The organism is Streptomyces sp. SS8, assembly GCF_054072955.1.
Genome location: NZ_JBSVCZ010000011.1, coordinates 115,344 through 173,014, shown reverse-complemented (window position 1 = coordinate 173,014; position 57,671 = coordinate 115,344). Strand labels below are relative to the sequence as shown.

Genomic DNA, 57,671 nt, shown 5'->3' with positions numbered 1-57,671 from the left:
AATCGACAAAAGACGTATAGCGCACGGATGTGTGCGCGCTCGATACCGGCATGAGTCGCCATGATCCGCATTGCCATAATATTAACGAAATATGGAGGTGAAGGGAAAGGTGTCGCTCCACTCGCCACCTAATGCCGCTGTAAGTGTCACGACTTCCTTCGTTTCGCAAGGGAGGAAATCCTGGGCGTCTGAAAACGGGACGGCATGTGAATATTCTGTGATGACGTTCTTGAAGGCTGGCCGAGGGCTCCCTATAAAGACCGGGTAAGGTGACCCTCTGTCATAAGGGGTTGAACCGGTAGTGATGTACCGGAGAATCAGTTCGCGGTTCGCACGGCTCGTGTCCGTGGCGGTCGCGTCCGTGCTGGGAGTGCTTTTCCTGGGCACTCCGCAGGCCGCTGCCGTGGAGAGGTGTGCGAGCGTTTCCGGCGCCATGGCGTGTGTCGAGACGTACGGCGACCACATCTACCTGTACGACACCGCGGCCGACGGCGCCCACCCCGAGGTCTATTTCGTCCTGGAGAACGCCGGCTACGCGGTCGCATTCGGGTGGTGCCGTCAGTACGGAGGCGCCAACACCGTCGCGGACTGCGATTTCGATTTCCCGGAGGAGTCGTACGTCCACTTCGTGGCCGCCCGGGTCGACGGAAGCACGCTGCAGGACTTCAGCGACGTCGCCTCCGCCGACAGCGGCGCTGCCCGCATCGTCGCTCCCTCCGCCTCCGGCAGCGACCGTGCCGAGGCCCGGACCGAGCTGAAGCATCTGCCGGAACCCCAGAAGATGCCCGAAGGCGGCGACGCCCTCGTCGAGCAGGCGGAGCCGGCACCCGTGGACGGCGTGGAGGGCGGCTCCGAGGGTACGGTCCGGATGGAGGTCCGGGCGCTGTCCCTGGACGAGGTCCGGCAGCGGGGACTGGGTGAGCACGTCGACGCCGCCCACTACGCGCCGGCCGCCCCTCAAGTGAAGGCGGAGAACTCCTTGGGGGTCGTTCCCAGCCCTCAGCAGAGGCAGGAGAAGGCCTCCGCCCAGGCCACCGGCTGCTGGGAAGGTTCCGTCTGGGCCGGCGTCAAGGACAACAGCGATTTCCCGCTGGAGCTCTACGGACAGACGGACATTACGTGGTGCGGAGACGGACAGTGGGTCACCTACTCGGCCAGCGGTTGCTGGGGTGACGAGAACTGGCCCTTCTACAAGTTCATGGGCTGCACCATCATCGACGACTTCGGGTTCATCCCGCCGGACACGTACTACAACGTGTACGACGTGTGGTCCCAGTGGGAGCTCTGCCCTCTCTACGCCACCAAATGGGGCGGCTGCTTCCAGACCGACCGGCCTCAGGCGAAGTACCGCCTGACCGGTGCCGGTGAGGCGTTCCTGCTGTCGAGCAACGTCTAACTGCTCATGGTCGGCGCCGGTGCGGAGGACGAAGAGGATGAGGCAGGCAAGTCACTGTCGATTCCGGAACCGCCCTTGTACTGAAGAACTCCTGCCAGCAGGAGCAGTACATAGCAGATCAGTGCCGCACCGGCGACGGCAGCAATAGTTATCAGCCATTTCCTGGGGCCCATTCCCGCCTCCGAACGCTGCGGCTTTGACGAGGGACAGTACCAAGGGTTCGGCAGAGGTGAAACGGGGGCGGGCAGGGCAGGTGAGCGTCAGCGCTGACGGGTGGGCCGGATAAGAGCTCGTAACACGATCTTGTTGAAGTGGCCTGGTCGGGCGTGACCGGTCTGACGATTCGGCCGTTCGCGATGGTGTGAGTACCCGACCGTGGATCGTGGACGATGACCTGTGGGCGCTGATCGAGCCGTTGCTACCGCCCTGGCCTGAGCGGGCGCCGGGGCCGCGGCCGGTGCCGGACCGGCTGTGCCTGCGGGGCATCCTGTATGTGCTGCACAACGACATCGCCTGGCAGCTCCTGCCGCCTGAGCTGGGGTTCGGCTCCGGACAGACCCGCTGGCGCCGCTTGGTGCGCTGACAGGAGGCCGGCGTCTTCGACCGGCTCCACCAGGTCCTGCTCGCGAAGCTCAACGCCGCCGGCGAACTCGACTGGTCCAGGGCGTGCGTGGACGGTTCCCACATCCGCGCGAAAAGGGGGGTGCCGACACCGGCCCGTCGCCGGTCGACCGGCGCAAGACGGGCAGCAAACACCACCTGATCTGCGACGGACGCGGCACCCCGCTGAAGGTCATCACCACAGCCGCCGACGTCAACGACGTCACCCAGACCCTGGCCCTGGCCGACGGCATCCCGCCCGTCGCCGGGCGGCCCGGCCGCCCACGCCGTCGCCCCTACGCCCTCCTCGGAGACAAGGGCTACGACAGCAACCCCAACCGGCGTGAACTGCGCAAGCGGCGGATCCTGCCCGTCATCTCACGCAAGGGCTGCCCGAACATCAAGGATATGGGCAAGCTCCGCTACGTCGTCGAGCAGACCTTCGCCCTCCTCCACCACTTCAAGCGCCTCGCCGTCCGATGGGAACGCCGCACCGAACTCCACGACGCCTTCGTCTCCCTCGCCTGCAGCCTCATCTGCTACAGACGCCTCAGGAAGAACCGCCCGTGATCGTGTTACGAGCTCTAAGGGAGATCGAGGGGTATGCGCGTCGGAGCCTGATCGACATCGCCGCGGCCGCGAGCCTGCGTGTCTACGTTTCGGAGTGGGAGAACGGGCGCCGTTCGATCAGCGAGCGCTACGCGGCCATCCTGCGTGGTCTGTTCGGTGTCACCGATGACGAACTCTTCGGCCGTACGGCTTCCAACGAGGCGCTGGTCGCACAGACTGTCGGCGGATACGACGAGCTGGTGACCCGTATCGACTCGGCACACAGCGTCGGTCCGGCCATGGTCAGGACGTTCATGGAGCAGACGGAACTCCTCCGCACCATGGACCGTCAGATAGGCGCAGCCAGGCTCGTTGACCAGATGACCGGCCACTTGGCTGCCCTGGAAGACACCCTGACTTTCGCAGTCCTCCCCGAAGTCCGCCGACCCGTCGCCCGTGCTCTCGCCGGAGCAGCGACTCTCGCGGCCTGGCAGGCACTGGACATGGGAGCGGTGGAACGAGCGTGGCGGTACTACGAACTGGGCAAGCAGGCGGCTCAGGAAGCCGAGGCCCCCATGTATCTGGTGCACGCCATGGCAGAGCAGGCTTATGTGCTCACCGACGCCGGACGCCCGAAACTCGCGGTTGACCTGGTACGTGACGCGCAGCGCGTCGGAGGGCAGCGGATCCCCCCGCGACTGCGCGCGTGGTTGTACGCGGCGGAGGCCGAGCTGTGCGCCAGAGCCGGACAGTCGGACGGGTGCTACAGAGCCATCGACAAAGCGGCTGGGTGCATGCCCGGCGGAGAGGAGGAGCGTGATCCGGATATGCCGAGCATCTTCCTCAACGAGGGGCATCTGGTTCGGTGGCGGGGCAACACCCTTGCCCTCATCGGTGACGACGAGGCCGTCGGCAGCCTCTACGCGGCACTCGACAGGATGGATCCGACGTTCGTCCGTGCCGCCGCCGGGCTGCGCTGCGATCTTGCTCAGGCTCATTTGGTCCGACAGGAACACGACCAGGCTCAGGAACATCTCAGGGAGGCACGTCTGCTGGCGAACCGCACGGGGTCCGTCCGGCACCGGCGCCGCATCGAGCGGATCAGGTAGGAGTTGTGGCCGGTCCCCTGCCACGTGAGGCAAGGATGTGCAGCAGCGCGACGAGGGTGCCTGAGCCCATCAACTCGCCCCGGGCCATCAGCTCAGGAATCTCCGCGAGTGGTACCCAGGCGACGCGCCTGGCTTCCTCCGCGTCCGTGGGATCGCCGATGTGTTCCGCCCCTCGTCCGACGAAGATCTCATGCGGTGAGTCCACCATGCCGATCATGGGCTGGTAGGTGACGATGTGTTCCAGCGAATCCGGGCGCCAGCCGGTCTCCTCCTCGACCTCGCGGAGAGCCGTGGCGCAGGCATCCTCACCCTCGTCCACGATGCCGCCGGGCAGTTCCCACCCCCATTGCCCGGGCACGAAGCGGTAGCGCCACAACAACAACACTCGATCCTGCTCGTCCAGGACGGCCGCGATCGAGACGTGCTGCAGTCTGACCACGTGATGTTCGAAGCGATTGACGCCCGGTGGCTCCACGTCCACGAGGTCGAGCCTCACCCAGCGGTCGTCATAGATCGTTCTCTCACCGTGAACCCGCCATGGTTCCAGTGCCCCCGACATGTCGCTGCTCAATTTTCGCCGACCTTTCCCAGCCCACCGCCCACAGAATCGCTCTTGCCATGACGCGGTCCGTCAATCCTTTCTACCCGTTCCGAATCCGTGCGGGGCACCTGGAGCATCGGCCCTCCCGGCGCCCCGCGCGTTCCACCGGCAGCAGGCCCGCGGCTGTCATGGTCACGGCTGCCGGGGCGGTGACAGGGACGGTGGTCGGTAGCGCGGAAGCGGCCCACCAGCAGGCCGCCGAAGCCGGTGCGCAGGCGTCCGGGGCCCGGGGGGCGCTGTGGTCCGCATACGCGCAGCCTGGCGCGCGACGCCGCCGGCCCGGCAGGGCGGAGGTACTCGAAGACCCTGCCGGGAGCGTGCGTCGCGGTACTCAGCCCGCCGGACGGACCACCGTGGCGCCCGGCGCCGGGCTCGTGGCGGTGTGGGCGGTGCGGCAGACGCCCGAGGCGCGCAGGGCGAAGGCGATGTCCGAGGCCGCCGCCGCGTCCTCGGCCAGGAAGGCGCAGGTCGGGCCGGAGCCGGAGACCAGGGCGGCCAGCGCGCCCGCCCGGGTGCCCACCGCCAGGGTGTCGTCCAGGGAGGGCAGCAGGGAGACGGCGGCGGGCTGGAGGTCGTTGGACAGGTGCCCGGCGAGCGCGGCCGCGTCCCCGGCGCGCAGCGCGGCCAGCAGCGAGGGGGACGCCTCGGGCGCGGGTACGGCGTCGATGCCCGCGCCGCCGCCGCGTACCTCGCGCAGCCGGTCGCACTCGCGGTAGACGGCCGGGGTGGACAGCCCGCCGGCGGCGACGGCGAACACCCAGTGGAAGACGCCGCCCACCTCCAGCGGCGTCAGCAGCTCGCCCCGGCCCCGGCCCAGCGCCGCGCCGCCGACCAGGGAGAAGGGCACATCCGATCCCAACTCGGCGCACATCTGAAGCAGTTCCTCGCGCGAGGCGCCCGTGCCCCACAGCGCGTCACAGGCCAGCAGCGCGCCCGCCGCGTCCGCGCTGCCGCCGGCCATGCCGCCGGCCACGGGGATCTCCTTGTTGATGTGCAGATGGACGTCCGGCACGAGGCCGTACCGCGCGGCGAGCGCGTCGGCGGCACGGACGGCCAGGTTGGTGCGGTCCAGCGGCACCTGGTCGGTGTCCGGCCCCGAGCAGGTCACGCGCGGGCCCTCGCCGGGGGCCGTGGCGGTGGCGGTGACCTCGTCGTACAGGCCGACGGCCAGGAAGACGTTGGCCAGGTCGTGGAAGCCGTCCGGCCGCAGCCCGCCCACCGCGAGCTGCACGTTGACCTTGGCGGGTACGCGTACGGTGACCGGCGCGGCGGTGCGGGCGGTGTCCGTGCCGGCCGTCTGTGCGGTGCTCATGAGCTCGTGGTGCCCTTCCGCTCCGCGATGGCCGCGAAGTCCTCGATCGTCAGTGACTCCCCCCGGGCGCGGGGGTCGATCCCCGCGGCCGTCAGCGCCGCCTCGGCCGCCGCGGCCGAGCCCGCCCAGCCCGCCAGCGCCGCGCGCAGCGTCTTGCGGCGCTGGGCGAAGGCGGCGTCCACCACGGCGAAGACCTCCCGCCGGCCGGCACTGGTGCGCGGCGGCTCGCGCCGGGTCAGCGACACCAGCCCGGAGTCCACGTTGGGCGCGGGCCAGAAGACGTTGCGCCCGATGGCCCCGGCCCGCCGCACCTCCGCGTACCAGGCGGCCTTCACCGACGGCACCCCGTAGACCTTGGAGCCCGGTTCGGCCGCGAGCCGGTCGGCGACCTCGGCCTGGACCATCACCAGACCGTGCCGCAGGGAGGGGAACGTCGCCAGCATGTGCAGCAGGACGGGCACGGCGACGTTGTAGGGGAGGTTGGCGACCAGCGCGGTGGGCTCGGGGCCCGGCAGTTCGGTGACGCGCATCGCGTCGTGGTGGACGAGCGCGAAGCGGTCGGCCCGGCCGGGCAGCCGGGCGGAGACGGTCGCGGGCAGCGCCGCCGCCAGCACGTCGTCGATCTCCACCGCCGTCACCCAGGCGGCCTCCTGGAGCAGCGCCAGTGTCAGCGACCCCAGCCCCGGGCCGACCTCGACCACCACGTCCTCGGGCGTCACCCGCGCGGTCCGCACGATCCGGCGGACGGTGTTGGCGTCGATGACGAAGTTCTGGCCGCGCTGCTTGGTGGGGCGCACCCCCAGCGCGGCGGCCAGCTCACGGACGTCGGCGGGGCCGAGGAGGGCGCCGGCGCCGGTGTCGGCGCCGGGAGCGGCGTCGGTGCCGGTGTCGGTGTCGGCGTCGGGGGAGGGGGAGGGGGCTGAGCTCACCGGTGCAGTTTACGGCCGCACACCGGCCAGGGGCTCGCGCCCTTCTGCACGTACAGCTTCTTCGCCCGGTAGGTCTGCTCGGCCGGGGGAGCGTCCTGCGGGCGGCCCCTCCCGCCCAGGGAGCGCCAGGTGCCGCCGTCGAACTGGTAGAGCCCGCCGTGGCCGCCGGGGCCCACCGCGTCCGGGCGGCCGCCGGACTCGCAGCGGGCCAGGGCCTCCCAGTCCAGGCCGTCGGCGCCCCGCACCGAGGAGGGCGGCTCGGCGGTGCCCACGCGCACGATCTGCGGCCTGGGCGCGCGCACCACCACCGCCCCGGTCAGGCGGGGCCGCTGCCGCACCCCGTCGACCGTGCGCACCTCGTAGGTCAGCCGGCGCAGCCCCGGCAGGCCCGTCTGCTCCACCACCTCGGTGCCGCGCAGCAGCGCCGGGTCCCCGCGCCGCTCGGTGGTGTACGGGACGGGCTCGTCGCGCACCCGCTCGGTCTCGGTGATGCGCAGCACCGTGACGGCCTGGCCGTCGCGGGGGAAGGAGTCCAGGGCCGCCGAGGCGCGGTCCGCGCCGCGCAGCTCGACGCCCGCGTCCGCCAGCGCCCCGCGCACGGTCGCGGCGTTGGTGCGGACGGTGCGTTCGCGTCCGTCCGCGAGGACGGTCACGCTCCGCTCGGTCCACACGGTCAGCGCCATACCGTCGCGTCCGATGCGCCGGTCGCGGGGCACCGACACGCGCGCCCCCTCCGGGCGCACCCCGATCCCGCGCAGCGCCGCGTCCACGGTGGCGGCGGTGGTCCACACCCGCCGGGGGCGGCCGTCGAGGGTGAGGGCCAGCGGGCGGCCGTAGCGGACGGTGACGCTGTCGCCGTGCGAGAGGGGGTCGCCGGGGGCGGGGGAGACGGCGTCGTGCGCGCCGACGGACACCCCCTCGTCGGCCAGGAGCTCGGAGACGTCGTCGGCGAAGGTGTGGAGGGTGCGCGGCCCGTCCTCGCCCTCAACCGACAGGCTGACGGCCTTGTCGTCCACCACGAAGGCGCAGGTGCCGCCCGCCAGGAAGGCGACGACGAGGGCCTGCGGCAGCAGGCGGCGCAGGGCCTCGGGGCGCTGGGCGGCCTTCCGCTCCCGCGCGGCCCGGCGGGCGGCGGCCCGGCCGCCGGTCGTGCCGCGCGCGGGGCCGTACGCGTCCGGGGGGGTGTCCGCCGGGCCGCGCGCGGGGACGTCCCCCCGGACGTCCCGGGTGCCGCCGGCGGGCTGCCGGGGCAGCCACGGGGCGGGGCCGAAGGCCCCGGAGTGCCCGGTGGGCTCCGGGTGGTACGCCGGGGGTTCCGGAAGCGGGGGCGGCCCGTAGGCGCCGGGGTCTGCGTACGCGCCGTACGGCTCGCCGTGGAACTCGTAGGAGGGCCGGTAGGTGTCGTACGGGTCCCGCTCGTACTCCGGCCCGCCGTACCCCTGGCCGCCGTACTCCCACGAGTCCCACGGCCGGTGCGGCTCCCACGGCTCCCACGGCTGCTGATGCGGCTGCGGCGCGGAGGGGTACGCGTACTCGTACTGCTGGATCCCCTGCGGATGGCTCACGACGTACTCCCAAGCGGTCCTGGTGGCGGGCCGGGACCCTAGCGGAGCATCGGTCACTCTCCCAAGTCGTACGACTACCCGAAGTTGCGAAAAGCGGGCCGCCGCACCGCGCGCACCCGCCGTCGCGCGCCCGTCAGTAGCCGAACACGCGGGCCGTGTTGGCCGCGACGTGCTCCGCGAGAGCGTCCTCGTCCAGCCCCTTGACCTCGGCCATCGCGCGCAGCGTGTACGGGATCATGTACGGCGCGTTGGGGCGCCCGCGGTACGGGGCCGGGGTGAGGAACGGCGCGTCGGTCTCCACCAGCAGCAGCTCCGGCGGGGCGGCGGCCAGCGCCTCGCGCAGCGGCCGCGCGTTCTTGAAGGTGACGTTGCCGGCGAAGGACATGAACCAGCCGTTCGCGGCGCACACCTCGGCCATCGCGGCATCACCGGAGAAGCAGTGGAAGACCGTCCGCTCGGGGGCGCCCTCCTCCCGGAGGACGCGCAGCACGTCCTCGTGGGCGTCCCGGTCGTGGATCACCAGGGCCTTGTCCAGCCGCTTGGCCATCTCGATGTGGCGGCGGAAGGAGTACCGCTGGGCCGCCCGCCCCTCCTCGCCCGTCCGGAAGTGGTCCAGGCCGCTCTCGCCGACGGCCAGCACCTCCGGCCGCGCGGCCAGCCCGGCGATCTCCTCCAGGGCGGCGTCCAGCGCCTCGCGGCCCCCTTCCCGCTCCAGCCGCGGAGCCTCGTTGGGGTGCAGCGCGACGGCGGCCCACACCGATTCGTGCTCGGCCGCCACCTGCGCCGACCAGCGGGAACGCTCCAGGTCGCAGCCGACCTGCACCAGGGTCGTCACGCCGACCTCGGCGGCCGCGGCGACGGTTCGGCCGACCGTGGCGTCCTGCATGTCGATATGGGTGTGCGAGTCGGCGACCGGCACGTTCAGCGGTACGGGCGGCGGCGCGGGGTGCGCGGACTTCTCCATGGGCGCGATCCTAGGACGCCCTGGGACACCCGGCCGGACCGCCCGCCGCCCGCCGTCGGCCGCCCGCCCCGCGTCACCTCCGCGGCAGGGCCCGCTCCGCCTCGTACACCCGCCCCGCCCGCATGATCCGCACCACGTGCGATTCGCAGTTCGGGCAGACCGGGCGCGTCAGCGGCGACGGTACCCGCCCGCCGTCCGCCGGGTCGTGGTACGTGACGAAGGGCCGCCCGTCGCCGTCGACGTGGTGCCGTATCCCGTACCCCCGCTCCCAGCCGTGGCCGCAGCGCAGGCAGGCGAAGGAGTACTCCTCGCGGGTGGTCGTCTCCCTGGGGTCCATGGGAACCTCCTTCCGGTTCTCCTTCCTACCAGTGGACTCCTTCCCGGCCGGAAATGCGCGATTCCGCCCGTCCGTCCCCGTCTCGCCCCTTTCCGGGCCGGGCTCCCGCCCGCCGCCCGGACCGCTCAGGCCGTCCCCGCGTTCTTCGCCGCGACCACCGCGTCGAACACCTCCCGCTTGGGCAGCCCCGCCTCGCGCGCCACCTCCGCGATGGCCTCCTTGCGGCGCTCCCCGGCGGCCTCGCGCACCGCCACCCGGCGCACCAGCTCGGCGGCGTCCACCGCGCCGGGCGCCTCGGCGGGCGCGCCCTCGACCACGACGGTGATCTCGCCCCGCACACCCTCCTCCGCCCAGGCGGCCAGCTCGCCCAGCGTGCCGCGCCGCACCTCCTCGTAGGTCTTGGTCAGCTCCCGGCACACCGCGGCCCGGCGGTCGGCGCCGAAGGCCTCGGCCATGGCGGCCAGCGCGGCGGCCAGCCGGTGCGGGGCCTCGAAGTAGACCAGCGTGCGGCGCTCCCCGGCGGCCTCGCGCAGCCGCGCCAGCCGCTCGCCCGTCTTGCGCGGCAGGAAGCCCTCGAAGCAGAACCGGTCCACCGGCAGCCCCGACAGCGCCAGCGCGGTCAGCACGGCGGACGGGCCGGGCACGGCCGTGACCCTGATCCCGCGCTCGACGGCGGCGGCCACCAGCCGGTAGCCGGGGTCGGAGACCGACGGCATCCCCGCGTCCGTGACCAGCAGCACCCGGGAGCCCTCCGACAGCGCGTCGGCCAGCTCCGGGGTGCGCGCGGCCTCGTTGCCCTCGAAGTACGACACCACCCGGCCGGAGATCCGCACCCCCAGCGCCTGGGTGAGCCGCCGCAGCCGCCGGGTGTCCTCGGCGGCGACGATGTCGGCCCCCTCCAGCTCGGCCGCCAGCCGGGGCGGTGCGTCGGCGGTGTCGCCGATGGGTGTGCCTGCCAGTACGAGTGTTCCGCTCACCCCGCCATCCTCGCAGCTCCGGCGGGGGCCGAGGCCGGCGCGGGGCCGCCGCCCGCCGGTGCGCGGCACCGCGCGGGAGGGCCGTTCCCTACGATGGCCCGCGTGACCAGTGACACCGCGACTCAGGCCCGGCACGGGGAGCCCGTCGGGGAACGGACCCCGGTGTGGCGCGGGCGGCTGCGGCGCTACGGATACGCCCCGCCGCCCCGGGCGGGCGCGAGGGAGCGGCTGGTGCCGCCGTACCCGGAGCCCGGCCGCGGCCGGGTGTGGGGGCTGTTCGGGCTGGACGGGGACGACGCGCGGCTGCTGGGCCGCCGGGCGGCGTGGGGCGGCCCGCTCCTCGTCGCGCTCCTCGCCGGCCTCCTGCGCTTCTGGAACCTCGGCTCGCCGCACGCGGTGATATTCGACGAGACCTACTACGCCAAGGACGCCTGGGCGCTGTACCGGCTCGGCTACGAGGGCACCTGGCCCGACGGCGCCAACGACACCATCCTCGACAACCCCGCGGCGGCCCCGCTGAGCGAGGCCGCCGCGTACGTGGTGCACCCGCCCGTGGGCAAGTGGATCATCGCCGTGGGCGAGGCGGCGTTCGGTCTGACGCCGTTCGGCTGGCGCTTCATGGTGGCGGTGCTCGGCACGCTGTCGGTGCTGATGGTCTGCCGCATCGGGCGCCGGCTGCTGCGCTCCACCGCCCTGGGCTGCCTGGCGGGGCTCCTGCTGGCCGTGGACGGCCTGCACCTGGTGATGAGCCGCACCGCGCTGCTCGACCTGGTGCTGATGTTCTTCGTGCTGGCGGCCTTCGGCTGCCTGCTGATCGACCGCGACCGGGCCCGCGCCCGGCTCGCCGCGGCCCTGCCGCCGGACGGGCGGCCCGACGCGGACACCGGCGACCGGCTGGGCCTGGGCGCACGTCCCTGGCGGCTGGCCGCCGGGCTCTGCCTGGGACTGGCCTGCGCCACCAAGTGGAGCGGCCTGTACGTCCTGGTCGCCTTCGGGATCCTGACGGTCCTGTGGGACGCCGCCTCCCGGCGCACAGCCGGGGCCCGGCGCCCCCGTCTGTCGATGCTGCGCCGGGACGCGGCCCCCGCCTTCCTCTCCCTGGTGCCGGTCGCGGCCGCCGTCTACGTGGCCTCCTGGGCGGGCTGGTTCGCGGGCCGGGGCGGTTACTTCCGCACCTGGGCGGAGGGGCGCCGGGGGCTGTCGCCGGATTCGCTGCCCATCCCCTTCACCGGTCTGAAGCTGCCGCTGCCCCAGTTCGACATGACCTGGGTCCCGGCCCCGCTGCGCAGCCTGTGGCACTACGAGAGCGAGGTCTACAGCTTCCACGTGGGGCTGACCTCCGAGCACACCTACCAGTCCCACCCCTGGAGCTGGCTGGTGACCGCCCGCCCGGTGTCGTACTTCTACGAGTCCTCCGACCGTGGCGAGGACGGCTGCACGGCGGAGGGCGGCTGCGCCCGCGAGGTGCTCGCCCTGGGCACCCCGCTGCTGTGGTGGGCGGCCTGCTTCGCGCTGCTGTACTGCCTGTACCGCTGGGTGCTGCGGCGCGACTGGCGCGCGGGCGCGATCCTGTGCGGGGTGGCGGCGGGCTGGCTGCCGTGGTTCCTGTACCAGGAGCGCACGATCTTCTACTTCTACGCGGTCGTCTTCGTGCCGTTCCTGTGCCTGGCGCTGGCGATGATGATCGGGGCGATCCTCGGGCCGCCCGGCTGCACCGAGCGGCGGCGGGCGGTGGGCGCGGTGGGCGCGGGAGTGCTCGTGCTGCTGATCGTGTGGAACTTCGTCTACTTCCACCCGCTCTACACCGGGGTGCAGATCCCCAGGGAAGCCTGGCAGTCCCGTATGTGGCTGGACACCTGGATCTGACCCGGAGCCCCGGAGCCGGAGCCCCTGCCCCGGAGCTTCCGGGGCAGGGTAGTCCGCGCGGGGTGCGGCCCGGTGAAAAGCGGCGCCGCCCGCCGGTGAGACCGGCGGGCGGCGTTCTTGAGAACGGTGCGACGCGAGGCGTCAGCCGCTTCAGTGCTTCTTGGCGGCGTACTCGTTCTCGTTCTCGTTCTCGCCCTTCTGCTTCTGGCCCTGGCCCTGCTTGGCCTCCTGGCCCTGGCCCTGACCCTGGGCCTGCTCCTGCTTCGGAGCGACGTGGATGTCGGACTCCTTCTCGACCTTCACGACCTTCTTGATCTCGACCTGCTCCTTGGAGTTCCGGGAGCAGTCGAGGTTGTTGATGTCGCTGGAGAGGATCGGGAGGTTGACGACCTCCAGGTTCGGGCAGGGCAGGATCTGCGCGTTGTTCTCGAACTTGGCCTCACCGGCGTGGGCGCTGGCGGCCCCACCCGCGAGGGCCATGGCGGCGGCGAAAGAAACGACGAGCGTCTTCTTCAGCATCATGCTGTCTTGTCTCCTTGACGAGAGAAGGAAGGTTCCGATGTCCCCGGCCGCCGCCGAGCGGCCGGATAACCGGTTTCCGGATTGCGGCCGCAGTTCGGCCGGCTCACCGGAAAGGCGGGAGTTGCCCCCACGTCGGCGACATTAACCCACCGAATCCCCGATTGCGTGCTTCCGCGTTTCTGCGTGTCCTGCGGAAAGCGGGGCCCGGGCGTCTCCGATAGGCGCACTACCTGGGCTTATGTGCTGCCACTGCGCCAAGCGGGTGTTGTTCTCGGCTATATGCCGCGAGCGTGTCATGGAAAGGCGAAAGGCCGCCCCGGTGTGCCGGGACGGCCTTTCGACAGTGGTGTGCCGGTGGTCCGGTCGACTCCTCAGTCCCTGAAGGACTCGTAGGAGGAGACCTTCTTCGACTCCACGTAGGTGACGGAGCAGTCGAGGTTGTTGATGTCCGCCGACGCGATCGGGACGTTCAGCAGCTCCAGGTTGACGCAGGGCAGGATCTGCGCGTTGTTCTGGAACTTCGGGCCGTCGTTGGCCTGGGAGACGCCGGCTCCGCCGATCAGCAGGGCGGCGGCGGAAAGCGCGACGGTGGCGGTCCGCTTCATCTTCATGGCATGTACCTCCAATGTACGAAGCCGCTTCACGGGCTTGCGTGCGTAATGCTAGGAACTGGCGAGCCGAGTACACGGTAAGCCCTGCCGCGCGCCGCGCTGATATTTTCTGCTCCATACGTGTCACGGGCCCGCGCCGCCGGATGCGGCGCGGGCCCGTGACGGTAATTGCCGGAAGGAGGATCGGCCTTCTGCTTCGCAGTGACAACGACCGCGCGGGGCTTTGGTTGTGCTTCCGGAAGAGTGAACCGGGTGACGCGGGGTGCGCCGTCGGGTAATCGGAACGCTTTTATCGCTGCCGATCTTCGGAAAAACACACTAATCATTCCCGCGGTGGACGGAAAACCCCGCGGCCGTTTCACGGAGCCCGGTCGGGCACCGGTGCGGACGCCTGGCCCCGATCCGTGCCGCCCACGTGCTCTAGGGTTCTTCGCACGGGCCCCGGCGGTGTCGGTCCGGGGCAGGGGCGGAGATTCGGGAGACTCATGCGTGACGGTCGGAAGGTGGCGGTGATCGGAGCGGTCCTCACCGCCGTGGTCGGAGCCGCCGGGTTCGGGGCGTACAGCCTGATCGGTGACAGCGGCGCGGCCGGCGGCGGGAGCGGGCAGGACGCGGCCTTCTCCGACGGCCGGACCGGCGAACCGGCGGCCGAGACGGGCCCGCCCTCGCCCGATGAGGTCCGCGAGACCGCCGGAAGGTTCCTGAGGGCCTGGCAGGAGGGGAAGGCCGCGGAGGCCGCCGCGCTGACCGACGAAGAGGCCGCCGCGGCCAAGGCCCTGGCCGGCTTCCGGAAGGACGCCCGGGTGTCGGGCGTCCGCCTGGAACCGGGCACCGCCACGGGCGCCGGCGTCCCGTTCACCGTGACGGCCGAGGTGGAGTACGACAAGGAGGAGAAGCCCGCCTCCTGGACGTACGAGTCCGAGCTGACGGTCGTACGGGACGAGGACAGCGGCGAGCCCGTCGTCGACTGGGAGGCCTCCGTCCTCCACCCCGAGCTCGAGAGCGGCCAGAAACTGGAGACCGCCGAGGCCGGGGCCCCGCCCATCAGGGCCCTGGACCGCAACGGCGCCGAGCTGACGGCCGAGGAGTACCCCGAACTGGCCGCGACCCTGGCCGACCTGCGCAAGCGCTTCGGCGACAGGACCGAGGGGAAGCCCGGCTTCGAGACCCGGATCACCGACGCCGCCGGCAAGGAGGTCAAGACGCTCAGGCAGCTCAGCAAGGGCACCCCGGGCGAGCTGAGGACCACGCTGGACGCCGAGGTGCAGAAGGCCGCCGTCCAGGCCATCGCCGGCAAGCCCAAGGCGTCGGTCGTCGCCCTGAAGGCCAGCACGGGCGAGATCCTGGCGGTCGCCAACACCCCGGCGCAGGGCTTCAACACCGCCTTCAAGGGCTCCCTCGCCCCCGGCTCCACGATGAAGATCGTCACCGCGTCGATGCTCATCGAGAAGGGCCTGGCCTCCAGCGCGAAGCAGCACCCCTGCCCCAAGTACTTCACCCACGGCGGGTGGAGGTTCCAGAACCTCGACAAGTTCGAGATCAACGGCGGAACCTTCGCGCAGTCCTTCGCCGCCTCCTGCAACACCGCCTTCATCAGCCAGGCCGGCGAGCTGTCGGACGACGACCTCACCAAGCACGCCCGCGACGTCTTCGGCATCGGGCTGAACTGGCAGGTCGGCACCGCCACCTTCGACGGCTCGGTGCCCGTGCAGTCCGACGCGCAGATGGCCGCCTCGCTGATCGGGCAGGGCGGGGTCAGGGCGAACCCGCTGATCATGGCCTCGGTGTCGGCGACGGTGAAGAGCGGCGTCTTCCGCCAGCCGTACATCGTCTCGCCCGAGGTGGACGGCCGCGGCCTGGCCAAGGCCCCGCGCGCCCTCTCCCCGGCCATCGCCCAGGAACTGCGCTCGCTGATGCGGCTGACGGCCACCAGCGGCTCGGCGGCCGAGGCCATGGCCGGCACCAGCGGCGACTTCGGCGCGAAGACCGGCTCGGCGGAGGTGGACGGCCAGAAGAAGCCCAACGCCTGGTTCACCGCCTACCGGGGCGACATGGCCGCGGCGGCGGTCGTCCCCGCCTCCGGCCACGGCGGCAAGAACGCGGGCCCGGTCGTCCGCCAGGTGCTCAACTCCGTCGGCTGACCCCGCTCTCCGGCACCCCGTACGGCCCGCGCGAGACGGCATCGCGCGGGCCGTACCCGCTCCGGGAGGAGACCGGGGAGGAGGCCGGGCGGGGCTCCGGCCGGAGGCGGTCCGGGAACTCTGTGTGACGGACACCTCCCCGAAGCCGTCGCGGAACGATACGGTACGGCCCCGAAACGCAAGGCCGGCGCCGCGAGAGAAGGCGGCTTCGGAAGAGGGGGGACCCATGCCCACTGACTACGCGTGCCAGGCGGCGGCCGAGCAGGCCGCCCACGGCATCGCGCCCGTACGGGCGCTTCTGCTGCCCGCCCAGCGCTCCGCTCCGGCGCAGCAGGAAGAGGTCTCGGTCGTCATCCGGTCGTTCATGGGCCCCGGCGCGGGCGGCAGGCCGCCCGCGCCGGAGGACTCCGCGCCGCGCGTCGAGCCCGTCGGCGCCCCCATGGGCGCCGCGGTCCTGCTGAGCTTCCTCGACGGCCTGCGGGCGGACCTGAGCGGTGCGCTGGTCGACTGGTACTCCTCGATCCCCGCGCAACTCCCCGTGACGCTGGGCGTGCCGGACGCGGAGCCGTCGGACCGGAGCCCGGCGCGGCTGCCGAACGGCTGGCAGTCCCTGGCCGATCTGCAGAGCAACGCCCAGGACGTGCTGACCGTCCTGTCGAGCCGGCCGCGCGACGGCCGGCAGGTCGGACCCGCGGAGCTGAGCTGGCGGCTGGCCCTGCTGGAGGACGCGTTCTCCGGGGCGCTGCGCCGGATGGGCGTCCCGGAGCAGCCGGCGGCGGACTGCGCCGCCGAGCTGGCGGCCGCCACCGGCTCGCTGTTCGGCCTCAACCGGCCGACCCCGCGCTCGGCCCCGGCCCAGCACAGCCCGTCGTACTGAGCCGGCGGCCTCCGCGGGGGTGCTGCGACCGGTGCTGCGGTCGGCACAGGGCGGGCATGAGCGTGCCCGCCCGGGCTGCGACTAGGCTGAGAGGCTGACCAGCCCACCCGAAGACCACACCAGCCCGGCGCGCCGGGCAGCGGGAGCCCCATGGCCACGAACCTCGTCAATCTGGAAGCCGTCGGCAAGGTGTACGGCACCCGTGCGCTGCTCGACGGCGTCTCCCTCGGCGTCAGCGAGGGAGACCGGATCGGCGTCGTCGGGCGCAACGGCGACGGCAAGACCACCCTCGTGCGCATCCTGGCGAAGCTGGAGCCCGCCGATGACGGCCGGGTCACCCACGTCGGCGGGCTGCGGCTGGGAGTGCTCACCCAGCACGACTCGCTCGACCCGGCCGCCACCGTCCGGCACGAGGTCATCGGCGACATGGCCGACCACGAGTGGGCCGGGAACGCCCGCGTCCGCGACATCCTCACCGGACTCTTCGGCGGCCTGGACATGCCCGGCTTCCCGCAGGGCCTGGACACCGTCATCGGCCCGCTGTCCGGCGGCGAGCGGCGGCGCATCGCGCTGGCGAAGCTGCTCATCGCCGAGCAGGACCTGATCGTGCTGGACGAGCCCACCAACCACCTCGACGTCGAGGGCATCGCCTGGCTCGCCGGGCACCTGCGCGCCCGGCGCTCGGCGCTGGTCTGCGTCACCCACGACCGCTGGTTCCTGGACCAGGTGTGCACGCGGATGTGGGACGTGCAGCGCGGCACCGTCCACGAGTACGAGGGCGGCTACAGCGACTACGTCTTCGCCCGTGCCGAACGCGAGCGCATCGCGGCCACCGAGGAGGCCAAGCGGCAGAATCTGGTCCGCAAGGAACTGGCCTGGCTGCGGCGCGGCGCCCCGGCCCGCACCAGCAAGCCCCGCTTCCGCGTCGAGGCCGCCAACGAGCTGATCGCCGACGTGCCGCCGCCGCGCGACAGCGCCGAGCTGATGAAGTTCGCCAACTCCCGGCTGGGCAGGACCGTCTTCGACCTGGAGGACGTGACCGTCCAGGCGGGGCCCAAGGTGCTGCTCAAGCACCTGACCTGGCAGCTCGGCCCCGGTGACCGGATCGGCCTGGTCGGCGTCAACGGCGCCGGCAAGACCTCGCTGCTGCGGGCACTGGCGGACGCGGCGTACAGCGGCGGCGAGAAACAGCCGGCCGCCGGCCGGATCAAGGTCGGCAGGACGGTGCGGCTGGCCTACCTCTCCCAGGAGGTCGCCGAACTCGACCCCACCTGGCGGGTGCTGGAGGCCGTGGAGCGGGTGCGCTCGCGCGTGGACCTCGGCAAGGGGCGCGAGATGAGCGCCTCCCAGCTGTGCGAGCGCTTCGGCTTCGGCAAGGACAAGCAGTGGACGCCCGTCGGGGACCTCTCCGGTGGCGAGCGCCGCAGGCTCCAGCTGCTGCGGCTGCTGATGGACGAGCCGAACGTGCTGTTCATGGACGAGCCGACCAACGACCTCGACATCGAGACCCTGACCCAGCTCGAGGACCTGCTCGACGGCTGGCCCGGCTCGCTGGTCGTCATCTCCCACGACCGCTACTTCGTCGAGCGGACCACGGACCGGGTGCACGCGCTGCTGGGCGACGGCACGCTGCGGATGCTGCCGCGCGGGCTGGACGAGTACCTGGAGCGCCGCGAGCGGCTGCGCCAGGCGACCACCGCGCCCGGCGCCCCGGCCGCGGCTCCGGCGGGCGAGGCGGCCCGGCCCGCCGCCACGTCCTCCGACAAGCCCGCGGCCCTCTCGCGTGCGGCGCAGAAGGAGTTGCAGCGCATCGAGCGCAGGCTGGAGCGGATCGAGGAGCGCCAGGCGGTGCTGCACGCCGAGATGGCCGAGCACGCCACCGACTTCGGGAAGGTCGCCGGACTCGACGCCGAGCTGCGCGAACTCACCGATGAGCGCGACGAGTTGGAGACGCGCTGGCTGGAACTGGCCGAGGAGGGATGACCGGAGGCGGCGGAGGAGGCCCCGGCGGACGGTAACGGCCAGGTCGCGGGCCGGTCTCACCTGATGGCCCGGAACGGGAACCGGAGGCGGCTTTCCGGGTGTCCGGTGATAGAAAGAATTTCCTTCCGACCGTCGGCGCCAAGAGCCGACAACAGCCGAGAAGTGGCGGGCCGTGTCCGATTCGCTCTGCCCCACGGGGGCGAGGGGCTGGGCAGCCGGTCCGCGCGTGAATGAGGAAACCCATGTCGCAGCCGCCTCCGCCACCAGAACAGCCGCCGTCCGGCGGCTTCGGCCCCCCTCCGGAACAGCCGGACGACCGACCGGAGCAGCAGGAGGGGGCGGGACAGCGGGAGAAGCCGGAACGGCCGGAGCAGCAGGAGGAGCAGGCGCGGCCGGAGAGCGCGGAGGAGGAGAAGGCTCCGCCGGTTCCGCTGTCCAAGTCGCCGCAGCCTCCGGCTGATCAGCCGGGGCAGCCGGACCAGCCGCCGCAGGCCCCTCCGGGCCCGCCGTCGTACGGCTACCCGCAGCAGCCCGGCCAGTTCGGCCAGGCGCCGCAGTTCCCGCCCGACCAGCCCCCGTCGTACGGGTATCCGCAGCAGCCGGGGCAGGCGCCCCAGGCGCCGTACGGTCAGGCCCCCGCGTACGGGCAGCCCCCGGCCTACGGGCAGCCCCCCGCGTACGGACAGCCCCCGGCGTACGGACAGCCCCCGGCCTACGGGCAGCCCCCGGCCTACGGGCAGTACCCGACGCAGCCCATGTACGGCGGCGGTGTGCAGCCGCCCGGCGGTGGCGGCAGGAACACCAAGGTCCTGGCCGTCGTCGCCGCGGTCGTCGCGGTCCTGCTCGTCGCGGGCGGCGGTGTCTGGTTCCTGACCAAGGACGACGGCGGCACCGAGGCCAGGAAGGGTGACAAGGGCACCACCCAGGGCGCGGACGGCGGCTCGGGCGACTCCGGCGGCTCCGGTGACTCAGGCGGTTCCGGCGGCGAGAAGGGCCTGATCGACGCCGAGCTCGCCTGGACTGTCGATCCGCCCAAGGTGGACAAGCAGGACATCATCGCGGAGACGCCCGGCACGTGGTTCGTGGGCGGCAACCTCGTCAAGGCCACGACGAGTTCCACCACCGCCTACGACATGAAGACCGGCAAGATGGCGTGGTCCATCGACATGCCCCGCCCCAAGGACTGCACCGCCGCCTTCGAGATGTCCGGGAACAGGACCGTCGTCCAGTACGGCCGGCGCTGCGAGTTCGTCATGGGCATCGACCTGGCCGCGGGCAAGAAGCTGTGGAACAAGGAACTGCCGTCCAAGCGCGACAGCTCCTCGGAGTTCAGCTACACCGAGATGGCGGTCAGCGGTGACATCGCCGCGGCGGCCTGGATCGGCAACGCGGTCGGTTACGACCTGTCGACCGGCAAGGAGCTGTGGCAGCAGGAGGAGGGCTCCGAGTGCAAGGACCGCGGCTACTCCGGAGGCGCCCAGCTCGTCGCCAAGATCGAGTGCGGCTTCGGCGGCTCGCAGAAGGTCCAGGGAGTGGGCCCGGGCGGCAAGAAGAAGTGGGAGTGGGAGGTCCCCGACGGCATCGAGGTCCGCAAGGTCCTCTCCACCGGCCCGCTGGTCCTCGGGGTCAACGCCGGCGGTGAGTCCAGCATCGACATCACCGATGTGATGGTCCTCTCGGACAGCGGCAAGCTCAAGAAGAAGATCACCATCAAGAAGGACCGCCACGAGCTGGGCTGCCGGGGCATCACCCTCAGCAACTGCCCCGGCACGGTGGTGGACGGCGAGACCATGTACATCTCCTCGAAACCGCACCAGGGCGGTGGGTACGGGCAGACCAGCGAGATCATCGCCTTCGACCTCACCACGGGCAAGTCGAAGTGGCTGGGGGAGCCGACCTCGGGCGGCCGGATCGTCCCGGTCACCGTTGAGGACGGCGCGCTGCTCGCCTACGAACTGCCCGGCTACGACAAGCCGGGCCAGATCGTCACGCTCGACCCGGGCAGCGGCAAGCCGTCCCCGCGGATGAAGCTGCCGGCCGACGGTGTGAAGAAGGAGTACGACATGGCCACCGGCTCCGATGTGCACCCGTTCTGGAAGGACGGCCACTTCTTCCTGGTGAACCACAGGTTCTACGCCTCCGCCGGTCTGAGCGACCTGGCGATAGCCGCCTACAACTGAGGTTCCGCGGCCGCACCCGGCCCTGCGGCGGCCCGCCGCCGACGACGGTCCCGCGCCCCTCCCCGTGGAGGGGCGCGGGGCCGCTCGCGTGGGCCCGCGGGAGTTCCGCCGGTTCTTGCCGGAAGGGACGCGGGATGCGGGGGGAGCGTGTAGCTTCCGGGGGCAAGACGGAGCCGGGCGGCTCAAAGGGCCGTACGGGAGCGCGGCCCGGCCCCGGAGGACCGGGCCCGACGGAACCGACAGGGGTGTGGATGACCGTGCGGCTCATGGTGGTCGACGACCACCGACTGCACGCCGAGGCGCTCGCCTCGGCGCTGAGGTTGCGCGGGCACCGGGTGCTCGCGGCCGCCGCGCCGGCCGCGGGGGCGGCGGAGCTGGTGGTCAGCAGGGCTCCCGAGGTGTGCCTGTGGGGTACCGCGTCGCCCGCCGAGCCCGGGGCGTTCGACCCCGTGGCCAGGATCAGGCGGGAGCGGCCGCAGACCGCCGTGGTGGTGCTGGGCCCGGTGCCCAGCCCGCGGGGGATCGCGGCGGCGTTCGCGGCGGGGGCGTCGGGCTACATACGGCACGACGAGCGGATCGAGGGCGTCGAACGCGGCATGGTCAGGGCGCGGGCGGGGGAGGCGGTGGTGGCGCCGCAACTGCTGCGGGTCGCCTTCGCCGAGCTGCTCAACCCCAGGGCCGAGCCGGACGACGAGGGCGTCAGGCTGCTGCGGATGCTCACCCCGCGCGAGGCCGAGGTGCTGGTGCGGGTGGCGGAGGGGGAGGACACCCGGGCGATCGCGGTGGGCATGGGGATCGCGCCCAGCACGGCCCGTACCCATGTGCAGCGGGTGCTGATGAAGCTCGGGGTCGGATCACGGCTGGAGGCGGCGGCGCTGGCGGCCCGCACCGGGCTGCTGGACCGGGTGGCCGGCGGGCACGGCGGCACGGACCGGGGCGCGGACCGGAGGGCGGGGCCGGGCTGACGCGCCGGCCCTGCCCCCTACCCGCCGGGCCCCGGCCCGTACGGAGGCGGACGGCGCCGGTCAGCCCTCCGCGGGCGGCGCGGCCCCGGGGCCGCCGCCTTCGGCCTCCCGCCGGGAGGGCGGCGGAACCGTCGGGCTCAGCCGCAGCCAGAGCAGGAACAGCAGTCCCAGCACCAGCATCGACAGCCCGGCCCAGAGGTTGATGTTGACGTCCTGGGCCTTGGCCAGGTCGGCGTCGGAGACGAAGAGCCCGGCGATGGTGACCAGGAGGCCGTAGACCACGAACAGCACGCCGATGACACGGCGGATGTCGAACAGCCGGGCGGCGCTGGCCGACCGCTCCTCCAGGTCGAGCTCCTCCTCCCGCCAGTCCGGCTCCGGATCGCCCTTGCCGGCGCCGGGGACACCGGGGTCGGCCGGGTCGGCCGGGTCCGGGGGACCGGAGGGGGTGCGGGGATCCGAGGGACCGCGGTACTCGTGGGCGCCGTGCGGGCCGCCCGCCCCCTCGCCGCCGTTGCCCTCGTTGCTGCCGTTGCCGTCGTTCGTCACGGTGGATCACATCCTTCGCTGTGCGGTGCGCGGGGCGCTCAGAAGGAGAAGGGGAGATAGCAGAGGGCGGCGAGGATGATCGCGCCCCAGCCCAGCAGCGCGGGCCTGCGGTACCAGGCCTCGTCGCCCTCGGCCGGGGGCTCGGCCACGCCGGGGGCCCGGGTGCCGTACACCAGGCCGGCCAGCCGCTCGACGGGCTTGGGCCTGGTGAGGGGGGTGAGGACCACGACCACGAGCGTGCCCATGACGAAGGCGATGATGGCGGAGACGAAGTTGGCGCCCTGGTCGGTGGGGATGTCGAGCAGACCGCCCCGGTAGAACCAGAAGTAGTTGACCATCGCCGCGACGGTGCCCGCCAGCAGCCCCCAGAAACCGGCCGCGGCCGTCATCCGCTTCCAGAACATGCCGATGATGAAGACGGTGAACAGTGGCACGTTGAAGAAGGAGAACAGCGTCTGGAGGTAGTTCATGATGTTGCTGAACGTCGCCGCGATGAACGCCGTCCCCATGCCCAGCAGCACACCGATCGCGGTGACCACCCGCGCGGTGGCCACGTAGTACGAGTCCGGGCGGCCCTTGACCAGATAGGGCCGCCAGATGTCGTTGGTGAAGACGGTGTTGAAGGCGGAGACGTTGGCGGCCATACCGGCCATGAAGGCGGCGAGCAGACCGGTCACCGCGACGCCCAGCACGCCGTTGGGCAGCAGGTCGCGCATCAGCAGGGGGACCGCCTCGTTGTACTCCAGGCCGCTGCCCTGCCCGATGTCCGGCGCCACCACCAGCGCCACCAGACCGGGGATGACGACGATCGCCGGGATGAAGATCTTGGGGAAGGCGGCGATCAGCGGGGTGCGCTGGGCAGCGGAGAGGTTCTTGGCCGACAGGGCGCGCTGGACCTCGGCGAAGTTCGTCGTCCAGTAGCCGAAGCTCAGGGCGAAGCCGAGACCGAGCACGATGGTCAGCCAGTTCGCGCCCAGCGGGTTGTCCGAACCGATGCCGGTCCCGCCCCAGGCGGAGACGAAGTTGTCGCCCTGCGAGGCGGTGAGCGAGTCGCGCAGCCCGCTCCAGCCGCCCACGCGGACCAGGGCCAGGACGGTCAGCGGGATCAGCCCGGCCAGGATCACGAAGAACTGCACGACCTCGTTGTAGATGGCCGAGGACAGGCCGCCCAGGGTGATGTAGAGCAGCACGAACAGGCCCGAGACCACGATGGACACCCACTGCGGCCAGCCCAGCAGCGCCTCCAGCACGATGGCCAGCGCGTAGAGGTTGACGCCCGCGATCAGCACCGAGGCGGCCGAGAAGAGGACGCCGCTGAGCAGGTGCGACGAGGGCCCGAAGCGGTGCAGCAGGAACTCGGGGACCGAGCGCACCCGGGACCCGTAGTAGAAGGGCATCATCACCAGGCCGAGGAAGACCATCGCCGGGATGGCGCCCACCCAGTACCAGTGCACGGTGTAGACGCCGTACTGCGCGCCGTTGGCCGCCATGCCCAGGATCTCCAGCGCGCCGAGGTTCGCCGCGATGAAGGCGAGGCCGGTGACCCAGGCGGGCAGCGAGCGGCCGGAGAGGAAGAAGTCCAGGCTGGTCTTGATGCTGCGCCGGGCGGCGAACCCGACTCCGAGGACGACGAGGAAGTAGATGGCCAGGATCGTGTAGTCCAGGGCGTTCGTGGGGAGCCGAAGATCCTGGGCCAACTGGTACGACGGCATGAGCAGGTCGCCTCCATGGCGTGACGGGGCCGCTGTGGGGGGAGACCCCTTGACGTCAATGTTCACTCATGGTTTTTTATGTTCGATTATGTTTGGGTCGCAGTATAGGGAGACCCCACGTGAAAAAGACCCCGACCCGCCTCGCCGACGGCCGCGAACTCGTGTACTACGACGTTCGAGGCGACCGCGGTGCCATGGGACGCGACGCCGTGGACCGGCGCCCCCTGGACGCGGTCGCCACCGCCTCGGAGATCCGCCACGACCCCCTGCTCGGCGAATGGGTCGCGGTCACGGCGCACCGCCAGGCCCGCACGTACCATCCGCCGGCCGACGAGTGCCCCCTGTGCCCGTCCCGTGAGGGCCGGCTGACGGAGATCCCGGCCGAGGACTACGAGGTGGCCGTCTTCGAGAACCGCTTCCCCTCCCTGGCCGGCCCCCCGGGGCCGGCGGAGGCCGAGGACGGAAGCGGACTGTTCCTCCGGGCCCCGGGCGCCGGGCGCTGCGAGGTGGTGTGCTTCACCTCCGACCACGACGCCTCCTTCGCCGACCTCACCGAGGAGCGGGCCGCCCTGGTCCTGGACGCCTGGACCGACCGCACCGCCGAGCTGTCGGCGCTGCCGGGCGTGCGCCAGGTGTTCTGCTTCGAGAACCGGGGCCGGGAGATCGGCGTCACCCTCGGCCACCCCCACGGCCAGATCTACGCCTATCCCTTCGTCACCCCGCACACCGAGCGGACGCTGCGCTCGGCCGCCGCCCACCGGGAACGCACCGGCGGCAACCTCTTCGAGGACGTCGTCGCCGCCGAGCGCGCCGACGGGCGGCGCGTGGTGCTGGAGACCGGCCACTGGACCGCCTTCGTGCCGCACGCCGCCCGCTGGCCGTACGAGGTGCACCTGTACCCCCGGCGGCGGGCGGCGGACCTGACGGAACTCGGCGAGGACGCCCGCGCCGAGTTCCCCGGCGTCTACCTGGAACTGCTGCGGCGCTTCGACCGGATCTTCGGCCCCGGCGAGCCGCCCACCCCCTACATCTCCGGCTGGCACCAGGCGCCGCTGGGCCCGGACGGGGGCAAGGACTGGGCCGGACGGGCGGACTTCGCCCTCCATCTGGAACTCTTCACGATCCGCCGCACGTCCGGGAAGCTGAAGTACCTGGCGGGCTCGGAGTCGGGCATGGGGGTCTTCATCAACGACGTGCCGCCGGAGAGCGCGGCGCAGCGACTGCGGGAGGTGGCGAGCCGGTGAGCGGCACGTATCTGGTGACCGGCGGGGCCGGCTACGTAGGAAGCGTCGTCGCGGCGCACCTGCTGGAGGCCGGGCACCGGGTGACGGTGGTGGACGACCTGTCCACCGGCTTCCGCGCGGGCGTGCCGGCGGGCGCGGACTTCGTCCAGGGGCGCGTCCAGGACGCCGCCGACTGGCTGGACGCTTCCTACGACGCGGTGCTCCACTTCGCGGCCAGCTCCCAGGTCGGCGAGTCCGTCGTCCACCCCGAGAAGTACTGGCACAACAACGTCGGCGGCACGATGGCGCTGCTGGACGCGATGCGCGGGGCCGGGGTGCGCACCCTGGTCTTCTCCTCCACCGCCGCCACCTACGGCGAACCCGAGGAGGTCCCCATCCGCGAGGACGCCCCAACCGCCCCCACCAACCCCTACGGCGCCTCCAAACTCGCCGTCGACCACATGATCGCCGGCGAGTGCGCCGCTCACGGCCTGGCCGCCGTCTCGCTGCGCTACTTCAACGTGGCCGGTGCCTACCGAGGCGCGCACGGCACCCTCGGCGAGCGGCACGACCCCGAGTCGCACCTCATCCCGCTGGTGCTCCAGGTCGCGCTCGGGCAGCGGGAGGCGATCTCGGTCTACGGCGACGACTACCCCACCCCCGACGGCACCTGCGTACGCGACTACATCCACGTCGCCGACCTGGCCGAGGCCCATCTGCTGGCGCTGGACGCCGCGCGGCCCGGGGAGCACCTGGTGTGCAACCTGGGCAACGGCAGCGGCTTCTCCGTCCGCGAGGTGATCCGCACCGTCCGCGAGGTCACCGGCCACCCCGTCCCCGAGAAGACGGCGCCGCGCCGCGGCGGCGACCCGGCCTTCCTGGTCGCCTCGGCGGAGCGGGCCAGGCAGCGGCTGGGCTGGCGGCCCTCGCGCACCGACCTGAAGGACATCGTCGCCGACGCCTGGGACTTCGCCCGGGGCAGGGCGCTGGACGCCGGCGGCGACGGCGGAGAGGGGAGCGGAACGTGAACGGGCCACTGGACCCGGGGGCGGAGGCCGGGGCCGAGGCGGAGGCGCTGAACGCGGCCCAGACGGCGGAGGCCGCCGACGGCTTCCGCGCGGTCCACGGCGGCGAGCCCGCCGGGATCTGGGCCGCGCCGGGACGCGTCAACCTCATCGGCGAGCACACCGACTACAACGACGGCTTCGTCATGCCGCTGGCCCTGCCGCACACCACCCGGGTGGCGGCGGCCCGCCGCGACGACGGCGTGCTGGGCCTCCACTCGGCCGAGGTGTCGGGCGGCACGGTGCGTCTGCGGGCCGAGAAGCTCACCCCCGGCGCGGCCGACGGCTGGGCCGCTTACCCGGCCGGCGTGGTGTGGGCGCTGCGCGAGGCCGGCCTGCTGGCCGGCCGGGAGGGGGGAGCCGACCTCTACATCCGCAGCGATGTGCCCACCGGCGCGGGCCTGTCCTCCTCGGCCGCGCTGGAGGTCGCCACGGCGCTGGCGCTGAACGACCTGTACGGCCTGGGGCTCGCCCCCGAGCGGATCGCCCTGCTCTGCCGGCGGGCCGAGAACGATTTCGTCGGCGTCCCCTGCGGGATCATGGACCAGATGGCGTCGGCCTGCTGCACGGCCGGGCACGCCCTCCACCTCGACACCCGGGACCTGGCCACCCGCCAGATCCCGTTCGACCTGGCCGCCGAGGGACTGCGGCTGCTGGTGGTGGACACCCGCGTCAAGCACGCGCTGGGCGACGGCGAGTACGCCCGGCGCCGGGCGGGCTGCGAGGAGGCCGCGGCGGCCCTGGGGGTGGCGGCCCTGCGCGACGTCCCCCACGGGGAGCTGGACGCGGCGCTGGCCCGGCTGGCCGATCCGGCGCTGCGGCCCCTGGTACGCCATGTGGTCACCGAGAACCGGCGGGTGGAGGAGGTCACCGGCCTCCTCGACGCGGGCGACCCCCGCTCGATCGGCCCGGTCCTGACCGCCGGGCACGCCTCGCTGCGCGACGACTTCGCCGTCTCCTGCCCCGAGCTGGACCTGGCGGTGGACACGGCCAACGCGGCGGGCGCGCTGGGCGCCCGGATGACCGGCGGCGGCTTCGGCGGGTCCGCGGTCGTCCTGGTGGAGGCCGCCGGTGCGGAGGAGGTCGGCACGGCCGTCGCCGACGCCTTCGACGCGGCGGGCCACCGGGCCCCGCGGCTGTTCGAGGCGGTCCCCTCGGCGGGGGCGCGCAGGCTGTACGGCTGAGAGCGCCCGGCCCGCGGGCCGGGCGCGGCGCGGTGACCGCGATGTGTCGGAAGCGGTCGGACCGTGCCGCGCCGGACGCCACCGATCGCGCACCTCCGGTCGCCGCGGACGGCGCGACCGGTCGGTTTTCGACAATCGGCCTTCCGGGACGTACCCCGGCCGTACGCTGATGGACGGCACCGGCCGCCGGGGGCCGGTGCGCATCAGGGGGCGGCACACGCCGGATGCGGCGCACGGGGGCTGGGTACGAGCAGGGCACGGCGGCGGGCGCGCGGCCCGCCCGGCCCCGCACCGGGCGCCGCGCCCGGGCGCGGGCGGGCCTTTCGGCGGCAGGGGGTGTGCGTGCAACGTATCCGGGTTCTCGTGGTGGACGACCACCGCATATTCGCCGAGTCCCTCGCCGCGGCACTCGCGGTGGAGCAGGACGTGGAGGTGGCCGCGGCCGGCAGCGGTCCCGCGGCGCTGCGCGCCCTGGAACGGGCGGTGGCCGACGGCCGCCGCTTCGACGTCCTGCTGATCGACGCCGATCTCGGGGGCGCCGTACCGGAGACCGGCGTCTCGCCGGCGCCCGGCCCGGCGGCCGCCGAGGCACCGGCCTCCGCCGGCGGCATCGCTCTGGTCTCACGGGTCCACACCGACCACCCCGAGGTCCGCACCGTGGTGCTCGCCGAGCGCGACGACCCGCACCGCGCGGCCGCCGCGCTCCAGGCGGGGGCGTCGGGCTGGGTCGCCAAGGAGTGCTCGCTCTCCCGGCTGCTCCAGGTGGTCCGGGGGGTGCTGCGCGGTGAGACGCATCTGCCGCCCGCCCTGCTGACCGGGGTGCTGCGCGAGCTGACCGCGACGCGCAGACACCGCACCGAGAGCGAGCGGCTGGTGGAGTCGCTGACCCCGCGCGAGCACGAGGTGCTGCGCTGCATGGTGGCCGGTCTGGGCCGCAAGGCGGTCGCCGAGCGGCTGTACCTCTCCCCGCACACCGTCCGTACCCATATGCAGAACGTGCTGGGCAAGCTGGGGGTGCACTCCACGCTGGCCGCGGTGGCGCTGGCCCGCAAGGCGGGGGTCGGCCCGGTGGACCTGGAGCATGTGACGACGTAGTCCCGTCCCGCCCGGCCCCGCCCGCGCAGGCCCGTGCGGCGGACCCGTCAGGGGATGTTGTCGAAGGGGGCGGTGAGCTGCCGCAGCAGCCCGGCCAGCTCCGCCCGGCGGCTGGAGGGAAGCTCGGCGAGGATGGCCCGCTCCTGCTCCAGCAGCCCGGCCAGGGCCCGGTCGGCCCGGTCGCGCCCGGCCTCCGTCAGCCGGACCAGTACGCCGCGCCGGTCGCTGGGGTCGGGCAGCCGCTCCACCAGCCCCTTCTTCGCGAGCCGGTCGATGCGGTTGGTCATCGTCCCGGAGGTGACCAGGGTCTGGGTCAGCAGCTGGCCGGGGGAGAGCTGGTAGGGGGAGCCGGCCCGGCGCAGCGCGGTCAGCACGTCGAACTCCCAGGGCTCCAGCCCGTGCTCGGCGAAGGCGATGCGGCGGGCCCGGTCGAGGTGGCGGGCGAGTCTGCTGACCCGGCTGAGCACCTCCAGGGGCTCCACATCGAGATCGGGGCGCTCGCGGCGCCACGCTGCCACCAGTCGGTCGACCTCGTCCTCCATACGGACAGTGTAGTAGTTCTGTCGATGTGAAGTCTCTTGACATCGAGATAACTCCGGCGGACCCTGCTGCCATGGAACCAGCCGACCCGCTCCGGCGTACCGGCGTCCCGCTGTGGGACCCCGCGCAGTACCGCCGCCACGCCGGCCACCGTCTGCGCCCGCTCCACGACCTGCTGGCCCGCGTCCCTCCTCTGCCCTCGCCCCGGCCCCGCATCGCCGACCTGGGCTGCGGCCCCGGCGACGCGACCGCGCTGCTGGCCGGACAGTGGCCCACGGCGGAGATCACCGGCTACGACCTGTCCGAGGCGATGCTCGCCGAGGCCCGCGCACACGCCGGGCCCACCTCCGAGGGCGGCGCCGTGGACTTCGCCCGCGCCGACCTGGCCGCCTGGCGCCCCGGCGAACCGCACGACCTGATCGTCTCCAACGCGGCGCTGCACTGGTGCCCCGGACACATCACCCGGTTCCCCGACTGGATCGCGGCACTGCGCCCCACAGGCGTCCTGGCCTTCCAGGTCCCCGGCAACTTCGCCGCTCCCGGGCACACCCTGCTCGCGGACCTGTGCGCATCACCTCGCTGGCGCGACCGCCTCGGAGCCGGGGCTCGCCGCGCCCCCGTGGCCGAGCCCGTCGAGTACGCCGAGGCGCTGGCGGCGCTCGGCTGCGAAACGGACGTGTGGGAGACGACCTACGTGCACGTCCTCACCGGCGAGGACCCGGTGCTGGAGTGGGTGAAGGGCACCGCCCTGCGCCCCGTCCTCACCGCGCTCGAACCCGACCCGGCCGCACGCGAGGCGTTCCTCGCCGAGTACCGCGACCTGCTGCGCGAGGCCTACCCGCCGGGCCCGCACGGCACCCTCTTCCCGTTCCGCCGGATCTTCGCCGTCGCCGTCAGGCGCGCGTGAGGGCGCGAACACCCCCGCGAACCCGCCCGGAACCCACCGGGCGCAATCCCTGGAGGAGACAGAGTGATCGAGGCGCTCGACCACGTACAGCTCGCCGCTCCGCGCGGATCCGAGGAGGTCCTGCGCGCCTTCTACACCGGACTGCTCGGTATGGCGGAGACTCCCAAGCCGCCCGCCCTCGCGGCCCGCGGCGGCTGCTGGTTCGAGGCCGGCTCCGTCCGGCTCCACATCGGGATCGAGGACGGCTTCCGGCCCGCGCTCAAGGCCCACCCGGGTCTACGGGTGGCGGACGCCGAAGCCCTGACCGCCCTGGCCGCCCGCCTGGCGGACGCCGGGCACCCGGTCGCCTGGGACGGCTCCGTCCCGGGCGTGCGCCGCTTCCACAGCGCCGACCCCGTCGGCAACCGGCTGGAGTTCCTCCAGCCGCACGGGTGAGGAAAGCACGGAAGAGGAGAAACGGAAGAGGAGGGGAGCCCGGCCGCCGGGCTCAGCTGCGGCGGTGGCCTATCAGGCGTGGTTTGGGCTCCAGACCGTCCAGCCCGTGCCAGGCGAGGTTCACCAGATGGGCGGCCACCTCGGGCTTGTCGGGCTTGCGGGCGTTCAGCCACCACTGGCCCGTCAGGGCCACCATGCCCACCAGGGCCTGTGCGTACAGCGGGGCCAGCTTCGGGTCAAAGCCGCGCGCCTTGAACTCCAGACCCAGGATGTCCTCCACCTGGGTGGCGATGTCGCTGATCAGCGAGGCGAAGTTGCCCGTCGACTGGGCCACCGGCGAGTCCCGCACCAGGATGCGGAACCCGTCGGTGTACTGCTCGATGTAGTCCAGCAGCGCGAACGCCGCCTGCTCCAGCAGCTCACGCGGATGGCCGCCGGTCAGTGCCCCCGTCACCATGTCCAGCAGCCGCCGCATCTCCCGGTCGACCACGACCGCGTACAGCCCCTCCTTGCCGCCGAAGTGCTCGTAGACCACCGGTTTGGAGACCCCGGCCTTCGCCGCGATCTCCTCCACCGACGTGCCCTCGAAACCGCGTTCGGCGAAGAGCGCGCGACCGATGTCCAGCAGTTGCTCGCGGCGTTCCTTCCCCGTCATCCGGCGGCGGGTCCGCCGGGTGGAGCCTGAGTGCCTGCGCTTGGTACTGCTGTCGTCGGTCGCCACTCCTCCATCATGCCGCTTCGGCGGCCTCCTCCCGGCGGCGGGCGTCGATCCGCTTTCGCGACGGCCAGCGCACGTCGTACGCCCAGCCGGCCTTCTCGAACCAGCGGATCAGCCGGGCGCTGGAGTCGATCTGGCCCTTCAGGACGCCGTGCCGGGCGCAGGTCGGGTCCGCGTGGTGCAGGTTGTGCCAGGACTCCCCGCAGGAGAGCACCGCCAGCCACCACACGTTGCCCGAGCGGTCACGCGACTTGAACGGGCGCTTGCCCACCGCGTGGCAGATGGAGTTGATCGACCAGGTGACGTGGTGCAGCAGCGCCACCCGCACCAGCGAGCCCCAGAAGAACGCGGTCAGCGCGCCCTGCCAGCTCATCGTGACCAGCCCGCCGACCACCGGCGGAAGGGCCAGCGACACGGCCGTCCACAGCACGAACTGGCGGGAGACGCGACGGATGACCGGGTCCTTGATCAGGTCCGGGGCGTACTTGTGCTGCGGCGTCTGCTCCTCGTCGAACATCCAGCCCACATGGGCCCACCACAGGCCCTTGAGCAGGGCGGGCACGGTCTCGCCGTAGCGCCACGGGGAGTGCGGGTCGCCCTCGGCGTCGGAGTACTTGTGGTGCTTGCGGTGGTCGGCGACCCACCGCACCAGCGGACCCTCCACGGCCATCGACCCGGCGATCGCCAGCGCGACGCGCAGCGGCTTCTTCGCCTTGAACGCGCCGTGGGTGAAGTAGCGGTGGAAACCGATGGTGATGCCGTGGCAGCCCAGGAAGTACATGCCGACCAGCAGCCCGAGGTCCAGCCAGCTCACCCCCCACCCCCAGGCGAGCGGAACCGCGGCCACCAGGGCGACGAAGGGGACGGTGATGAACAGCAGGAGGGTGATCTGCTCGACGGAACGGCGCTGCTCGCCGCCGAGCGTGGCCGAGGGGATCGGTTCCCCGGACTCCGCGGCGGATTCGGCTGTGCTCGCTGTGTCTTGGGATTTCGTGCGAAGCACGTCCGGACTGATCGTCATAAAGAACTCTCGTTTGAAGCTGGGGGACGGGGGGGTGCGTTACTTACGGTCCCGTAACCTACGCAATCGTAAGTATGGCAGTCATGGGTGTAGGGGCAAGAGGGCCGCATGGTGGACTGGATGATCCGCACACTCCGCGGGCGGCATATCCTGGGGGTCGTCGGACAACGCGGTCCGTGACCTGCCAGAAGCATCGCCGCAAGGAGCCGCACCTGTGAGCAGTGCCGACACCTCCCCGAACCCGGTTGGCAAGAACCCTTCCCCGGCCGCGGAGGTCCCCACGGCGGGCCGTCCGGGTACCCCGGACGCCCGAAAGGAACCCAGCGCCCCCGAAGCCCCGCTCGAGGCCACCCCCGAAGCCCGTGCCGAGACCAGCGCCGCCCTGCGGGCCGACATCCGTCGGCTGGGCGACCTCCTCGGCGAGACGCTCGTCCGCCAGGAGGGCGCCGAGCTGCTGGAGCTCGTCGAGCGCGTACGTGCCCTGACCAGGACCGACGGCGAGGCCGCCGCCGCCCTGCTCAGCCGCACCGACCTCGCCACGGCCACCAAGCTGGTGAGGGCCTTCTCGACCTACTTCCACCTCGCCAACGTCACCGAGCAGGTCCACCGCGGCCGCGAACTGCGCGCCCGGCGCGCCGCCGAGGGCGGAAACCTCGCCCGCACCGCGGACATGCTCAAGGACGCCGACCCCGCCCACCTGCGGGAGACCGCGGCGAACCTCGGCGTACGCCCGGTCTTCACCGCCCACCCCACCGAGGCCGCCCGCCGGTCGGTGCTCACCAAGCTCCGCAAGGTCGCCGAGCTGCTGGAGAACACCGACCCCAACGAGCGCCGCCGCACCGACCTGCGGCTCGCCGAGAACATCGACCTGATCTGGCAGACCGACGAGCTGCGCGTGGCCCGCCCCGAGCCGGCCGACGAGGCGCGCAACGCCGTCTACTACCTCGACGAGCTGCACCGCGACGCCGTCGGCGACGTCCTGGAGGACCTCGCCGCCGAGCTGGAGCGCGCCGGAGCCCCGCTCCCGCCCGCCACCCGCCCGCTGACCTTCGGCACCTGGATCGGCGGCGACCGCGACGGCAACCCCAACGTCACCCCCGCCGTCACCTGGGAGGTGCTGCTGCTCCAGCACGAGCACGGCATCACCGACGCCCTGGAGCACGTCGACGAGCTGCGCGCGGCCCTGTCCAACTCCATCCGCATCAGCGGCGTCACCGACGAACTGCGGGAGTCCCTGGAGCGCGACCTCGAACTCCTGCCGGAGATCAGCCCCCGCTACAAGCGCCTCAACGCCGAGGAGCCCTACCGGCTCAAGGTCACCTGCATCCGGCAGAAGCTGCTCAACACCCGCGAGCGCCTGGCCGAGGGCGACCCGCACGTGCCCGGCCGCGACTACCTGGGCACCGGCGAACTCCTGGCCGACCTGGAGCTGGTCCAGAACTCCCTGCGCGAGCACCGCGGCTCGCTGGTCGCCGACGGCCACCTGGAGCGCGTGATGCGCACCCTGGGCGCCTTCGGCCTCCAGCTGGCCACCATGGACGTGCGCGAGCACGCCGACGCGCACCACCACGCCCTCGGGCAGCTCTTCGACCGGCTCGGCGAGGAGTCCTGGCGCTACGCCGACATGCCGCGCGACTACCGGCGGCGGCTGCTCGCCAAGGAACTGCGCTCCCGCCGCCCGCTGGCCCCGCAGCCCGCGCCGCTGGACGCCGCCGGAGCCAAGACCTTCGGCGTCTTCACCACCGTCCGCAGGGCGCTGGACACCTTCGGCCCCGAGGTCATCGAGTCCTACATCATCTCCATGTGCCGGGGCGCCGACGACGTCCTCGCCGTCGCCGTCCTCGCGCGCGAGGCGGGTCTGATCGACCTGCACGCAGGCTGGGCCCGCATCGGCGTCGTGCCGCTGCTGGAGACCACCGACGAGCTGCGCATCGCCGACGAGCTGCTGGACTCGATGCTGTCCGACCCCTCCTACCGGCGTCTGGTCGCCCTGCGCGGCGACGTCCAGGAGGTCATGCTCGGTTACTCCGACTCCTCCAAGTTCGGCGGCATCACCACCTCCCAGTGGGAGATCCACCGGGCCCAGCGGCGGCTGCGCGACGTCGCCCACCGCCACGGGGTGCGGCTGCGCCTGTTCCACGGCCGCGGCGGCACCGTCGGCCGCGGCGGCGGCCCCACCCACGACGCGATCCTCGCCCAGCCCTGGGGCACGCTGGAGGGCGAGATCAAGGTCACCGAGCAGGGCGAGGTCATCTCCGACAAGTACCTCATCCCCTCCCTGGCCCGGGAGAACCTGGAGCAGACGGTGGCCGCCACCCTCCAGGCCTCCGCCCTGCACACCGCGCCCCGCCAGTCCGACGAGGCGCTGGCCCGCTGGGACGCGGCGATGGACACCGTCTCCGAGGCCGCCCACAGCGCCTACCGCGCGCTGGTGGACGACCCGGACCTGCCCGCGTACTTCTTCGCCTCCACCCCCGTGGACCAGCTCGCCGACCTCTACCTCGGCTCCCGCCCCTCGCGCCGCCCCGACTCCGGCGCCGGCCTGGACGGGCTGCGGGCGATCCCGTGGGTGTTCGGCTGGACCCAGTCGCGGCAGATCGTGCCCGGCTGGTTCGGCGTCGGCACGGGCCTGAAGGCGGCGCGCGAGGCCGGGCTCGACAGCGTGCTGGACGAGGCCTACGGGCGCTGGCACTTCTTCCGCAACTTCCTGTCCAACGTCGAGATGACGCTGGCCAAGACGGACCTGCGGATCGCCCGGCACTACGTGGAGACGCTGGTGCCGGCCGAGCTGCGGCACATCTTCGCCACCATCGAGGCCGAGCACGAGCTGACGGTGCGCGAGGTGCTGCGGATCACCGGCGAGCGGGAACTGCTGGACGCCCAGCCGGTGCTCAAGCAGACCTTCGCCATCCGTGATGCCTACCTGGACCCGATCTCCTACCTCCAGGTCACGCTGCTGGCACGGCAGCGCGAGGCCGCCGAGCGCGGCGAGGAGCCCGATCCGCTGCTGGGCCGCGCCCTGCTGCTGACGGTCAACGGAGTCGCGGCGGGCCTGCGCAACACCGGCTGACGCGCGCGGCGTGCCGCGCGCCGCGTCCCGGCGGGGGCGCGGGCGGGCAGGCGAACGGCGAAGGGGCCCTCTCCCGGGTGGGAGAGGGCCCCTTCGTCCTGTCTGCGGCCGTGCGCCTCGCGCAGGACCCCTGGGGGTCAGCCCTGGGCGGCCTTGCGGCGGCGCATCACCAGGTACGAGCCGGCGCCCAGCAGTGCGGCGGCGGCCGCCGCGAGCGCGGCGACGGGGGCCTCGGAACCGGTCTCGGCCAGGTTGCCGCCCTCGCCCGTCGAGGCGCCCGGCTCCTCGCCGCCCGCGGCGCCCTCGGTGGCCTCACCGGTCGAGCCCTCGCCGGTGGAACCCTCGGTGCCGCCGGTGGTCTCCTCGCCGCCCGCGGCGCCCTCGGTGGTCTCACCGGTGGTGCCCTCGGTGGTGCCTTCGGTGGTCTCACCGGTGGTGCCCTCGGAGGTGCCCTCCGTGCTGCCGCCGGTGGTCTCCTCACCGCCGCCGGTGGTGCCCTCGGTGGTCTCACCGGTGGAGCCCTCGGTGGTCTCGCCCGTGGAGCCGCCGGTGCTGTCGGTGGCGGGGCAGGTGTGGGACAGGACGAACTTGCCCTGCGGGACCTTTCCGTCGATCTCGGCCTCGGCGCCGACGAGCTTCGCCCCGGGCTCGGAGGCCGCGTAGGCGTGCATGTCGGACGGCGGCCCGAAGTCGGTGATCGTCTGGGTGCCGCCGGGCTCGAAGGTGACCGTGAGCTTGGTGAAGACGGCCTTGTTGCCCGGCAGGACGAAGTGCCAGCCGTCCTTGTCCTCCGGAACGGTCGGGCACTCGCCCTTCTCGAACTCGGCCGCGGTGATGGGCAGCGGCTGACGCAGTTCGGGAGAGGAGGAACCCGTCGCGAACGCGGGGGCGGCCGGAGCAAGCGCCATGCAGGCGGCCGCGGCCACCGCTGCCGCACGCGTGGAAGTGAGAATGCGCATGAACTACCACCTTCGGTGGCGGGGGGCATCTTGGACGTGTGGAGAATGAGGGGGGTGGGCGTAGCTTTTCCCGCCACACGGGACCGGTCAAGCGCGGTACGCCACATCTGTCCCCATGCGTCACCTCTGCCCCAGAGGGTGTCGTGTAACAATCAGATCAATATCAAGATCAAAATGCTTAGGGGTGGGAAGGTCCGGGAGGCCGCGGCTCACAGCAGCGCGAACGCCGCCCCCAGCAGCGCGGCCCCCAGCAGCCCGGCCCCCCACGCCGTGCGCCGCATCCCCAGGCCGCCCCCGACCACCGGCGAGGCCAGCACCAGCGCACCCGCCAGCGGCAGCCACGCGTACAGCACACCGGCGGTACCGGTGCGCACCACCTCGGCCCCGCCCGGCCCGCCGGAGCCCTCCCGGCCGGGCCACAGTGCCACCGGGAGCCGCTCACCGGCCTCGTACGACACCGGCGCCTCGACGGCCACCTCCGCACGCGCGCCCTCGCCGCCGCCCTCCGGCGCGAACGGCCCCGTGCACCTCCACCCGTCGCACTCGGCGACGGTCATCGTGCCGCGCACCGCGCCGCGTTCGGCCACCGCCTGCCGGGTCCCGTCGAGGGAGACCCACACGCCGGCCATCAGCAGCACCGCCGCCACCACGCCCATCAGCGCCGCCCTCGCCAGTAGCAGCAGGCCGTACGCGCTCTCACCCGCCCGGCGCACCCGGCTGCGCCTTACGGAGGTGCCCAGGGACCCAGGAGACATGGCGGGATCCTGGGGCACCGGGAAGCGGAAGGTCAACCTCCGTGCGCCCCCGGCGTACGCCCCAAAGGCCCCGCGCTGCGGGTGCGGCCCGGTCCCGGCTCAGGAGTTGTACGTGCCCTGCGCCCGCTCCAGACCGTCCACCAGCAGGCACTCCACGGCGTCGGCGGCCCGGTCCACGAAGTAGTCGAGCTCCTTGCGCTCGGCGGAGGAGAAGTCCTTCAGCACGAAGTCGGCCACCGGCATCCGCCCCGGCGGACGGCCGATGCCGAAGCGCACCCGGTGGTAGCCGGGACCGAGCGACTTGGTGATCGACTTCAGCCCGTTGTGGCCGTTGTCACCGCCGCCCGCCTTCAGCCGCAGCACCCCGTAGTCGATGTCCAGCTCGTCGTGGACGACGACCAGATGATCCAGCGGCACCTTGTAGAAGTCGCGCAGCGCGGTGACGGGGCCGCCCGAGAGGTTCATGTACGACATCGGCTTGGCCAGCACCACCCGGCGGCTCCCGGTGCCCGGAGAGCCCAGCCGGCCTTCCAGTACCTGCGCCCGCGAGCGGTGCGTCTTGAACTTCCCCCCGATCCGCCCGGCCAGCAGATCGGCGACCATGAAACCCACGTTGTGCCGGTTCGCCGCGTACTCGGGGCCGGGGTTGCCCAGGCCCACCACCAGCCAGGGGGCGTCGGCGTCGCTCATCGTCGTCTCTCTCCTACAGCAGACCTACCGCGGACCTACGGGGGAAGCACCACGGCCGCCGGCCCGCGCCCACGGCGCGGGCCGGCGGCCGGAGAAGAAGGGGGCGAACCCCGCGGATCACTCCGCGGCGGCCTCGCCCTCGGCGGCCTCGCCCTCCGCGGGAGCCTCGGCCTGCGCGGCCAGCACGTTGAGGACGACGGTGTCCTCCTCGACGGCCAGCGAGGAGCCCTTGGGCAGCGGGATGTCCTTGGCCAGGACGGAGTCGCCGGCGGCCAGGCCCTCGATGGAGACGGTCACGGACTCCGGGATGTGGGTCGCCTCGGCCTCCACCGGCAGCGTGTTCAGCACGTGCTCCAGCAGGAACTGGCCCGGGGCCAGGTCGCCCTCGGTGTGGACCGGGATCTCGACGGTGACCCGCTCGCCCCGCTTGACGACCAGCAGGTCGATGTGGACCAGGAAGCCGCGGATCGCCTCGCGCTGCACGGCCTTGGGGATCACCAGCTCCTGGCGGCCCTCGATGTCCAGCGTGATCAGCACGTTGGAGGTCTTCAGGGCCATCATCAGGTCGTAGCCGGGAAGGGCCACGTGCACCGGCTCGGTGCCGTGCCCGTAGATGACACCGGGGACCTTCTCCTCGCGGCGGAGCCTGCGGGACGCACCCTTGCCGAACTCCTTGCGGATCTCGGCGGAGATCTTGACGTCAGCCATGACGCACTCCTCGTCTCTCAAGTCGGTTCTGTGGCGGTTGCCAGAGCTACTCGGCCACGACTGACCTGCTGCGAAGAGCGCGTCGATAACGGATCACCGTGCCACCGCGGGCACGGCTCCCTCGCCGAGCAACTCCACGAGTCTACCGCCCCGGCGAAGCGGGAGCGGACACGGCAGGGGGCGCCGCACCGGACACCCGCCCGGCACGGCGCCCCCGCCGAACCGTTACGCCTGCTCGTCGAAGAGGCTCGTCACCGAACCGTCCTCGAACACCTCGCGCACCGCGCGGGCGATCGTCGGCGCCATCGACAGCACCGTGATCTTGTCGACGTCCACCTCGCTCGGCGTCGGCAGGGTGTCGGTGAAGATGAACTCGCTCACCTTGGAGTTCTTCAGCCGGTCCGCCGCCGGGCCGGACAGCACACCGTGCGTGGCAGCCACGATCACGTCCTCGGCACCGTTGGCAAACAGCGCGTCGGCGGCCGCGCAGATCGTGCCGCCGGTGTCGACCATGTCGTCCACCAGCACACACACCCGGCCCCGCACATCGCCGACGACCTCGTGGACGGTCACCTGGTTCGCCACGTCCGGGTCGCGGCGCTTGTGCACGATCGCCAGCGGCGCGCCCAGCCGGTCGCACCAGCGGTCGGCGACCCGCACCCGGCCCGCGTCCGGCGAGACCACCGTCAGCTTGGAGCGGTCCACCTTGCCGCCCACGTAGTCCGTCAGCACCGGCAGCGCGAACAGGTGGTCGACCGGACCGTCGAAGAAGCCCTGGATCTGGTCGGTGTGCAGATCGATGGTGAGGATCCGGTCGGCACCGGCCGTCCTGAGCAGATCCGCGACCAGCCGCGCCGAGATCGGCTCACGGCCGCGGTGCTTCTTGTCCTGCCGCGCGTAGCCGTAGAACGGCACGATCACGGTGATGCTCCGGGCCGAGGCCCGCTTGAGCGCGTCCACCATGATCAGCTGCTCCATGATCCACTTGTTGATCGGAGCGGTGTGGCTCTGCATCAGGAAGCAGTCGGCGCCACGGGCCGACTCCTGGAAGCGCACGTAGATCTCGCCGTTGGCGAAGTCGAACGCCTTGGTCGGGACCACGCCGACACCGAGCTGCCCCGCGACCTCCTCCGCCAGACTGGGGTGGGCGCGGCCGGAGAAGAACATCATCTTCTTCTGGCCGGTCGTCTTGATCCCGGTCACAACACAATCTCCTTGCGAGCATCGATTCGTCGGGGCGCACCACGGTGTGCGCTTCTCACGGTACGCCCTGCCCAGCGCACTTCCGCCAGGTCATCCCTGGGCCACGGGGTCGTCGCCGTCCTCCCGCGCGGCGGCCTGGGCCGCCCGCGCGGCCGCGCTCCCGGGACGCTTGCGGGCCACCCAGCCGTCGATATTGCGCTGCTGGCCGCGCGCGACGGCCAGCGAACCGGGCGGCACATCCTTGGTGATCACGGACCCGGCGGCGGTGTACGCCCCGTCCCCGACCGTGACAGGAGCCACAAACATGTTGTCCGACCCCGTCCGGCAGTGCGAGCCGATCGTGGTGTGGTGCTTGTTCACCCCGTCGTAGTTCACGAACACGCTCGCGGCACCGATGTTCGAGTACTCGCCGATCGTCGCGTCGCCCACGTACGACAGATGCGGCACCTTCGTACCCTCGCCCACCTCGGCGTTCTTCATCTCCACATACGTGCCCGCCTTCGACTTCGCACCCAGCCGCGTCCCGGGCCGCAGATACGCGTACGGGCCCACCGAAGCGCCCGGGCCGATCTCCGCCGCCTCCGTCACCGCGTTGGACACCACCGCGCCCTCGCCGACGACGGTGTCCGCCAGCCGGCAGTTCGGCCCGACCTCGCAGCCCGCGCCCAGACGCGTGGACCCCAGCAGCTGCGTACCCGGGTGCACCAGCGCGTCCGGCTCGTACGTCACCGTCACGTCCAGCCACGTCGACGCCGGATCCACCACCGTCACACCGGCCAGCATCGCCCGCCGGAGCAGCCGGTCGTTCAGCAGCCTGCGCGCCTCCGCCAGCTGCACCCGGTTGTTGATCCCGACGATCTCCCGGTGGTCGCCCGCCACACACGCGCCCACCCGGTGCCCCTGGGCGCGCAGAATGCCCAGCACGTCCGTCAGGTACTCCTCGCCCTGGCTGTTGTCCGTGCCGATCCGGCCCAGCGCCTCGGCCAGCAGCCGCCCGTCGAACGCGAAGACCCCCGAGTTGATCTCCCGGACGGCCCGCTGCTCCTCGGTGGCGTCCTTGTGCTCCACGATCGCCGTCACCGCGCCGTCCCCGGCACGCACGATCCGCCCGTAACCGGTCGCGTCCGGCACCTCGGCCGACAGCACCGTCACCGCGTTGCCCTGCCCCGCGTGCGCCTCGGCCAGGTCCGACAGCGTCTCGCCGGTCAGCAGCGGGGTGTCGCCGCAGACGACCACCACCGTCCCCGACGGGCGCACCCCGTCGGCCGCCAGCGCCTGAAGCGCGGTGCGCACCGCGTGCCCGGTACCCCGCCGCTCGGTCTGCACCGCCGTGCGCGCCTTCGCGTCCAGCGCCGTCAGATGCTCGGTGACCTGCTCGCGGCCGTGGCCGACGACCACCACCAGCTCCTCGGGATCCAGCTCGCGGGAGGCCGCCACCACATGACCCACGAGCGACCGCCCGCAGATGTCGTGCAGGACCTTGGGCCTGGCGGACTTCATACGGGTGCCCTCACCCGCTGCGAGGACGACGACGGCTGCCGGGCGGTTGGCGCTCACGGGTGTGCCCTTCGGCTTCGGGACGGAACTTCGGACGTCTTGTGGACGGATGGCGGGACGGGCTGCCGGACCGACACGGAACCCACCCGCAGGACCACTCCCGCACACCCGGCGGCCACCGCCGGTTCACGGAAGGGACCGCGGTGAAACCGCGCGGGAAGGTGTGGTGTCATCCGCAGGATACCCGGGGGGACCCGGTCATTCCGCCGGTGCCCCCTGGCCCGGCACCGTCGCGCCGCCCGTACCGCCGGGGCCCTCCGGGCCGCCCGCGCCACCCGGGACTTCCGCGTCACCCGCGCCGTCCGCGCCGCCCGTGCCGCGCCCGGTGATCGCCGCCAGACTCGCGCGCACATGCGCCATGTGCTGGCGCACCGCCTCCCGCCGCTGCTCGTGCGCCCGCACGATCCGCTCCGTCTCCCGCTCCACACGCTCCCGCCGCAGCCGCGCCCGCGCCAGCAGCTCCGCAGCCCGCTCCTCGGCCTCCGCCTGAAGCCGCCGCGCGTTCTCCTCCGCCCCGGCCGCCTCGCGCCGCGCCCGCTCCAGAACCGCCTCACCCCGCCCCGACAGCTCGGCGACCCGCTCCTCCACCGCCGCCTCGCGCGCGGCCAGCTCCGCCTCCCGCTCACCGGCCTCCTCGGCCTGCTTCCTCTCCTGCGCCAGCAGCAGCGCCTCACAGCGCTCGGCCATCTCCCGCAACTCGCGCCCGCCGGCCTCCAGCAGCTCCCCGGCCTCCGCACGCGCCTTCGACACAAGCTCACCGGCCCGCTCCCGGGCCCGCCCCAGCAGCGCCTGCGCCGCCTCGTCCGCCTCCCGCCGCACCCGGGCCGCACCCTCGTGCGCCGCCTCACGCCGATCCCGGGCGCCGGCCTGCGCCCCCTCCAGCACCCGGCGCGACTCCTCACGCGCCCGCTCCCGCAACTCCCCGGCCTCGGCCTCCGCCTCGGACAGGATCAGCCGGGCCCGCTCGCCCAGCGCCTCGTACGTCTGCGGAGGCAGCGCGGCGACCACCCCCCGCAGCCGGTCCGCCTCCGCCTCCAGCTCACCGGCCAGCACCCCCAGCCGGGTCAGGCGCTCCCGCGCCTCCTCCAGATCCCCGTAGAGCCCGTCGGCGAAGCGGTCGACCTGATCGGGCCGGTAACCGCGGCCCCGTACGACGGCGAAACCATGAGGCGACCTGGACCTGGACGCGGACGACGCAGACATCGTGAACCCCAACCTTCACACAATCCGGCGGACATCCCACCCAGCATGCGCCATGAGACCCCACACGCCGCAACCGACACAAACCATGCGAACCCCCGCGGAAGCGTGACCCTCCCGGCACGCCCCCCGGCCGGAGGAACGGCGCGGGAACAGCGGTGCCCGGCCCCCGCGCGGCGGGGGCCGGGCACGAACACACCGGCGAAGACCGGAAAACGACGGCCGGAGGCCGCGGCGGGGTGACTACAGCAACCCGTCCCACATCTGCTCGAGCAGCACCGACCACCAGTTCTCCGGACCGGCCAGAGCCGCCGGATCCAGACACGCCAGCATCCCCTGGAAATCCACCGTCCAGCGGCCCGCCTGCTCCGGCGTCAGCCCGTACCGCAGCCGCCACATCCGGCCCAGCAGCGCCATACAACGCACGAACTCCGGCAGACCGCTGTTGACGAACTGCGCCGCCGCCGGCCCCCCGCCCGCGGGAGCCTCCAGAGGCACCGCCACGATGTGCGCCGTGCCGTACTGCACACACAACTGGCGCCCGTAGTCGTTGCCCATCACCAGATACGAGGCCGCGTCCGCCGCGGGCGCCACCCCGCGCTCCTGCGCCAGCTCCGCCAGCGTCGGCACCGGACGCCCGGGCTGCGCCTGCGCCCAGAAGAACGGACCGAACTCCACCGGCAGACCCGCCCACATCAGCGTCTGCGCCACCACGTCCGGCACACCCTGCCGGGAGACCGCACGCTGGTCGAAACGGAACACCGCCTGCGGCCCGAACGCCTGCACCAGCTCCTGCGCCACACCCTCCGGCCCGGCCGGCGGCGCCGGCTGGAGCATATGCGGCGGCGGCAGCGGCACCCGCACCGGCGCCGGACGCGCCGGACCGTCGGCCACCTGGTGCAACTCCCCCTGGTGCTCTATCAGATGACGCACTCCCTGCCGACGGGAGGCCACATCACGCCCGTACGGCGCGGTGTGGCTGATCCGCACCTGCGGCCAGGACTCCCGCACCATCCGCGCACAGTAACCACCGGGAACGTCGCAGCACTCCAGCTCCGTGTGCAGCTCCAGCACCTGCTGCGGCGGAACGTTCATCGCCCGCAGCTCGTGCAGGATCTGCCACTCCGGATGCGGAGTACCCGGAGCCGAACGGCGGATCAGCTGCTGCTCGGAACCGTCCGGCGCGCGGTAGCGCAGCACCGCCATATAGCCCGGCCCGACCATCGGCACACCGGACGGCTGCTGCGGATAGCCGTACGACGGCGCACCCGGCACAACCCCGGGCGCACCCGGCGGCGGGGGAGTACCCGGACCGGCCGGGCCGGCCGGACCGGGACCGCCGGGGCCCGCCAGCATCGTCGCCGCATGGTGCACCCCGCCGCCCGGAGCGGCCGGAGTACCCGGCGCGGGAGTACCGGCGCCACCCTGGGCCGCCACCTCGTCCGCCGACACCAACTGCGTCGGCGCATAGGCCGCACCACCGGACGGACCCCCCGGAGCAGCCGCACCCGCGCCCCCGGGACGCGCCCCCGGAACACCCGGCTCCCCGGGCGGCGGCGGCACGGACGGCCCACCGCCGCGCTTCGGCGCACGGCTGGTGGCCACATCCCCCGGCACCCCCGGAGCACCGGGCGGCTGCGGAGCACCCGGCGGCGGCGGGGGAGCACCCGGACCGGCCGGAGCGGCCGGCGGAGGAGTACCAGGAGCACCGGGAGCACCGGGGCCGCCCGCCGACGGGTCGGCCAGCATCGTCGCCGCATGGTGCACCCCGCCCGGCGGAGTCGCCGGAGCCGGCGGCCGCTGCGGCTGCCGGTCCCGCGCCCGCCCCTCGTCCCCGGCCCCCGGAACCTGCGCGGCACCCTGCGGCGAGCCCTGCGAACCATCCACCGCCGGGGCCACCGTCGTCCTCGGCAGCGCACTGCCCTCCGGCAGCAGCGCCGTCTTCGCCTCCGCGCTCCCCCCGGGCGCCCGATCCGGCCCGCCCTCCTCGTCGTCACTCCCGCTGATCGGCGGCGCGAACACCGTCACCGGCGGCCGCACCGACCCCACACCACCCCCGCTGCCGCTGGTGTCCGCCGCATCCCACGGCGAACCGGAACCGGGGTCGGAACCGGAACCGGAAACCGGCGCCGGGGGAGGCGTGGGCACGGAAGCGGAGGAGGGCGCGGGCTCCGGAGCGGACGAAGGCGCCGGCGACACGGCCGGCGACACGGAACCGCCCGACGACCCGCCCGGCCCGTCCGAACCCTCCGGACCGGCGGCCTCCCGGCGGCCCGGAATCCCCAACTGGTCCGCCGCCTCCTGCAACCACTCCGGCGGCGTCAGCAGAAACGACGTCGCCTCCAGATCCACCCGCCGCGGCGGATCCGCCGCCACCGGCCCCTCCGAAGCCCCGTACTCCTCCTCGTACCGCCGGATCACCTCACCCACCGGCAACGCCGGCCACAGCGTCGACTCACCACTGTCCCGCGCGATCACCAGCCGCTGCCGGCCACCCCCCGACGACGGACCGTCGGGACGATCCTCCGCCCACGCCACGAAACCCAGATCGAACTCCCGCACCCGCACCTCACGGTGCTGGTACGCCGGAACACCACCGTTGACCCAGCGCTCCGCACGCTCCTGCGCCTGCGCGAACGTCACCATCGAGCCTCACCCCTCCACCGGAACGGCACGCGCGAACCCGCCGTCCACCATCAGGCCGGCCACGGTCTCCAACTCCGGCGGATTACCCGCCAGCCGCAGCAGGAAGTCGTCGAAATCCGCACCGCACGGCAGCAGAAGCCCCGCCACCCGCTCCTGCACCGACAGCCCGTCCCGGTCCCGCGCATCGTCGTACGCGCAGAACCACACCGAACCCGGCGCCTCACCGCGCACCTTCACCGCGACGATCCCGCCCTGCACGAAGGCCACACCCAGGTAGTCCTTCGTCAGGTGATCCCGCAGACACTTGTTCACGTACACCAGATCATTGACCGCCGCCTCCTCACGCACCGTGAAGAACGGCTGATCCACCAGCAGCCCCAACTCCGCGTCCAGCGCCACCCCCGCCGGCGCACAACCACCCGCCGCCTTCAGGAACGACCGGTACGCCTCCGGCAGCCGGTACCCCAGAGCCTCCTCCGCGTCCAGCACCTGCTCCTCGGACACCGCCACCCCGTGCGGCACCTCGAAGTGCACCGGACGCGTCTCCTGCAGCGGCCGCGTCCCCCGCTTCCCGTGATCCACCACAGCCGTCGCCAGACCACCGTGATGCCGCAGCAGAGCCTTCACCTCCACCGGCACCAACTCCAGCCGGCGACCCCCCGCCACGTGATGCCACGTCCAGCCGTGCGGAGTCGCCACCGACGGCAACTCCGCCCACAACTCATGGCCCTCCGCATGCATCGCCGCGTTCGCCGACACATGGTCGGTCAACCGCAACTCGTCCGCACCGAAGCCCTCCGGCGGCTCCGCGATCTCCACCGCCGCACGCGCGAACGGCGAGAAATCCGGATAACCCCGCTCGTCCACCCGCACACCGCCCGGATACCGGGCAGCCCGCACCGGATCCGGAAAACGCACGACCTGACCGGCATAGGCCGCATTCGGCGGCGCGGACCCCTCCCCGGAACGAGAACCGGGAGAAACCCCCAACCCAGGCCTACCTGTCGTCATGGCGGTGCCCCCTGCTGGCAACTGGCTTACGGGCGCCGATGGGCGCTGACGAGCACAGCCTATGCGCAACCCCCGCCACCGGTCCCGCCCCGTCCACCCACCCCGCCACGCACCCCGACGATCAACCCGCCACCCCGGCACGGCACACTCACGACACGGCCCCACCGGGCCCGGACACGCCCCACGACATGCCCCGAAACCGACCCCGCTTTCCCAAAAGCCCCCGCGTTTGGCACCCTGAACCAACGCCATCGGGGGGATGCGCGGGGAGGAAACCCAACCATGCACGCCACACAACACAACACCGCCGAACACCCCTCGGACCCCCGCATCGGCTGGGGCGCACCCGACGACACCACCCCCGTCCCGCGCCACCGCCGCGACGGCATCATGCCCACCGTCGCCGCAGCCCTCTCCGTCCGCGGCCAGACCCTCACCTGCACCGCCGGAAAAGCCGACACCCCCCCGGCCCACCACCCCCTCGTCCAGGACTACCTCGACACCCTCACCACCCCCCAGCGCGAACGCCACACCGGACGCTGCCCCGAAGCCGTCCTCATCTCCCGCCACCTCACCACCACCGAAGCGGCCCGCAGCAAACGCGCCAGCCGCAAACCCCTCAGCACCGGCGAAGCCCGCAAAGCCCTCAAAGGCGCCAAGATCACCACCCGGCGCATCCGCGAGGACGGCGACCCCGCACACGGCACCTACGCACCCCCCTGCCGCTCCTGCACAGCCCTCCTCGCACACTTCGGCGTACGCCCCGTCGACCCCGCAGGAGAACGGTGAACACCCCCATCCCCCACCCCCGCGACACCACCACCCGCTTCCCCGTCCCCGTCGACGCCGCCCTCCGCGCCGCCGGCTGGACACCCGGACGCCACCACATCGCACAAGCCGAAATCTGGGCCGACACCCTCAGAGCCCACCGCTCACCCACCGGACACCAGCACGCGGTCTTCCCCGCAGCCGTCGAAGCCTGGGCCGAATTCGGCGGACTCCACATCACCAGCACCGAACCCGGCCGCCACATCGCCCCCACAGCCGTCCGCATCGACCCCCTGCACGGCCTCCACTGGCCCCGCACCCTCAACGACCTCGGACGCGCCCTCGAAACCGCCATCGCACCCCTCGGCGAGGAGGACAACGGCAACGCCCTCCTCGCCATCGACGAACAAGGCCGCGTCTACAGCATCGACCACACCGGCGACTGGTACCTCGGCCCCACCCTCGACGCCGCCCTCACCACCCTCGTCACCGGCACCAACCCCAAACGCCTCACCCGCGCCCCGGAATGACCACCGGGCCCGGCCCCGGTCTCAGCTCGGCCCGCCCCGGCCTCAGCCCCGGTCCGGAATCACCGCCGACACCCGGAAACCCCCCGCCTCCGTCGGCCCCGACACAAACCCCCCACCCAGCGCCGCCACCCGCTCACGCATCCCCACCAGACCGTTGCCCCCACTGGGCAACCCCGCACCCCGCACACCCTCCGCCGGCGCCTCGTTCTCCACCAGCACCGCCACCTCACGCTCACGACGCGCCAACCGCACCCGCGTACGCGCACCCGCCGCATGCTTGTGCACGTTCGTCAACGCCTCCTGAACCACCCGGTACGCCGTCTGCTCCACCCGCCACGCATACGAACGCACCTCCCCCTCCACCGACAACTCCACCGACATCCCCGCCGCCCGCGACTGCCCCACCAGCGCCTCCAGCTCACGCAGACACGGACCACCGGACTCCCCGGAACCCTCCCCCGGACCGTCCGGCCCCGCCGAACCCCCCATCGGGCCCCGGTCCGCGGACGCCGCGGCCACCTCCGCGGCCTCCGCCACCCGCGCCAACGGCCGCTCCGCCCCCACAGCCCCCGCCGACCCCGTCGGCCCGGCCCCCGGCACATCCCCCGACACCTGCGCGGACCCCGACGGCTTCGCCTCATGCGCCCGCAGCACACCCAGCATCGTCCGCAACTCCGTCAGCGCCTGCCGCCCCATGTCACCGATCAACACCGCGTTCCGCGACGCCTTCTCCGGATCCTTCCGCGCCACCGCCTGCAACGCCGCCGCGTGCACCACCATCAGACTCACCCGGTGCGCCACCACATCGTGCATCTCCCGCGCGATCCGCGTCCGCTCCTCGTTGCGCGCCCACTCCGCACGCTCCTCCGCACGATCCGCCAGCAGCGACAACTCCCGCTCCAGACCGTCCGCACGCTCCCGCAGACTCTCCACCAGCCGCCGCCGCGCCCCCACATACAGCCCCAGCAGCACCGGAGGGGCCGTCACACCCACCGACATCAGCACAGACACCAGCGGAACGAACCACACCGGCGGGTCATAGCCGTAGTCGTCCCGCACCACACTCCGCTGAAGCTCCACGGTCGCCACGATCAGCGACCCCAGCCCCTGCATACCGGCCAGCAGGGCGATGATCCGCCGCGGCACATCCGACGCCGCCAGCGTGTACAGCCCCACCGTCCCCAGCACGACACCCATCTGCGCCGGAGTGACCGCGATCGCCACCAGCACCACCGCGATCGGCCACCGCCGCCGCAACACCAGCGACAACCCCGCCAGCGCACCCAGCGCCACCGCCAAACCCACCGGAATGCCGGCCTCACGCGCGAACGGAACCCCCTGCGCCGCGCACTCCGCACCCGACACCAGCGCGAGCCCCACATCCAGCGCCGCACTCCGACGCCGCGTCCACCACAGCGGCCCCCGAGGCGCGTCACCCTGGTCACGGGCTTTGACACTTTCCCCCGTCTCGGTCATACCGCCCAGCCTACGACCGGCCGCCAGGGGTTTTCGGGGTGGTTCCGCACGCGGGGAAACGCGTGCCTGTCGGCAGGCGTGATGACATGCACGGTGATGAAAAAGATACTTTTCACCCGAACCACTGAATCATCCGGATTTTCGAACCACGCACGCTTTTACGGGTCCAGGATGGCGCCATGGTTCAAGCCAAGACGGAGATGAAGGAGCGCGCCCGCGCCCTGCGCCGCGCGGGCCGCACATACGACGAGATCGTGGCGGAGCTGGGGGTGTCGAAGAGCTCGGTGTCGCTGTGGGTGCGGGATCTGCCGAGGCCGAGGCGTGCGGAGCACGCCCGCGCGATGGCGGAGGCGCGTTGGGAGCCTTACCGGCGTAAGCAGGAGGTCTTGCGGCAGCAGACGAAGGCGAGGGCGGCCAACGAGATCGGTCATATGACGGACCGGGAGCTGTTCCTGGTAGGGGTCGGCCTTTACTGGGCCGAAGGGACGAAGAGCAAGCCGTACCGCCTTGATGAGCGGGTCGTCTTCGTGAACAGCGACCCAGGGATGATCACGCTGTACCTGAGGTGGTTGGCGCTGCTCGGTGTGGAGCCGGAGCGGTTGCGCTTCCGTGTCATGATCCACGAGTCGGCGGATGTCGAGCGGGCCGAGCGTTACTGGGCTGACCTCGTTGGTGTGGACGTGACCGCATTGGAGGGGACCACGCTCAAGAAGCACAACCCCGTGACGGTGCGCAAGAACACCGGCGAGGCGTATCACGGCTGCCTTACGGTGAGGGTTCTCGGCAGTGCCGACCTTTACCGTCGCATCGAAGGCTGGTGGTACGGCATAGTGGTGGAGGCCGGTTCGGGCAGCCGGGAAGGATGTCCGAATTAAGGCTTTTACTGTCCCCTGTGGTGTAATTGGCAACACTATCGGTTTTGGTCCGATCATTCCAGGTTCGAGTCCTGGCGGGGGAGCTCAAAGTTCGAATGAAGGGCCCCGACCACCGGTCGGGGCCCTTCGTCGTATCCGCGAGCGGCCCCGACGGCCCGGCGGGCCCACGCCGGGTTGAGATTGACGTAAGGGGAAAGGGCATCCTCGGGGCCGAGTCCCCTAGGGGGTGGTACCCCCTTCCTCCTACCCGTGGCTCGTCCCCTGGCAGGACGAGGGCGGGCGGATCGCTCCCTAGGCTGCTTGGTGCAGGGTGCCGCACGGGTGGGGTGGTGCTGGCCCCCGTACGTATACGGCACCGCGCACCATCGCGGTGCCGGGCCGGGCGCGGCAGGCTCTTCGCGTAAGCCGGAGCAAGACCCGGATCAGATCCAGACCAGACCCAGAGCAGGACCCAGAGCAGGACCCAGAGCAGGACCCAGTCAGTTCGGTGCCGGCCGGCGCCGAGGGCTTCGGGGAGGCCCCGGTCCGGCGCGGTCGATGACAGTTGATATAGGAGATATACCGTGACAACGGCTGTAGTGAATCCCAGGACCGGGGGCAGTGGAGGAAGTACGGCTGTTGCCGCGCGGGCGCGGCAGGTCGTCAAGGCCTACGGCGCCGGCGAGACGCGTGTGGTGGCGCTGGACCGGGTGGACGTGGACATCGCGCGGGGGGCGTTCACGGCGATCATGGGCCCGTCGGGTTCGGGCAAGTCGACGCTGATGCACTGCCTTGCGGGGCTGGACGCGGTGTCGTCGGGGCAGGCGTGGATCGGTGAGACCGAGATCACGGGGCTGAAGGAGAAGAAGCTGACCCAACTGCGCCGGGACAAGATCGGTTTCATCTTCCAGGCGTTCAATCTGCTGCCCACGCTGACGGCGCTGGAGAACATCACGCTGCCCATGGACATCGCCGGCCGCAAGCCCGAGCGGGAGTGGCTGGACCGCGTGGTGGAGACGGTGGGCCTGTCGGGCCGGCTCAAGCACCGCCCCAACCAGCTCTCCGGCGGCCAGCAGCAGCGTGTGGCGGTCGCCCGGGCCCTGGCCGCCCGGCCGGAGATCATCTTCGGCGACGAGCCGACCGGCAACCTCGACTCGCGTGCGGGTGCGGAGGTGCTGGGTTTCCTGCGGCGTTCGGTGGACGAGCTGGGGCAGACGATCGTGATGGTGACGCACGACCCGGTGGCGGCGGGTTACGCGGATCGGGTGTTGTATCTGGCGGACGGGCGCATCGTGGACGAGATGCTGCGGCCGTCGGCGGAGGCTGTGCTGGACCGGATGAAGGCGTTCGACACGTTCGGGCGGGTGTCATGACTGTTCTGAGGACTTCGCTGCGGAATTTCGTGGCGCACAAGGGCCGGATGCTGCTGAGCGGTGTCGCGGTGGTGCTGTCGGTGGCGTTCGTGTGCGGGACGCTGGTGTTCACGGACACGATGAACACGACGTTCGACCGGTTGTTCTCGCAGACGGCCGCGGATGTGACGGTTTCGTCGAAGGGCGCGGGGGACGGCGAGACTCCGGCGACGGGGCGGCCGGTGACGGTGCCGGGTTCGCTGGTGGAGGAGCTCGAGGGGGTCGAGGGGGTTTCCTCGGTCTCGGGTGGTGCGTTCAGCACGGGTGTGACGGTGGTGAACGCCGAGAACGAGAGCATGGGGTCGTCGACGGGTGCGCCGACGATCGCGAGCAACTGGACTTCCATCGACGAGAGGTCGATGGAGATCACCGAGGGCCGGCTGCCGCGTGGTCCGGGTGAGGTGATGGTCGACGCGGATACGGCCGACAGGCACGGTCTGGAGCTGGGTGAGGAGCTGCGGACGATCTCGGCGCTGGGTGACTTCCGGTCCGAGATCGTGGGTGTGGCGGCGTTCAGGTCGACGAATCCGGGCGCGACGGTTGTGTATTTCGACACCGGCACGGTGCAGGAGAGGCTGCTGGGGGATCCGGACGCCTTCACGGACGTGTATGTGATGGCGGCCGGGGGTGTGAGCGACGAGGAGTTGAAGGAGCGTGTCGTCGCGGCGCTGGGTTCGGGGGAGTACAAGGTCCGGACGCAGGAGGAGTACGCGGCGGAGAGTCAGGACGAGATCGGGTCGTTCCTGGATGTGATCAAGTACGCGCTGCTGGGTTTCGCGGGGATCGCGTTGCTGGTGGGTGTGTTCCTGATCGTGAACACGTTCTCGATGCTGGTGGCGCAGCGGACGCGTGAGATCGGTCTGATGCGGGCGATCGGTTCGAGCCGTCGGCAGGTGAACCGGTCGGTGCTGGTGGAGGCGGTGCTGCTGGGTGTGCTGGGCTCGGTGGTGGGTGTGGCCGCCGGTGTGGGCCTGGCCGTGGGGCTGATGGAGCTCATGGGCCTGGTGGGCATGAATCTGAGCACGGACGATCTGACGCTGCGGTGGGTCACGCCGGTGGTCGGTGTGGTGCTGGGTGTCGTGGTGACGGTGCTGGCGGCGTATCTTCCGGCGCGGCGTGCGGGCCGGGTGTCGCCGATGGCGGCGTTGCGGGATGACGGGCTGCCTGCGGCGGGGGGCCGGGTGGGCCGGGTCCGTTCGGGTGCGGGTCTGGTGCTGACGCTGGCCGGTGCGGGTGCGCTGGTGGTGGCGGCGGGGTCGGACGAGGCCGCCGGCGGGTCGTTGTTCCTGGGCTTGGGTGTGGTGCTGACGCTGGTGGGTTTCGTGCTGATCGGTCCGCTGCTGGCGGGCGGTGTGGTGCGGGCTCTGGGCGCGGTGGTGCTGCGGGTGTTCGGTCCGGTGGGGCGGCTGGCGGAGCGGAACGCGCTGCGCAATCCGCGTCGTACGGGGGCGACGGGTGCGGCGCTGATGATCGGGCTGGCGCTGGTGTCGTCGTTGTCGGTGGTGGGTGCGTCCTTGGTGGCGTCGGCCGGTGACGAGCTGGACCGGTCGGTGGGGGCGGACTTCATTCTGATGTCGGGTGCGGGGCAGCCGGTGGTGCCGGAGGTCGTGGAGCGGGTGCGTGCCACGGAGGGCGTGGCGCATGTGACCGAGTACCGGTGGCTGGAGGCGCGGCTGACGGGGCCGGACGGTGAGACGGTGAAGGAGTCGGTGACGGCGGCTTCCGCGACGTATGCCGAGGATCTGCGGGTGGAGACGGTGGCGGGTGAGCTGCCGGCGGCGTACGAGCGGGATTCGATGTCGGTGCCGGAGGACTTCGCGAAGGCGCACGGTGTGGAGGTCGGTGACCGGGTCGAGGTGGATTTCGCGGCCGGTGGTACGGCTGAGCTGGTGGTGCGGGCGATCACGGCGGCGGACACGAGTGTGGACCAGGGCGCGATGTACCTGAGCACGGCGACGGCCGAGCGGTATGTGCCCGAGGACCGGATGCCGCTGAACATGATGTTGTTCGCGAAGGCGGAGGAGGGCCGGGAGGATGCGGCGTACGCGGCTCTGAAGGGGGAGCTGGAGGCGTTTCCGCAGTACGAGGTCCGTAATCAGGCGGATTACAAGGAGCTGCTGGAGGACCAGGTGGGGCAGTTGCTCAACATGGTCTACGGGCTGCTGGCGCTGGCGATCGTGGTGGCGGTGCTGGGTGTGGTGAACACGCTGGCGCTGTCGGTGGTGGAGCGGACGCGTGAGATCGGTCTGATGCGGGCGATCGGGCTGTCGCGGCGGCAGTTGCGGCGGATGATCCGGCTGGAGTCGGTGGTGATCGCTCTGTTCGGTGCGCTGCTGGGTCTGGGGCTGGGCCTGGGCTGGGGTGTGGCGGCGCAGCGGCTGCTGGCGCTGGAGGGGCTGAAGGTGCTCGAGGTGCCGTGGCCGACGATCGTGGGTGTGTTCTTCGGTGCCGCGGTGGTGGGTCTGGTGGCGGCTTTGGTGCCGGCGTTCCGGGCGGGCCGGATGAATGTGCTGAACGCGATCGCCACGGAGTAGGCGGGGGTGGTCGGTAGGGGGTCTGCGGGGTTTGTGCTGCGGCCCGGTCGCGGTGGGTGCGGTGTGCGCCTGCCGGGGCCGGGCCGCGGTGCTGTGCGGGTGGGCGGGGGTGGTCCGGGGTGGTCCGGGCGGCGGCCGGTGGTGGCGGCTCGGGGGCTGGGCGGGTGGTGGAAGGGCGGGGCAGGGGGGTGCCGGTCGTCGTAGGCTGGGACCCCCGGCCCGCTCGGCGTGTCGGGTTGTTGGTGTTGTCCGGGGCGCCGGTGCGGGTGCCTTTGTTGTCCAGCCTCTGGGATGGAACGTCTCGATGAGTCTCACCGGTCTTCTTGATGCGGTCGTGGTGGATCCGGCGCTGGCGGAGGCGGTGCGGGCCGCTGCGGAGGGGCGTCGGCGCGAGGTGGATCTGGTGGGTCCGCCGGCGGCGCGGCCGTTCGTGGTGGCGGCGCTGGCGCGGTCGTCGGGGCGTCCGGTGCTGGCGGTGACGGCGACGGGGCGTGAGGCGGAGGATCTGGCTTCGGCGCTGCGGTCGCTGATGCCGTCGGGCCGGGAGGGCGAGGTGGTGGAGTTCCCGGCGTGGGAGACGCTGCCGCATGAGCGGCTCTCGCCCAGGTCGGACACGGTGGGGCGCAGGCTGGCGGTGTTGCGCAGGCTGGCGCATCCGAGTGCGGACGATCCGTCGGCGGGGCCGGTGAGTGTGGTGGTGGCTCCGGTGCGGTCGGTGCTGCAGCCGCAGGTGAAGGGTCTGGGGGACCTGGAGCCGGTGGGGCTGCGTGCGGGGCAGCAGGTGGAGCTGGACGCGGTGGTGGACGCGCTGGGGGCGGCGGCGTACGCGCGGGTGGAGCTGGTGGAGAAGCGGGGTGAGTTCGCCGTCCGGGGCGGGATTCTGGATGTGTTCCCGCCGACGGAGGAGCATCCGCTGCGGGTGGAGTTCTGGGGGGACGAGGTCGAGGAGATCCGTTACTTCAAGGTGGCCGATCAGCGGTCGCTGGAGGTGGCGGAGCACGGGTTGTGGGCGCCGCCGTGCCGTGAGCTGCTGCTGACGGATCAGGTGCGGGCGCGGGCGGCGGAGCTGGCCGGGGCGCATCCGGAGCTGGGCGAGCTGCTGGGGAAGATCGCCGAGGGTGTCGCGGTGGAGGGGATGGAGTCCCTGGCGCCGGTGCTGGTGGACGACATGGAGTTGCTGCTGGACGTGATGCCGTCGGGGAGCATGGCGGTGGTGTGCGATCCGGAGCGGGTGCGTACGCGGGCGGCGGATCTGGTGGCGACCAGCCAGGAGTTTCTGCAGGCGTCGTGGGCGGCTTCGGCGGGTGGGGGTGATGCGCCGGTCGATGTGGGTGCGGCGTCGCTGTGGGGGATCGCGGATGTGCGGGACCGGGCGCGTGAGCTGGGGATGCCGTGGTGGTCGGTGAGTCCCTTCGCGCTGGGTTCCGCGGAGGCCGGGGGGGCCGGGGACGCGGGGCCGGGGGCGGATTCGCTGACGCTGGGGATGCGGGCTCCGGAGAGTTACCGGGGGGACACGGCGCGGGCGCTGGCGGACACCAAGGGGTGGTTGGCGGACGGCTGGCGGTGTGTGTTCCTGACGGAGGGGCACGGTCCGGCGGCGCGCACGGTGGAGGTGCTGGGGGGTGAGGGGATCGCGGCGCGGCTGGAGCCGGAGCTGGGGGAGATCGCCCCGTCGGTGGTGCATGTGTCGTGCGGGACGCTGGAGAGCGGGTTCGTCGATCCGGGTCTGCGGCTGGCGGTGCTGACGGAGACGGATCTGTCCGGTCAGAAGGCGGCGAGCCGGGATCTGGGGCGGATGCCGGCGCGGCGGCGCAAGACGATCGATCCGCTGACGTTGCAGCCGGGTGACTACATCGTGCACGAGCAGCACGGTGTGGGCCGGTACGTGGAGATGGTGCAGCGCACGGTGCAGGGTGCGACGCGCGAGTATCTGCTGGTGGAGTACGCGCCGGCGAAGCGGGGGCAGCCGGGGGACCGGTTGTTCGTGCCGACGGACCAGCTGGAGCAGATCACCAAGTACGTGGGTGGTGAGCAGCCGTCGCTGCACCGGCTGGGGGGTGCGGACTGGACGAAGACGAAGGCGCGGGCGAAGAAGGCGGTCAAGGAGATCGCCGCGGATCTGATCCGGCTGTACTCGGCGCGGATGGCCGCTCCGGGGCACGCGTTCGGTGCGGATTCCCCGTGGCAGCGGGAGCTGGAGGACGCGTTCCCGTATGTGGAGACGCCCGATCAGCTGACCACGATCGCCGAGGTGAAGGAGGACATGGAGAAGTCGGTTCCGATGGACCGGCTGATCTGCGGCGATGTGGGTTACGGCAAGACGGAGATCGCGGTGCGGGCGGCGTTCAAGGCGGTGCAGGACGGCAAGCAGGTGGCCGTGCTGGTGCCGACGACGCTGCTGGTGCAGCAGCATTTCGGGACGTTCTCGGAGCGGTACGCGCAGTTTCCGGTGAAGGTGCGGGCGCTGTCGCGGTTCCAGTCGGAGGCGGAGGCGAAGGCGGTCCTGGAGGGGTTGCGGGACGGCTCGGTGGACGTGGTGATCGGCACGCACCGGCTGTTCTCGTCGGAGACGAGGTTCAAGGACCTGGGTCTGGTGATCGTCGACGAGGAGCAGCGTTTCGGTGTGGAGCACAAGGAGCAGTTGAAGAAGCTGCGGGCGAACGTGGATGTGCTGACGATGTCGGCGACGCCGATTCCGCGGACGCTGGAGATGGCGGTCACGGGCATCCGGGAGATGTCGACGATCACCACGCCGCCGGAGGAGCGGCATCCGGTGCTGACGTTCGTGGGCCCGTACGAGGAGCGGCAGATCGGTGCGGCGATCCGGCGTGAGCTGCTGCGCGAGGGCCAGGTGTTCTACATCCACAACCGGGTGGAGTCGATCGACCGGGCGGCGGCGCGGCTGCGGCAGATCGTTCCGGAGGCGCGGATCGCCACGGCGCACGGGCAGATGTCGGAGGCGGCGCTGGAGAAGGTGGTGGTGGACTTCTGGGAGAAGAGGTTCGATGTGCTGGTCTCCACGACGATCGTGGAGTCGGGTATCGACATCTCCAACGCCAACACGCTGATCGTGGAGCGTGGGGACATGTTCGGGCTGTCCCAGCTGCACCAGTTGCGGGGCCGGGTGGGCCGTGGCCGGGAGCGGGGGTACGCGTACTTCCTGTATCCGCCGGAGAGGCCGCTGACGGAAACGGCGCACGAGCGGCTGGCGACGATCGCGCAGCACACGGAGATGGGCGCGGGCATGTACGTGGCGATGAAGGACCTGGAGATCCGAGGGGCGGGCAATCTGCTGGGCGGGGAGCAGTCGGGCCACATCGCGGGGGTCGGTTTCGACCTGTACGTGCGGATGGTGGGGGAGGCGGTGGCCGACTACCGGGCGGCGCTGGAGTCCGGTGGCTCCGGGGGCGCGGCGGAGGAGGCGCCGCTGGAGGTGCGGATCGAGCTTCCGGTGGACGCGCATGTGCCGCACGACTACGTGCCCGGGGAGCGGCTGCGGTTGCAGGCGTACCGGGCGATCGCGTCGGCGAACTCGGAGGAGGAGATCGCGGCGGTGCGCGAGGAGCTGGCCGACCGCTACGGTCCGCTGCCGGAGCCGGTGGAGAACCTGCTGCTGGTGGCGGGGCTGCGGATGCTGGCGCGTTCCTTCAGGGTCACCGACATCACACTGCAGGGTTCGAACGTGCGGTTCGGGCCGGTGGAGCTGCGGGAGTCGCAGGAGCTGCGGCTGAAGCGGCTGTATCCGCGGTCGGTGGTGAAGGCGGCGGCGCGGCAGGTGCTGGTGCCGCGTCCGGCGACGGCGCGGATCGGGGGGAAGCCGGTGGTGGGGCGCGAACTGCTGGCGTGGACGGGAGAGTTCCTGACCACGGTGCTGGGCTGACCGGCGGGCCGGTGCGGGGGCTGTTCCGGAAGCCGATCATGGGAGCGTTCCCGTAGTCGGTGACCTGCGAGGACCGGCCCGGTTCGCCGGGCCGGCCGGAACGTAGGATCGGGTGTCATGGAGCAGCGAGTACTGGGCAGGACGGGCCGCGAGGTGTCCGTCGTGGGACTGGGCACCTGGCAGCTGGGTGCCGACTGGGGGCAGGTGCGCGAGGAGGACGCGCTGGCGGTGCTGGACGCCGCGGTGGAGTCCGGGGTGACGTTCTTCGACACCGCCGACGTGTACGGCGACGGCCGCAGTGAGCGGCTGATCGGCCGTTTCCTGGCGGAGCGGCCGGGGGCGGACGTGTTCGTGGCGACGAAGATGGGCCGCCGGGTGGACCAGCTGCCCGGCAACTACAACCTGGCCAACTTCCGGGCCTGGACGGACCGGTCCCGCACGAACCTGGGCGTGGAGACCCTGGATCTGGTCCAGCTGCACTGCCCG

At 72.2% G+C, this 57,671-nt stretch carries 45 protein-coding genes, 1 tRNA gene and 2 pseudogenes (1 of these 48 only partly in view); 24 read left to right on the top strand and 24 right to left on the bottom strand.

Annotated elements, in window-relative coordinates:
* Positions 1–433: 433 nt before the first annotated feature.
* From ACW69E_RS13540 to ACW69E_RS13530, 3 genes and pseudogenes are all read left to right on the top strand, one after another.
* Complete coding sequence (locus ACW69E_RS13540; RefSeq protein ID WP_457498456.1) at positions 434–1,396, top strand: hypothetical protein; 963 nt, start codon at positions 434–436, stop codon at positions 1,394–1,396.
* A gap of 379 nt (positions 1,397–1,775) precedes the next feature.
* Positions 1,776–2,566, top strand: a pseudogene (locus tag ACW69E_RS13535) (IS5 family transposase).
* 47 nt (positions 2,567–2,613) lie between these two features.
* Positions 2,614–3,654: an XRE family transcriptional regulator gene (locus ACW69E_RS13530; protein ID WP_457498471.1), complete on the top strand. Its 1,041-nt coding sequence runs from the start codon at positions 2,614–2,616 to the stop codon at positions 3,652–3,654.
* Here ACW69E_RS13530 and ACW69E_RS13525 read toward each other — a convergent pair.
* From ACW69E_RS13525 to rsmI, 7 genes and pseudogenes are all read right to left on the bottom strand, one after another.
* Positions 3,647–4,201, bottom strand: a pseudogene (locus tag ACW69E_RS13525) (NUDIX hydrolase); the annotation flags it as partial. The gene ACW69E_RS13530 and the pseudogene ACW69E_RS13525 sit on opposite strands and share 8 nt — an antisense overlap.
* Before the next feature lie 385 nt (positions 4,202–4,586).
* Positions 4,587–5,567, bottom strand: a complete 981-nt coding sequence (locus ACW69E_RS13520; RefSeq protein ID WP_457498455.1) for a 4-(cytidine 5'-diphospho)-2-C-methyl-D-erythritol kinase — start codon at positions 5,565–5,567, stop codon at positions 4,587–4,589.
* Positions 5,564–6,382: a 16S rRNA (adenine(1518)-N(6)/adenine(1519)-N(6))-dimethyltransferase RsmA gene (gene rsmA / locus ACW69E_RS13515; RefSeq protein ID WP_457498470.1), complete on the bottom strand. Its 819-nt coding sequence runs from the start codon at positions 6,380–6,382 to the stop codon at positions 5,564–5,566. Before rsmA ends, ACW69E_RS13520 begins: the two co-directional genes overlap by 4 nt.
* Positions 6,383–6,492: 110 nt before the next feature.
* Complete coding sequence (locus ACW69E_RS13510) at positions 6,493–8,061, bottom strand: ubiquitin-like domain-containing protein (RefSeq protein ID WP_457498454.1); 1,569 nt, start codon at positions 8,059–8,061, stop codon at positions 6,493–6,495.
* Between the two features lie 133 nt (positions 8,062–8,194).
* Positions 8,195–9,025, bottom strand: a complete 831-nt coding sequence (locus ACW69E_RS13505) for a TatD family hydrolase (protein WP_457498453.1) — start codon at positions 9,023–9,025, stop codon at positions 8,195–8,197.
* 73 nt (positions 9,026–9,098) lie between these two features.
* A complete protein-coding gene (locus ACW69E_RS13500) occupies positions 9,099–9,362 on the bottom strand; it encodes a hypothetical protein (protein ID WP_457498452.1) in 264 nt (87 codons plus the stop codon).
* Positions 9,363–9,487: 125 nt separating this feature from the next.
* The gene (gene rsmI / locus ACW69E_RS13495) at positions 9,488–10,339 is read right to left on the bottom strand and encodes a 16S rRNA (cytidine(1402)-2'-O)-methyltransferase (RefSeq protein ID WP_457498451.1); all 852 of its coding nucleotides are present in this window, start codon (positions 10,337–10,339) and stop codon (positions 9,488–9,490) included.
* Between the two features lie 93 nt (positions 10,340–10,432).
* On the opposite strand from rsmI, the gene ACW69E_RS13490 reads away from it, so the two are divergent.
* A complete protein-coding gene (locus ACW69E_RS13490) occupies positions 10,433–12,205 on the top strand; it encodes a dolichyl-phosphate-mannose--protein mannosyltransferase (protein WP_457498450.1) in 1,773 nt (590 codons plus the stop codon).
* Between the two features lie 150 nt (positions 12,206–12,355).
* Here ACW69E_RS13490 and ACW69E_RS13485 read toward each other — a convergent pair whose 3' ends face one another.
* Positions 12,356–12,727 (bottom strand): hypothetical protein, encoded by a 372-nt coding sequence (locus tag ACW69E_RS13485; protein ID WP_457498449.1) that lies wholly within the window; start codon positions 12,725–12,727, stop codon positions 12,356–12,358.
* 371 nt (positions 12,728–13,098) lie between these two features.
* Complete coding sequence (locus tag ACW69E_RS13480) at positions 13,099–13,338, bottom strand: hypothetical protein (protein WP_457498448.1); 240 nt, start codon at positions 13,336–13,338, stop codon at positions 13,099–13,101.
* A 485-nt stretch (positions 13,339–13,823) separates the two neighbouring features.
* Here ACW69E_RS13480 and ACW69E_RS13475 point away from each other — a divergent pair, with 485 nt between their 5' ends.
* The 5 genes from ACW69E_RS13475 (at position 13,824) to ACW69E_RS13455 (ending at position 21,484) form a co-directional block, all read left to right on the top strand.
* Positions 13,824–15,479 carry a penicillin-binding transpeptidase domain-containing protein gene (locus ACW69E_RS13475; RefSeq protein WP_457498447.1) on the top strand — a complete coding sequence of 552 codons (1,656 nt, stop codon included), beginning with the start codon at positions 13,824–13,826 and terminating at the stop codon, positions 15,477–15,479.
* Positions 15,480–15,705: 226 nt separating this feature from the next.
* Positions 15,706–16,356, top strand: a complete 651-nt coding sequence (locus ACW69E_RS13470) for a hypothetical protein (RefSeq protein WP_457498446.1) — start codon at positions 15,706–15,708, stop codon at positions 16,354–16,356.
* A 150-nt stretch (positions 16,357–16,506) separates the two neighbouring features.
* Complete coding sequence (locus ACW69E_RS13465; RefSeq protein WP_457498445.1) at positions 16,507–18,339, top strand: ABC-F family ATP-binding cassette domain-containing protein; 1,833 nt, start codon at positions 16,507–16,509, stop codon at positions 18,337–18,339.
* A gap of 242 nt (positions 18,340–18,581) precedes the next feature.
* Positions 18,582–20,519, top strand: a complete 1,938-nt coding sequence (locus ACW69E_RS13460) for an outer membrane protein assembly factor BamB family protein (protein ID WP_457498444.1) — start codon at positions 18,582–18,584, stop codon at positions 20,517–20,519.
* 251 nt (positions 20,520–20,770) lie between these two features.
* Positions 20,771–21,484, top strand: coding sequence for a LuxR C-terminal-related transcriptional regulator (locus ACW69E_RS13455; RefSeq protein WP_457498443.1), 714 nt, complete (start codon positions 20,771–20,773; stop codon positions 21,482–21,484).
* 60 nt (positions 21,485–21,544) lie between these two features.
* On the opposite strand, the gene ACW69E_RS13450 is transcribed toward ACW69E_RS13455, so the two are convergent.
* Positions 21,545–21,832: a hypothetical protein gene (locus tag ACW69E_RS13450; RefSeq protein WP_457498469.1), complete on the bottom strand. Its 288-nt coding sequence runs from the start codon at positions 21,830–21,832 to the stop codon at positions 21,545–21,547.
* A gap of 239 nt (positions 21,833–22,071) precedes the next feature.
* The gene (locus ACW69E_RS13445; protein ID WP_457498442.1) at positions 22,072–23,745 is read right to left on the bottom strand and encodes a sodium:solute symporter family protein; all 1,674 of its coding nucleotides are present in this window, start codon (positions 23,743–23,745) and stop codon (positions 22,072–22,074) included.
* Positions 23,746–23,864: 119 nt separating this feature from the next.
* Here ACW69E_RS13445 and galT point away from each other — a divergent pair, with 119 nt between their 5' ends.
* From galT to ACW69E_RS13425, 4 genes are all read left to right on the top strand, one after another.
* Positions 23,865–24,989, top strand: coding sequence for a galactose-1-phosphate uridylyltransferase (galT, locus tag ACW69E_RS13440; RefSeq protein WP_457498441.1), 1,125 nt, complete (start codon positions 23,865–23,867; stop codon positions 24,987–24,989).
* Positions 24,986–25,996, top strand: a complete 1,011-nt coding sequence (gene galE, locus ACW69E_RS13435) for a UDP-glucose 4-epimerase GalE (protein WP_457498440.1) — start codon at positions 24,986–24,988, stop codon at positions 25,994–25,996. Before galT ends, galE begins: the two co-directional genes overlap by 4 nt.
* Before the next feature lie 8 nt (positions 25,997–26,004).
* Positions 26,005–27,216 carry a galactokinase gene (galK, locus tag ACW69E_RS13430; RefSeq protein WP_457498468.1) on the top strand — a complete coding sequence of 404 codons (1,212 nt, stop codon included), beginning with the start codon at positions 26,005–26,007 and terminating at the stop codon, positions 27,214–27,216.
* Positions 27,217–27,558: 342 nt separating this feature from the next.
* Positions 27,559–28,311: a LuxR C-terminal-related transcriptional regulator gene (locus ACW69E_RS13425; protein ID WP_457498439.1), complete on the top strand. Its 753-nt coding sequence runs from the start codon at positions 27,559–27,561 to the stop codon at positions 28,309–28,311.
* 47 nt (positions 28,312–28,358) lie between these two features.
* Here the strand turns inward: ACW69E_RS13425 and ACW69E_RS13420 are convergent, their stop codons facing one another.
* The gene (locus ACW69E_RS13420; protein WP_457498438.1) at positions 28,359–28,853 is read right to left on the bottom strand and encodes a MarR family winged helix-turn-helix transcriptional regulator; all 495 of its coding nucleotides are present in this window, start codon (positions 28,851–28,853) and stop codon (positions 28,359–28,361) included.
* Positions 28,854–28,924: 71 nt separating this feature from the next.
* Between ACW69E_RS13420 and ACW69E_RS13415 the strand changes: the two genes are divergently transcribed.
* A complete protein-coding gene (locus ACW69E_RS13415; protein WP_457498437.1) occupies positions 28,925–29,758 on the top strand; it encodes a trans-aconitate 2-methyltransferase in 834 nt (277 codons plus the stop codon).
* A gap of 63 nt (positions 29,759–29,821) precedes the next feature.
* On the top strand, positions 29,822–30,193 hold the full coding sequence (locus tag ACW69E_RS13410) for a glyoxalase (protein WP_457498436.1): 372 nt from the start codon (positions 29,822–29,824) through the stop codon (positions 30,191–30,193).
* Positions 30,194–30,245: 52 nt separating this feature from the next.
* Here ACW69E_RS13410 and ACW69E_RS13405 read toward each other — a convergent pair whose 3' ends face one another.
* Positions 30,246–30,914, bottom strand: a complete 669-nt coding sequence (locus tag ACW69E_RS13405) for a TetR family transcriptional regulator (protein ID WP_457498435.1) — start codon at positions 30,912–30,914, stop codon at positions 30,246–30,248.
* 7 nt (positions 30,915–30,921) lie between these two features.
* Positions 30,922–31,932 carry an acyl-CoA desaturase gene (locus tag ACW69E_RS13400; protein ID WP_457498434.1) on the bottom strand — a complete coding sequence of 337 codons (1,011 nt, stop codon included), beginning with the start codon at positions 31,930–31,932 and terminating at the stop codon, positions 30,922–30,924.
* A gap of 382 nt (positions 31,933–32,314) precedes the next feature.
* Here ACW69E_RS13400 and ppc point away from each other — a divergent pair, with 382 nt between their 5' ends.
* Positions 32,315–35,002 carry a phosphoenolpyruvate carboxylase gene (ppc, locus tag ACW69E_RS13395; RefSeq protein ID WP_457498467.1) on the top strand — a complete coding sequence of 896 codons (2,688 nt, stop codon included), beginning with the start codon at positions 32,315–32,317 and terminating at the stop codon, positions 35,000–35,002.
* A 137-nt stretch (positions 35,003–35,139) separates the two neighbouring features.
* Here the strand turns inward: ppc and ACW69E_RS13390 are convergent, their stop codons facing one another.
* From ACW69E_RS13390 to ACW69E_RS13350, 9 genes are all read right to left on the bottom strand, one after another.
* Positions 35,140–35,961, bottom strand: coding sequence for an LPXTG cell wall anchor domain-containing protein (locus tag ACW69E_RS13390; protein WP_457498433.1), 822 nt, complete (start codon positions 35,959–35,961; stop codon positions 35,140–35,142).
* A 209-nt stretch (positions 35,962–36,170) separates the two neighbouring features.
* Positions 36,171–36,716: a hypothetical protein gene (locus tag ACW69E_RS13385; RefSeq protein ID WP_457498432.1), complete on the bottom strand. Its 546-nt coding sequence runs from the start codon at positions 36,714–36,716 to the stop codon at positions 36,171–36,173.
* 99 nt (positions 36,717–36,815) lie between these two features.
* A complete protein-coding gene (pth, locus tag ACW69E_RS13380; RefSeq protein WP_457498431.1) occupies positions 36,816–37,406 on the bottom strand; it encodes an aminoacyl-tRNA hydrolase in 591 nt (196 codons plus the stop codon).
* 117 nt (positions 37,407–37,523) lie between these two features.
* Positions 37,524–38,114 (bottom strand): 50S ribosomal protein L25/general stress protein Ctc, encoded by a 591-nt coding sequence (locus tag ACW69E_RS13375; RefSeq protein ID WP_457498430.1) that lies wholly within the window; start codon positions 38,112–38,114, stop codon positions 37,524–37,526.
* Positions 38,115–38,339: 225 nt separating this feature from the next.
* On the bottom strand, positions 38,340–39,317 hold the full coding sequence (locus ACW69E_RS13370) for a ribose-phosphate diphosphokinase (RefSeq protein WP_457498429.1): 978 nt from the start codon (positions 39,315–39,317) through the stop codon (positions 38,340–38,342).
* 90 nt (positions 39,318–39,407) lie between these two features.
* Positions 39,408–40,874: a bifunctional UDP-N-acetylglucosamine diphosphorylase/glucosamine-1-phosphate N-acetyltransferase GlmU gene (gene glmU, locus ACW69E_RS13365; RefSeq protein WP_457498428.1), complete on the bottom strand. Its 1,467-nt coding sequence runs from the start codon at positions 40,872–40,874 to the stop codon at positions 39,408–39,410.
* Positions 40,875–41,072: 198 nt separating this feature from the next.
* A complete protein-coding gene (locus tag ACW69E_RS13360) occupies positions 41,073–42,077 on the bottom strand; it encodes a cellulose-binding protein (RefSeq protein ID WP_457498427.1) in 1,005 nt (334 codons plus the stop codon).
* Positions 42,078–42,317: 240 nt separating this feature from the next.
* Complete coding sequence (locus tag ACW69E_RS13355; protein ID WP_457498426.1) at positions 42,318–44,720, bottom strand: SUKH-4 family immunity protein; 2,403 nt, start codon at positions 44,718–44,720, stop codon at positions 42,318–42,320.
* 6 nt (positions 44,721–44,726) lie between these two features.
* Complete coding sequence (locus tag ACW69E_RS13350; protein WP_457498425.1) at positions 44,727–45,731, bottom strand: SMI1/KNR4 family protein; 1,005 nt, start codon at positions 45,729–45,731, stop codon at positions 44,727–44,729.
* Positions 45,732–46,013: 282 nt separating this feature from the next.
* Here ACW69E_RS13350 and ACW69E_RS13345 point away from each other — a divergent pair, with 282 nt between their 5' ends.
* Both ACW69E_RS13345 and ACW69E_RS13340 read left to right on the top strand, forming a co-directional pair.
* Positions 46,014–46,520 (top strand): YwqJ-related putative deaminase, encoded by a 507-nt coding sequence (locus ACW69E_RS13345; protein ID WP_457498424.1) that lies wholly within the window; start codon positions 46,014–46,016, stop codon positions 46,518–46,520.
* Positions 46,517–47,029 carry an SUKH-3 domain-containing protein gene (locus tag ACW69E_RS13340; RefSeq protein ID WP_457498423.1) on the top strand — a complete coding sequence of 171 codons (513 nt, stop codon included), beginning with the start codon at positions 46,517–46,519 and terminating at the stop codon, positions 47,027–47,029. The genes ACW69E_RS13345 and ACW69E_RS13340 overlap by 4 nt, the downstream gene beginning before the upstream one ends.
* A 42-nt stretch (positions 47,030–47,071) precedes the next feature.
* On the opposite strand, the gene ACW69E_RS13335 is transcribed toward ACW69E_RS13340, so the two are convergent.
* Positions 47,072–48,505 (bottom strand): sensor histidine kinase, encoded by a 1,434-nt coding sequence (locus ACW69E_RS13335; protein WP_457498422.1) that lies wholly within the window; start codon positions 48,503–48,505, stop codon positions 47,072–47,074.
* A gap of 179 nt (positions 48,506–48,684) precedes the next feature.
* Between ACW69E_RS13335 and ACW69E_RS13330 the strand changes: the two genes are divergently transcribed.
* The 6 genes from ACW69E_RS13330 to ACW69E_RS13305 all read left to right on the top strand — a co-directional run.
* Entirely contained in the window at positions 48,685–49,380 is a 696-nt protein-coding gene (locus tag ACW69E_RS13330; RefSeq protein WP_457498421.1) for a hypothetical protein, read from the top strand.
* 11 nt (positions 49,381–49,391) lie between these two features.
* Positions 49,392–49,463, top strand: a tRNA-Gln gene (locus ACW69E_RS13325).
* 480 nt (positions 49,464–49,943) lie between these two features.
* Complete coding sequence (locus ACW69E_RS13320) at positions 49,944–50,732, top strand: ABC transporter ATP-binding protein (protein WP_457498420.1); 789 nt, start codon at positions 49,944–49,946, stop codon at positions 50,730–50,732.
* Positions 50,729–53,305: an ABC transporter permease gene (locus ACW69E_RS13315; protein WP_457498419.1), complete on the top strand. Its 2,577-nt coding sequence runs from the start codon at positions 50,729–50,731 to the stop codon at positions 53,303–53,305. The genes ACW69E_RS13320 and ACW69E_RS13315 overlap by 4 nt, the downstream gene beginning before the upstream one ends.
* 304 nt (positions 53,306–53,609) lie before the next feature.
* Entirely contained in the window at positions 53,610–57,185 is a 3,576-nt protein-coding gene (gene mfd, locus ACW69E_RS13310) for a transcription-repair coupling factor (RefSeq protein WP_457498418.1), read from the top strand.
* A gap of 117 nt (positions 57,186–57,302) precedes the next feature.
* Positions 57,303–57,671: the 5' end (the start) of an aldo/keto reductase gene (locus ACW69E_RS13305; protein ID WP_457498417.1), read on the top strand. Its footprint extends 615 nt past the window's final position; the window shows 369 of its 984 coding nt (coding positions 1–369); the start codon lies at positions 57,303–57,305; its stop codon lies beyond the right edge, outside the window.

Coding starts and splice junctions, on each gene's coding strand:
- ACW69E_RS13540 (WP_457498456.1), top strand. CDS start 434: ATGGCGTGTGTCGAGACGTACGGCGACCACATCTACCTGTACGACACC.
- ACW69E_RS13520 (WP_457498455.1), bottom strand. CDS start 5,567: ATGAGCACCGCACAGACGGCCGGCACGGACACCGCCCGCACCGCCGCG.
- ACW69E_RS13505 (WP_457498453.1), bottom strand. CDS start 9,025: ATGGAGAAGTCCGCGCACCCCGCGCCGCCGCCCGTACCGCTGAACGTG.
- ACW69E_RS13500 (WP_457498452.1), bottom strand. CDS start 9,362: ATGGACCCCAGGGAGACGACCACCCGCGAGGAGTACTCCTTCGCCTGC.
- ACW69E_RS13490 (WP_457498450.1), top strand. CDS start 10,433: ATGGCCCGCGTGACCAGTGACACCGCGACTCAGGCCCGGCACGGGGAG.
- ACW69E_RS13485 (WP_457498449.1), bottom strand. CDS start 12,727: ATGATGCTGAAGAAGACGCTCGTCGTTTCTTTCGCCGCCGCCATGGCC.
- ACW69E_RS13480 (WP_457498448.1), bottom strand. CDS start 13,338: ATGAAGATGAAGCGGACCGCCACCGTCGCGCTTTCCGCCGCCGCCCTG.
- ACW69E_RS13475 (WP_457498447.1), top strand. CDS start 13,824: ATGCGTGACGGTCGGAAGGTGGCGGTGATCGGAGCGGTCCTCACCGCC.
- ACW69E_RS13470 (WP_457498446.1), top strand. CDS start 15,706: ATGCCCACTGACTACGCGTGCCAGGCGGCGGCCGAGCAGGCCGCCCAC.
- ACW69E_RS13465 (WP_457498445.1), top strand. CDS start 16,507: ATGGCCACGAACCTCGTCAATCTGGAAGCCGTCGGCAAGGTGTACGGC.
- ACW69E_RS13460 (WP_457498444.1), top strand. CDS start 18,582: ATGTCGCAGCCGCCTCCGCCACCAGAACAGCCGCCGTCCGGCGGCTTC.
- ACW69E_RS13455 (WP_457498443.1), top strand. CDS start 20,771: ATGACCGTGCGGCTCATGGTGGTCGACGACCACCGACTGCACGCCGAG.
- ACW69E_RS13445 (WP_457498442.1), bottom strand. CDS start 23,745: ATGCCGTCGTACCAGTTGGCCCAGGATCTTCGGCTCCCCACGAACGCC.
- ACW69E_RS13420 (WP_457498438.1), bottom strand. CDS start 28,853: ATGGAGGACGAGGTCGACCGACTGGTGGCAGCGTGGCGCCGCGAGCGC.
- ACW69E_RS13415 (WP_457498437.1), top strand. CDS start 28,925: ATGGAACCAGCCGACCCGCTCCGGCGTACCGGCGTCCCGCTGTGGGAC.
- ACW69E_RS13400 (WP_457498434.1), bottom strand. CDS start 31,932: ATGACGATCAGTCCGGACGTGCTTCGCACGAAATCCCAAGACACAGCG.
- ACW69E_RS13390 (WP_457498433.1), bottom strand. CDS start 35,961: ATGCGCATTCTCACTTCCACGCGTGCGGCAGCGGTGGCCGCGGCCGCC.
- ACW69E_RS13385 (WP_457498432.1), bottom strand. CDS start 36,716: ATGTCTCCTGGGTCCCTGGGCACCTCCGTAAGGCGCAGCCGGGTGCGC.
- pth (WP_457498431.1), bottom strand. CDS start 37,406: ATGAGCGACGCCGACGCCCCCTGGCTGGTGGTGGGCCTGGGCAACCCC.
- ACW69E_RS13375 (WP_457498430.1), bottom strand. CDS start 38,114: ATGGCTGACGTCAAGATCTCCGCCGAGATCCGCAAGGAGTTCGGCAAG.
- ACW69E_RS13360 (WP_457498427.1), bottom strand. CDS start 42,077: ATGTCTGCGTCGTCCGCGTCCAGGTCCAGGTCGCCTCATGGTTTCGCC.
- ACW69E_RS13355 (WP_457498426.1), bottom strand. CDS start 44,720: ATGGTGACGTTCGCGCAGGCGCAGGAGCGTGCGGAGCGCTGGGTCAAC.
- ACW69E_RS13350 (WP_457498425.1), bottom strand. CDS start 45,731: ATGACGACAGGTAGGCCTGGGTTGGGGGTTTCTCCCGGTTCTCGTTCC.
- ACW69E_RS13345 (WP_457498424.1), top strand. CDS start 46,014: ATGCACGCCACACAACACAACACCGCCGAACACCCCTCGGACCCCCGC.
- ACW69E_RS13335 (WP_457498422.1), bottom strand. CDS start 48,505: ATGACCGAGACGGGGGAAAGTGTCAAAGCCCGTGACCAGGGTGACGCG.
- ACW69E_RS13330 (WP_457498421.1), top strand. CDS start 48,685: ATGGTTCAAGCCAAGACGGAGATGAAGGAGCGCGCCCGCGCCCTGCGC.
- ACW69E_RS13315 (WP_457498419.1), top strand. CDS start 50,729: ATGACTGTTCTGAGGACTTCGCTGCGGAATTTCGTGGCGCACAAGGGC.
- mfd (WP_457498418.1), top strand. CDS start 53,610: ATGAGTCTCACCGGTCTTCTTGATGCGGTCGTGGTGGATCCGGCGCTG.